53 protein-coding genes (2 of these 53 only partly in view) are annotated in these 56,137 nt (G+C 73.9%); 20 read left to right on the plus strand and 33 right to left on the minus strand.

Annotated elements, in window-relative coordinates; genetic code table 11:
- The 5 genes in view from AC5L34_RS07800 to AC5L34_RS07820 are tightly spaced (each overlapping or abutting the next) and all read right to left on the minus strand, a layout consistent with a single transcriptional unit that may run on beyond the window.
- Positions 1-250, minus strand: partial view of a glycosyltransferase family 2 protein gene (locus AC5L34_RS07800; RefSeq protein ID WP_441174151.1) — the beginning only. It extends 581 nt beyond the left edge of the window; 250 of the gene's 831 nt are visible here — the first part of the coding sequence; its start codon is at positions 248-250; its stop codon lies off the left edge, out of view.
- Complete coding sequence (locus AC5L34_RS07805; RefSeq protein WP_441174152.1) at positions 247-1,398, minus strand: glycosyltransferase; 1,152 nt, start codon at positions 1,396-1,398, stop codon at positions 247-249. Before AC5L34_RS07805 ends, AC5L34_RS07800 begins: the two co-directional genes overlap by 4 nt.
- Positions 1,398-2,507 carry a polysaccharide pyruvyl transferase family protein gene (locus AC5L34_RS07810; protein ID WP_441174154.1) on the minus strand — a complete coding sequence of 370 codons (1,110 nt, stop codon included), beginning with the start codon at positions 2,505-2,507 and terminating at the stop codon, positions 1,398-1,400. The genes AC5L34_RS07805 and AC5L34_RS07810 overlap by 1 nt, the downstream gene beginning before the upstream one ends.
- Positions 2,504-3,979 carry an oligosaccharide flippase family protein gene (locus AC5L34_RS07815; protein ID WP_494824267.1) on the minus strand — a complete coding sequence of 492 codons (1,476 nt, stop codon included), beginning with the start codon at positions 3,977-3,979 and terminating at the stop codon, positions 2,504-2,506. Before AC5L34_RS07815 ends, AC5L34_RS07810 begins: the two co-directional genes overlap by 4 nt.
- On the minus strand, positions 3,930-5,210 hold the full coding sequence (locus AC5L34_RS07820; protein WP_494824269.1) for an O-antigen ligase family protein: 1,281 nt from the start codon (positions 5,208-5,210) through the stop codon (positions 3,930-3,932). The genes AC5L34_RS07815 and AC5L34_RS07820 overlap by 50 nt, the downstream gene beginning before the upstream one ends.
- Before the next feature lie 457 nt (positions 5,211-5,667).
- On the opposite strand from AC5L34_RS07820, the gene AC5L34_RS07825 reads away from it, so the two are divergent.
- Positions 5,668-6,828 (plus strand): acyltransferase family protein, encoded by a 1,161-nt coding sequence (locus tag AC5L34_RS07825; protein WP_494824271.1) that lies wholly within the window; start codon positions 5,668-5,670, stop codon positions 6,826-6,828.
- 144 nt (positions 6,829-6,972) lie between these two features.
- Here the strand turns inward: AC5L34_RS07825 and AC5L34_RS07830 are convergent, their stop codons facing one another.
- Positions 6,973-8,340, minus strand: a complete 1,368-nt coding sequence (locus tag AC5L34_RS07830) for a hypothetical protein (protein WP_494824273.1) — start codon at positions 8,338-8,340, stop codon at positions 6,973-6,975.
- A gap of 192 nt (positions 8,341-8,532) precedes the next feature.
- Between AC5L34_RS07830 and AC5L34_RS07835 the strand changes: the two genes are divergently transcribed.
- From AC5L34_RS07835 to hutH, 6 genes are all read left to right on the plus strand, one after another.
- The gene (locus tag AC5L34_RS07835) at positions 8,533-9,384 is read left to right on the plus strand and encodes a MurR/RpiR family transcriptional regulator (protein WP_101414381.1); all 852 of its coding nucleotides are present in this window, start codon (positions 8,533-8,535) and stop codon (positions 9,382-9,384) included.
- Between the two features lie 17 nt (positions 9,385-9,401).
- Positions 9,402-11,060 (plus strand): urocanate hydratase, encoded by a 1,659-nt coding sequence (gene hutU, locus AC5L34_RS07840; protein ID WP_494824275.1) that lies wholly within the window; start codon positions 9,402-9,404, stop codon positions 11,058-11,060.
- Positions 11,057-12,256, plus strand: a complete 1,200-nt coding sequence (locus AC5L34_RS07845; protein ID WP_494824277.1) for an allantoate amidohydrolase — start codon at positions 11,057-11,059, stop codon at positions 12,254-12,256. The genes hutU and AC5L34_RS07845 overlap by 4 nt, the downstream gene beginning before the upstream one ends.
- 112 nt (positions 12,257-12,368) lie before the next feature.
- Positions 12,369-13,727: a formimidoylglutamate deiminase gene (locus AC5L34_RS07850; protein ID WP_441174162.1), complete on the plus strand. Its 1,359-nt coding sequence runs from the start codon at positions 12,369-12,371 to the stop codon at positions 13,725-13,727.
- A complete protein-coding gene (hutI, locus tag AC5L34_RS07855) occupies positions 13,724-14,908 on the plus strand; it encodes an imidazolonepropionase (protein WP_494824278.1) in 1,185 nt (394 codons plus the stop codon). The genes AC5L34_RS07850 and hutI overlap by 4 nt, the downstream gene beginning before the upstream one ends.
- A complete protein-coding gene (gene hutH, locus AC5L34_RS07860) occupies positions 14,905-16,440 on the plus strand; it encodes a histidine ammonia-lyase (protein ID WP_441174165.1) in 1,536 nt (511 codons plus the stop codon). Before hutI ends, hutH begins: the two co-directional genes overlap by 4 nt.
- Positions 16,441-16,491: 51 nt before the next feature.
- On the opposite strand, the gene AC5L34_RS07865 is transcribed toward hutH, so the two are convergent.
- The 10 genes from AC5L34_RS07865 to AC5L34_RS07910 form a co-directional block, all read right to left on the minus strand.
- Positions 16,492-17,406 (minus strand): AEC family transporter, encoded by a 915-nt coding sequence (locus AC5L34_RS07865; RefSeq protein WP_494824281.1) that lies wholly within the window; start codon positions 17,404-17,406, stop codon positions 16,492-16,494.
- Positions 17,407-17,428: 22 nt separating this feature from the next.
- A complete protein-coding gene (gene rdgB / locus AC5L34_RS07870) occupies positions 17,429-18,046 on the minus strand; it encodes an RdgB/HAM1 family non-canonical purine NTP pyrophosphatase (RefSeq protein ID WP_089001774.1) in 618 nt (205 codons plus the stop codon).
- Positions 18,043-18,771 (minus strand): ribonuclease PH, encoded by a 729-nt coding sequence (rph, locus tag AC5L34_RS07875; RefSeq protein WP_089001775.1) that lies wholly within the window; start codon positions 18,769-18,771, stop codon positions 18,043-18,045. Before rph ends, rdgB begins: the two co-directional genes overlap by 4 nt.
- Positions 18,772-18,837: 66 nt before the next feature.
- Positions 18,838-19,584, minus strand: a complete 747-nt coding sequence (locus tag AC5L34_RS07880; protein ID WP_089001776.1) for an MBL fold metallo-hydrolase — start codon at positions 19,582-19,584, stop codon at positions 18,838-18,840.
- Between the two features lie 275 nt (positions 19,585-19,859).
- Complete coding sequence (locus tag AC5L34_RS07885) at positions 19,860-20,825, minus strand: PLP-dependent cysteine synthase family protein (protein WP_089001777.1); 966 nt, start codon at positions 20,823-20,825, stop codon at positions 19,860-19,862.
- Positions 20,826-20,839: 14 nt separating this feature from the next.
- Positions 20,840-21,193, minus strand: a complete 354-nt coding sequence (locus AC5L34_RS07890) for a MoaD/ThiS family protein (RefSeq protein ID WP_363623871.1) — start codon at positions 21,191-21,193, stop codon at positions 20,840-20,842.
- Positions 21,194-21,264: 71 nt separating this feature from the next.
- On the minus strand, positions 21,265-21,753 hold the full coding sequence (locus tag AC5L34_RS07895) for a M67 family metallopeptidase (RefSeq protein ID WP_089001779.1): 489 nt from the start codon (positions 21,751-21,753) through the stop codon (positions 21,265-21,267).
- A 53-nt stretch (positions 21,754-21,806) separates the two neighbouring features.
- Positions 21,807-22,301, minus strand: coding sequence for a DUF2017 domain-containing protein (locus AC5L34_RS07900; protein WP_172896708.1), 495 nt, complete (start codon positions 22,299-22,301; stop codon positions 21,807-21,809).
- A 2-nt stretch (positions 22,302-22,303) separates the two neighbouring features.
- On the minus strand, positions 22,304-22,594 hold the full coding sequence (clpS, locus tag AC5L34_RS07905) for an ATP-dependent Clp protease adapter ClpS (protein ID WP_089001780.1): 291 nt from the start codon (positions 22,592-22,594) through the stop codon (positions 22,304-22,306).
- Positions 22,595-22,742: 148 nt separating this feature from the next.
- The gene (locus AC5L34_RS07910; protein ID WP_494824284.1) at positions 22,743-24,287 is read right to left on the minus strand and encodes a P-loop NTPase family protein; all 1,545 of its coding nucleotides are present in this window, start codon (positions 24,285-24,287) and stop codon (positions 22,743-22,745) included.
- Between the two features lie 202 nt (positions 24,288-24,489).
- Between AC5L34_RS07910 and AC5L34_RS07915 the strand changes: the two genes are divergently transcribed.
- From AC5L34_RS07915 to AC5L34_RS07930, 4 genes are all read left to right on the plus strand, one after another.
- Complete coding sequence (locus AC5L34_RS07915) at positions 24,490-27,165, plus strand: LuxR C-terminal-related transcriptional regulator (RefSeq protein ID WP_441174168.1); 2,676 nt, start codon at positions 24,490-24,492, stop codon at positions 27,163-27,165.
- A gap of 16 nt (positions 27,166-27,181) precedes the next feature.
- Positions 27,182-28,468, plus strand: coding sequence for a nicotinate phosphoribosyltransferase (locus tag AC5L34_RS07920; protein WP_441174169.1), 1,287 nt, complete (start codon positions 27,182-27,184; stop codon positions 28,466-28,468).
- A gap of 13 nt (positions 28,469-28,481) precedes the next feature.
- Positions 28,482-29,063, plus strand: coding sequence for an isochorismatase family protein (locus AC5L34_RS07925; protein WP_363898212.1), 582 nt, complete (start codon positions 28,482-28,484; stop codon positions 29,061-29,063).
- 65 nt (positions 29,064-29,128) lie between these two features.
- Entirely contained in the window at positions 29,129-30,346 is a 1,218-nt protein-coding gene (locus AC5L34_RS07930) for an MFS transporter (RefSeq protein ID WP_441174171.1), read from the plus strand.
- 447 nt (positions 30,347-30,793) lie between these two features.
- On the opposite strand, the gene ctaD is transcribed toward AC5L34_RS07930, so the two are convergent.
- The gene (gene ctaD / locus AC5L34_RS07935) at positions 30,794-32,554 is read right to left on the minus strand and encodes an aa3-type cytochrome oxidase subunit I (protein ID WP_441174172.1); all 1,761 of its coding nucleotides are present in this window, start codon (positions 32,552-32,554) and stop codon (positions 30,794-30,796) included.
- A gap of 156 nt (positions 32,555-32,710) precedes the next feature.
- On the minus strand, positions 32,711-33,820 hold the full coding sequence (locus tag AC5L34_RS07940; protein ID WP_441174173.1) for an FAD-dependent monooxygenase: 1,110 nt from the start codon (positions 33,818-33,820) through the stop codon (positions 32,711-32,713).
- Positions 33,821-34,123: 303 nt separating this feature from the next.
- On the opposite strand from AC5L34_RS07940, the gene AC5L34_RS07945 reads away from it, so the two are divergent.
- A complete protein-coding gene (locus tag AC5L34_RS07945) occupies positions 34,124-35,266 on the plus strand; it encodes a glycoside hydrolase family 12 protein (RefSeq protein WP_441174174.1) in 1,143 nt (380 codons plus the stop codon).
- A gap of 166 nt (positions 35,267-35,432) precedes the next feature.
- Here AC5L34_RS07945 and AC5L34_RS07950 read toward each other — a convergent pair whose 3' ends face one another.
- The 3 genes from AC5L34_RS07950 to AC5L34_RS07960 all read right to left on the minus strand — a co-directional run bounded on the left by AC5L34_RS07950 (position 35,433) and on the right by AC5L34_RS07960 (position 37,536).
- The gene (locus tag AC5L34_RS07950) at positions 35,433-36,395 is read right to left on the minus strand and encodes a golvesin C-terminal-like domain-containing protein (protein ID WP_441174175.1); all 963 of its coding nucleotides are present in this window, start codon (positions 36,393-36,395) and stop codon (positions 35,433-35,435) included.
- Positions 36,395-36,559: a hypothetical protein gene (locus AC5L34_RS07955; RefSeq protein ID WP_172896572.1), complete on the minus strand. Its 165-nt coding sequence runs from the start codon at positions 36,557-36,559 to the stop codon at positions 36,395-36,397. The genes AC5L34_RS07950 and AC5L34_RS07955 overlap by 1 nt, the downstream gene beginning before the upstream one ends.
- A 188-nt stretch (positions 36,560-36,747) precedes the next feature.
- Positions 36,748-37,536, minus strand: a complete 789-nt coding sequence (locus tag AC5L34_RS07960) for an aldo/keto reductase (RefSeq protein ID WP_441174176.1) — start codon at positions 37,534-37,536, stop codon at positions 36,748-36,750.
- A gap of 95 nt (positions 37,537-37,631) precedes the next feature.
- Here AC5L34_RS07960 and AC5L34_RS07965 point away from each other — a divergent pair, with 95 nt between their 5' ends.
- Together AC5L34_RS07965 and AC5L34_RS07970 are read left to right on the plus strand one after the other, a co-directional pair.
- Complete coding sequence (locus AC5L34_RS07965) at positions 37,632-38,693, plus strand: DNA polymerase ligase N-terminal domain-containing protein (protein WP_494824289.1); 1,062 nt, start codon at positions 37,632-37,634, stop codon at positions 38,691-38,693.
- 16 nt (positions 38,694-38,709) lie between these two features.
- Positions 38,710-39,903, plus strand: a complete 1,194-nt coding sequence (locus tag AC5L34_RS07970; protein ID WP_494824290.1) for a threonine synthase — start codon at positions 38,710-38,712, stop codon at positions 39,901-39,903.
- Between the two features lie 16 nt (positions 39,904-39,919).
- Here AC5L34_RS07970 and AC5L34_RS07975 read toward each other — a convergent pair whose 3' ends face one another.
- The 4 genes from AC5L34_RS07975 to AC5L34_RS07990 all read right to left on the minus strand — a co-directional run bounded on the left by AC5L34_RS07975 (position 39,920) and on the right by AC5L34_RS07990 (position 43,515).
- Positions 39,920-41,716: a glycoside hydrolase family 15 protein gene (locus AC5L34_RS07975; RefSeq protein WP_441174179.1), complete on the minus strand. Its 1,797-nt coding sequence runs from the start codon at positions 41,714-41,716 to the stop codon at positions 39,920-39,922.
- Between the two features lie 53 nt (positions 41,717-41,769).
- Complete coding sequence (locus tag AC5L34_RS07980; protein ID WP_441174180.1) at positions 41,770-42,162, minus strand: cupin domain-containing protein; 393 nt, start codon at positions 42,160-42,162, stop codon at positions 41,770-41,772.
- A 288-nt stretch (positions 42,163-42,450) separates the two neighbouring features.
- On the minus strand, positions 42,451-42,855 hold the full coding sequence (locus tag AC5L34_RS07985) for a hypothetical protein (RefSeq protein WP_494824292.1): 405 nt from the start codon (positions 42,853-42,855) through the stop codon (positions 42,451-42,453).
- Positions 42,856-43,044: 189 nt separating this feature from the next.
- On the minus strand, positions 43,045-43,515 hold the full coding sequence (locus tag AC5L34_RS07990; protein WP_494824294.1) for a septum formation initiator: 471 nt from the start codon (positions 43,513-43,515) through the stop codon (positions 43,045-43,047).
- A gap of 102 nt (positions 43,516-43,617) precedes the next feature.
- On the opposite strand from AC5L34_RS07990, the gene AC5L34_RS07995 reads away from it, so the two are divergent.
- The 4 genes from AC5L34_RS07995 (at position 43,618) to AC5L34_RS08010 (ending at position 47,703) form a co-directional block, all read left to right on the plus strand.
- Positions 43,618-44,313, plus strand: coding sequence for a response regulator transcription factor (locus AC5L34_RS07995; protein ID WP_089001797.1), 696 nt, complete (start codon positions 43,618-43,620; stop codon positions 44,311-44,313).
- A complete protein-coding gene (locus AC5L34_RS08000) occupies positions 44,310-45,584 on the plus strand; it encodes a sensor histidine kinase (RefSeq protein ID WP_441174184.1) in 1,275 nt (424 codons plus the stop codon). Before AC5L34_RS07995 ends, AC5L34_RS08000 begins: the two co-directional genes overlap by 4 nt.
- Before the next feature lie 159 nt (positions 45,585-45,743).
- Entirely contained in the window at positions 45,744-46,286 is a 543-nt protein-coding gene (locus AC5L34_RS08005) for a PepSY domain-containing protein (protein WP_441174185.1), read from the plus strand.
- Positions 46,287-46,599: 313 nt separating this feature from the next.
- The gene (locus AC5L34_RS08010) at positions 46,600-47,703 is read left to right on the plus strand and encodes a beta family protein (RefSeq protein ID WP_494824296.1); all 1,104 of its coding nucleotides are present in this window, start codon (positions 46,600-46,602) and stop codon (positions 47,701-47,703) included.
- Between the two features lie 34 nt (positions 47,704-47,737).
- Here the strand turns inward: AC5L34_RS08010 and AC5L34_RS08015 are convergent, their stop codons facing one another.
- Positions 47,738-48,019: an adhesin gene (locus tag AC5L34_RS08015; RefSeq protein ID WP_089001799.1), complete on the minus strand. Its 282-nt coding sequence runs from the start codon at positions 48,017-48,019 to the stop codon at positions 47,738-47,740.
- A 184-nt stretch (positions 48,020-48,203) separates the two neighbouring features.
- Positions 48,204-49,277 carry an NAD(P)-binding domain-containing protein gene (locus tag AC5L34_RS08020; RefSeq protein ID WP_494824298.1) on the minus strand — a complete coding sequence of 358 codons (1,074 nt, stop codon included), beginning with the start codon at positions 49,275-49,277 and terminating at the stop codon, positions 48,204-48,206.
- Between the two features lie 135 nt (positions 49,278-49,412).
- Here AC5L34_RS08020 and dacB point away from each other — a divergent pair, with 135 nt between their 5' ends.
- Entirely contained in the window at positions 49,413-50,996 is a 1,584-nt protein-coding gene (dacB, locus tag AC5L34_RS08025) for a D-alanyl-D-alanine carboxypeptidase/D-alanyl-D-alanine endopeptidase (RefSeq protein ID WP_494824300.1), read from the plus strand.
- A gap of 37 nt (positions 50,997-51,033) precedes the next feature.
- Here the strand turns inward: dacB and AC5L34_RS08030 are convergent, their stop codons facing one another.
- The 5 genes from AC5L34_RS08030 to AC5L34_RS08050 form a co-directional block, all read right to left on the minus strand.
- Entirely contained in the window at positions 51,034-51,360 is a 327-nt protein-coding gene (locus AC5L34_RS08030) for a hypothetical protein (RefSeq protein ID WP_441174189.1), read from the minus strand.
- A gap of 161 nt (positions 51,361-51,521) precedes the next feature.
- Positions 51,522-51,866, minus strand: coding sequence for a DUF1330 domain-containing protein (locus AC5L34_RS08035; RefSeq protein WP_089001802.1), 345 nt, complete (start codon positions 51,864-51,866; stop codon positions 51,522-51,524).
- 116 nt (positions 51,867-51,982) lie between these two features.
- Entirely contained in the window at positions 51,983-52,414 is a 432-nt protein-coding gene (locus tag AC5L34_RS08040) for a nitroreductase family deazaflavin-dependent oxidoreductase (protein WP_441174190.1), read from the minus strand.
- A gap of 149 nt (positions 52,415-52,563) precedes the next feature.
- The gene (locus AC5L34_RS08045; RefSeq protein ID WP_494824303.1) at positions 52,564-53,496 is read right to left on the minus strand and encodes a hypothetical protein; all 933 of its coding nucleotides are present in this window, start codon (positions 53,494-53,496) and stop codon (positions 52,564-52,566) included.
- A gap of 175 nt (positions 53,497-53,671) precedes the next feature.
- Positions 53,672-54,265 (minus strand): pentapeptide repeat-containing protein, encoded by a 594-nt coding sequence (locus tag AC5L34_RS08050; RefSeq protein WP_494824305.1) that lies wholly within the window; start codon positions 54,263-54,265, stop codon positions 53,672-53,674.
- Between the two features lie 78 nt (positions 54,266-54,343).
- Here AC5L34_RS08050 and AC5L34_RS08055 point away from each other — a divergent pair, with 78 nt between their 5' ends.
- On the plus strand, positions 54,344-55,576 hold the full coding sequence (locus AC5L34_RS08055) for a serine hydrolase domain-containing protein (protein WP_494824307.1): 1,233 nt from the start codon (positions 54,344-54,346) through the stop codon (positions 55,574-55,576).
- Positions 55,577-55,641: 65 nt separating this feature from the next.
- Here AC5L34_RS08055 and AC5L34_RS08060 read toward each other — a convergent pair whose 3' ends face one another.
- Positions 55,642-56,137, minus strand: the 3' portion of a protein-coding gene (locus AC5L34_RS08060; protein WP_494824309.1) for a hypothetical protein. 383 nt of this gene lie beyond the right edge of the window; 496 of the gene's 879 nt are visible here — the last part of the coding sequence; its start codon lies off the right edge, out of view — the gene reads right to left on this strand; its stop codon occupies positions 55,642-55,644.

Below are 56,137 nucleotides of genomic sequence, written 5' to 3' on the forward strand. Positions count from 1 at the left end.
CGGGGTTGAGAAGGAAGTAGGCGTCAGCGCCGGGGAGGGTCTCCGCCGCGGCGTTGATCGCCTTGCCGAAGCCCACGTTCGGCAGCGAGATGACCGGGTACCCGAAGGATTTCGCGACCTCGACGCTGTCGTCCGTGGAGGAGTTGTCCACGACCACGACGTGGTCCACCGGCAGGGCGCCCAGGCAGCCCAGACTCTGGGGAAGCTCCCGGGCCGAGTTGTAGGAGACGATGATGGCTGCGATTTTCACTGTCGACTCGCAATCCCGTAGGCGTCGAGGTACGAGCGGACCGTGTCGTCCCAACGGAACGTCCGCTCGATGTGTGCGCGGGCACGTCGACCACGCTGTGCCGCGTCGTCGGGTGATTCGACTGCGGCCCGGACCGCCGCCGCGATCTCATCGGCAGTCGACGCGGTGTACAACATCGAGGCGTCACCGCGTACCGACGCGGCCGGCCCCTCCGACGTGATGACGGGACAGCCGAGGGCCATGGCGTGTGCCACCTTCATCAGCACTCCCCCGCCCACGATCGACGGCACGACGACGGCGTGGGCGTCGAGCATCTCCGACCGGAGGTCGGGCACCGCACCCGTCACCACCACCCTGCTGTCGCTCTCGCCGAGGCCGACCACGTCGGCGGAGGGCTCCGCCCCGACGATCCTGAGTTCCGCCTGCGGCAGGCTCTGCCACACCAGCGGCATCACCTCACGCGCGAGGAACTGGGCGACGAGTGCGTTCGCGCGTCGCCACATCGCCCCGGCGAACACCAGTCGCGGTCGCTCCGTCGCTGGCGGCGGCGACCAGGACCGGTCACCGACGTGGATTCCCGGCCGGGCGAGCACGGTGTTCGGGTTGCCTGCGGCGGCGACCGCGAAGTCGGCGTCGGACAGGGTGATGACGGCGTCCGCCTGGCGGATCGCGGCGCGTTCGAACCGTCGCGTCCGAAGCAGCTCGACGAGACGGTACGGCCGTTCCAGGCCGGACGACGCCCGGTAGGACTCCAGCATCACCTTCTCGGTGATGTCGTGCAGGCCCAGCACCGACGCGGGGCCGATCCCGACGACCTCGGCGGATTGCAGATACTCCGAGTGCACGACGTCGGGCCGGATCCGACGGATGAGCTCGGCGGCCTCCCGGGTCGCTTCTCGCGGCCACGCCTGGCGGAGCCATGCCGGTTCCAGGCGGAGGCGGTCCCGGTGGCTCGGACGAGCGGTGACCGTGGCGGGCAACAACGTGTACTTCAGGTCGTCCGGCTCCGTGGGCGCCGTGTGCTCCGGCGAGTAGACGAAGAGGTCGACCTGCTCAGCCAACCGCGGTGTGAGCTGCACGATCGTGTCGGCCGCAGCATGGTAGTGGTGCGCGTTGGGCGCGAACGGGGTGAGCAGGAGGACGCGCATCAGCCCAGCCGCTTCACGAGCGCCGTGACGAACCCTTGCGCGATGCGCCCCTGGGCGGCGACCCGCTGGGCGGCCTCCCGGAACTGCTCGGCGGACGCGGCAGCCGCGGTCGCCGTGCGGTAGAGCGTCTCGGCGTCGACGTCCGGTGGCACCAGGAACTCGCGGAGCCCCAGGTCGACGAAGGCGTCATGGACCTTCCGCTCGTACGCGATGGCCACCGTCGGAACGCCGATCGCCACGGCGAGGAGTGCGGCATGCAGGCGGGTGCCGAGGACGAGCTGGTTCGTCGCGAGCGACTGCAACCAGTCGCGGAGCGCTCCGACGAGAGGCCGGCTGCCGTCCAACGGGGTGGAGTCCAGGTCGAGAAGGTCGCGGAAGGCGCGCTCGTAGATGACGCGGTCGTCCTCGCCGTGTGCTCCCCGGCCGAAGGCCATCGGAAGGAAGGTGCCCGACCATCCCTCCTGGCGGAGCCGACCGGCACATCCGGAGGTCGCCGCCAGCAGTGGGCCCTCGAGGTCGGGCGCGAGCGGCCGCATCGACAGCGCGAAGCGACGGCCGGAGTCGACCCGGTCCAGCTCGGGCAGCGGCAGGGTGTACGCCATGTCGCCGATGACCTCTGCGCCGGAGCCGAAGTGCGACGCGGTCCGCTCGTCGCGCACACCCACCGCGACACAGGATGCGCCGATGATACGGAGCACCTGACGACCGAACGGCGTTCCGCCCTCGCGTACGCCGACGCCGACGGTGGCGACGGGCGTTCCCGCCAACTTGGCCATCGCGATGATCCGGGCGAACATCGGCAGGGTGCCGGGCCAGGACAGGTTGGGGGAACGCTCCTGGAAGACCGTTCCAGGGCCGAGCAGGAGCAGTTGGCACGACTTGATCGCGCGCTGCACCGCGACCTGACGCTCGGAGGCACCACGAGCCCGCAGTACGGGCATGTGCTCCGTCTGCACGCCATGAAGTTCGGCGACCCGCTCCGGGTTGGGGCAGAAGACCACGAAGGACGCGTTCTCCTTGACCTCGCGGACGCAGGTGATGAGCGAGTGGAGGAGGATCTCGTCTCCGAGATTGTCCGATCCGAACCACCCGACTATTCCGACCCTCACATGTCCTCCGTCGTTGCGGTCCGCAGTTTGCCTGCGGCCCTCCGTTGTCTCACAAATCTGACGGTAGCCAGAGCAAGGATGACGCCCCCGAGAGTGGCGGACGCCGAGGCGGATCCCATCACGGTCAGCAGTCCGGCGAGCGCCCATGCCGCCGCTGCCACATATCCGAACGAGATGAGGACCGGCCACACCAGTTCCCTGATCCGCAGGAACCACAGCAGCGACCCGGCCACGACAAGCTCGTTCAACACCATCGCGCAGGCGGCGCCGTAGGCGCCGTACCTGCCGTCGAGGGCAAGGTTGAATCCCACGCTGCCGCAGATGCTCAGTACGAGCACCACCAGCCGGCTGGCGGCACGGCCCCGGGCAAGCAGGATGGCGGACAGACCGAAGTTGGCGAATCGCAGTGCGAGGAACAGGGTGAGCACCATCGCCAGCTCCGGGATGTTCCCCGCCTGGTCACCGAACAGCACCACGGTCGCGATGGGAAGGCCGATGAACATGGCGCCGGCGGCGCCCTGACCCGCGAGCCCGAAGAACTGGAAGATCGTGAGCGGATCGTTCGCCTGGGCGGTCCCGGAAGTCCCCTTCGGCGCGGCATAGGCGAGGGCGCCGAGGCCCATGGACGCCGCGACCTGGACCGCCGGTCCGATGATGGCCGCGGCCGAGACGTACTCTCCGACTTCCACGGCGGTGACGAAGAACGCGAGGATGAAGACGTCGCCGCGGAAGTAGAAGAGACCGAGCAGGTCGGAGGCGAAGTACGGCAGCGCCAGCCTGATGTGCTGGGCCGAGCGGACCCCTCGGGAGGCGCGCAGCGACGGCAGGATCCGCACGACGAGAACCGCGGCCGTCGACCGGAGGGCGGACGTCACCAGGAAGTAGACGGCGGCGTCACCGAGGGTGAGCCCGTCCATCAGCCACACGTCGATCGCGCACGCGCCGACGAGCAGGAGACCGGTGGAGGTGTTCGTGAGCGGTTCGAGCCAGGCCGAACGCGTGCCTCGGATGAGGACCCACGCCGTCTCGTTCCACTGTTCGAAGAGGCTGGCGACGAAGACCAGGAAGAAGGCGAGCTGCGCTTCCGGGGGAAGGAGCACGCCGATCACCACGTACGCGACGGCGGCGGCCGACATCAGCACGACGAAACGGCCGCCGTGGATCCGGGCGACCACGGACGGCGAGACCGACCCCGCTGCGGCCTCCCTGGTCAGGTAGGTCGGCAGACCGAGGGAGAGCGCGGCGGCGGCGAAGGACGCGGAAAGCGTGGCCATCCCGTAGAAGCCGACGGCCTCGACGCCGGCGCCCCTGGTCAGCAGCGCCATGACCACCAGGGTGGTGAACCGCGTGGCCAGGGTGGAGAGCCCCAGCAGGCCCGACACGACCGTCAGAGACGTGCGCCGCCCCGCCGGCGCCCTGGCCTCAGTCGCGACCATTGCCAGTCGCAACCGCCGAGAACCGCGTCCGGGCATGGAAGTAGCCCGCCACGAGCGCCAGCATCAGAAAGTAGGGCCCCTGCATCAGGCCCCAGCCCGTCATACCGACAAGGACGAGAGCCGGCAGAGCGCTGACCAGAACCCTGGGTGCCAGCTCCGAGGTCCGCGTACGAAAGACGGCGCGGATGGCCGCCGTCGCGGTCCGCACGAACGGCAGCCAGAGGAGCAGTGCGCCGACGATGCCCACCTCGGCGGCGCTCAGCAGCAACACGTTGTGTACGGGCACGCCGCTCGCGGTGAGCGGATCCGAGGCGCCGACGACGGCGACGTAGCTGTTGGGTCCCACCCCGGCCCACGGATGCGCGCGGATCGCGTCCGCCGCGACCGCAAGGAGGTGTTGCCGGGAGCCCCCACCGGGGTCCGTCATGAATCGCTCGATCAGCCACGGCAGCGACGCCACGCCGAGCACCCCGGTAAGGCCGACGACCACGAAGTACCTCTTCTGCCACCGCCCGGTCATCAGCTCGAGCAACATGAAGATGAGGATCATGGAGACCACGGCTGCGAGAACCGTGCGACTCTGGGTGAGGGACACGCCGATGAGGACGACACCGAGCGTCGTCCAGGCCACCCATCGTTCCCGCACCGTCCGCTGCGGCAGCGTCAGCGCGCACAGGCCGCAGAAGAACAACAGCTTCGCCAGCTCGCCTGGATGGCTCGTCAGGCCCGTGGCACGCCCGAGCACGTCGAGCGCCTGTTGGCCGGAGACGCGTCGCAGCGGAAAGCCGAGGACCGCGGCGGTGATCGCGAAGAGTTGGAGCCACGCCACGGCCGCGAAGGCCCAGAGCAGGACCGAGTGCCGCCGGTCCGCGCGCTCGGCCGTGGCCCCGATGGCGAACACGATCGCCGCCAGGCAGAAGTGCAGCAGGCCGCTCACGGTACGCAGGGACGCGTCCCAGTGGACCGCGGCGAACAGGGCCAGCCACCCGAGAAACGGCACCCACAGGAGGAGGGCGCGGACGAATCGACGACGCGTGTGCATCATGACCAGCACGAACGCCACGGCGATCACGATGGTGTACGAGTAGAGCGTCGGCGTTCCCGTCGACACACCGGCGTAGATGACGACATCGGCGGGAGCGAGGGCGATCGGCACCAGTCCGAGCGTCGCCACCAGGAGCGCCAGTGCGGCAACGATGCGCTGATCCGGATCGGACCGCAGCCCTGTGGCGATCGACCGGCCGGCCCGGGTCAGCTGGACGACCACGCTCGGGGCCCGGTGGCGGCCCGGCCCACGGCCTCCGCGGCTCTCGCCGCCCGGGCCGGCAGCCGGGTCGACGTATGTCCGAGCTGGCTCCTGACCGCCGCTGCGCCATGTCGCCGGGGCATGGCGTGGATCACCCTGGGGATGACCACTGGCCGTACCGGTGAACATGACATCTCCGTATCAGCCTTGGTCGGCCAGTCGCTGCCACGGCTGCGCTGGTCGTGCCGCCGTGCGGGGGTTTCGCTCACGCCCGGAGGGCGGGATCCAGAGCCGATGACGGATCGCTCCGGGCCGAAGCGGGACTTCGCGCGCTCATCATAGAGGTGGGTGTCAGCGACGAACCATAGGTCCCGGGCCCGCTCACGAGGACTTCCGAACCGCAGATCCTGCGGCCAGCAGGCAGGAGCCGATCCGTATCCTACGACTCGCCGATCACCTCTCTCGCCAAGGCGCCAACATGAACCTGACCCAGGCAAACGGCTCGACGTCCGCGGACCAGACGGTCGAGTTCCCGGTGCCCACGGCGCTCGATCGGCCGACCCCACCGGCCACCTCGCGGGCGCCGCGGCTGTACGTGCTGGACCTGCTGCGCTTCCTGGCGGCGATGAGCGTCGTCGCATACCACCTGCTGTTCGCCGACGCCAGACAGACGTGGGGGGCCAACACGGCAGATCTGTTCGGTGCCCCGCTGCGGCTTGCCGCCGGATACGGGTGGCTGGGCGTCGAGCTCTTCTTCATGATCAGCGGCTTCGTCATCTGCATGAGTTCGTGGGGTCGGCCCCTGCACGACTTCTTCATCTCGCGGGTCACGCGGCTGATGCCGGCGTATCTGTTCGCGGTCGTGCTGACCGCGTCGGTCCTCGTGTTGTGGCCGCAGCCGGGAGAGAAGGTTCCCAACCTGCCGCAGATCATCGGAAACCTCACCATGGTGCAGAATCTGCTGCGGGTGAACGACATCGACGAGCCGTACTGGACCCTGCTGATCGAGCTGAAGTTCTACCTGCTGTTCCTGATCGTGATCGCCTTCGGCGTCACGTACCGCCGGGTCCTGATGTTCTGCATGATCTGGACGGCGCTCGCGCTCTACGCGCACAGCGCCGACTTCACGCTCCTGACGTTGGTGGTCGAACCTCGGTTCGCGTCGTACTTCGTCGCGGGGATGGCCCTCTACCTCATCCACCGGTTCGGGCCCGACCTGCTGCTCTGGTGCATCGTCGCCTTCTCGTTCGCGGTCAACGCCGTCATGCTGGATCTGCGAGTCGCCCCGCTCGTGAAGGCCGGCCTGCCCATGTCGTGGAAGGTGTCACTGATCCTGGTCGCCTTCTTCTACCTCCTGATGATCGGTATCGCGCTCGGTTGGTTCGCGAAGATCCAGTGGCGGGGGCTGGTGACGATCGGCGCGCTCACCTACCCGCTCTATCTGCTCCACTCGGCCAACGGGCGCACGGTCATCCGTCATCTGCGCGACGACGTTCCCCCGTGGCTGCTCCTGGGCGGCGTCGTCGGCGCGGCGCTGCTGCTGGCCTACGCCGTGCACCGGCTCGTGGAACGCCCGCTCAGCCGGGCGCTGCGAAACGGGCTGAAGAGCAGTTTCCAGAAGGCCCGTGCCGCCTCGTAATCCAGCGGCCCTGATGCCGTCCCGCCCGTCGGCGATTCGCTCGTCCACCGGCGGCGGCCCGCCCCACTTCGGTGACCGCTGCCGCTCACCACCGCCCGCAGCCGGATCGCTGCGGGCTCGCTCTCCGGCCGGTCCGGATGTCGCTCAGAAGCCTGCGTTGTCACGGATGGAGTTGACCACGCGCCGGATGACGTCGATCCAGTCCTCCGGGGCGGTCATTCGCAGCACGAGCTGACGGTCGATCGCACCGTCCGGCTCCGAACGCCAGAAGGCGACCACGACGATGCCGTACCTGTTGGCGCCGTTCAGCTTCACGGTCTCGGCGAGGACGACGTACGGCCCGCCGCTGCGCCACTGAAGTCCCCACGCCTCCTCCGCCTTGCGCAGGGCGTCGCGTTGCTCCTCGCCGCATTCAGGACAGTCACGGACGATCAGCTCGCCGCCGATCTCCGAGTTGTCCCCGATCGAGGCACCGCAGTTGTACTTGACCTGCCCCTCCGTGCTGCCGCCAGGAGTGCACGTCCAGTCAGCCGGGGCCACGAAATCGAAGCCCAGGCCGTCCGGGGTCAGCGTCCGTACGGCATCGCTCCTGCTGAAGACCTGCCATTTGGGCCAGTCCCCCGGCCGTGGCGGCTCGAGGCCCGGCTGCTGTGGGCGCGCGCTCGGTGACCACTCCGGGGCGCCGGACTGGACCACGCCGGTGGGTGAGGGGTTCGCCGTCGGCTCGGTCGTGTCCCTGAGCCCGGTCCAGGCGAAGGCACCCGCACCGCCGACGAGGACCAACACCAGTGCGACGATCCCGACCCGGAGCCCGGTACGGCGCCGGCGCGTCTCGGAGGGCGTTATGCGGCGCGCGGGTGCGGCGAGCGGGTCGTACGGCGGAACGCCGGCCGGGGCGGGGGCATGGGCGGCGGCAGGCGACTGGGGCGTCTCGGCCACCGGCTGCGCCGGCATCGCGGTGGTCGGCGCGTCCCAGCCTGGCGCCGGCGGTCCCGAGGCGGGGTGCGGGGCCGACGACACCGGCTGGGTGGGGTTCGGACCTGCGTGCATCGCCCACGGCAGATGCGGCGGCCCGGAGATCGACTGCGGAACACCGGAGACGGGGTGGGTTACCCCGCTGACCGGCTGGGGCAGCCCGGAGACCGGCTGAGGCATCCCGCTGACCGGGTGGGGCACCCCGGAGACCGGCCGTGCGGCCGCCGGGTCCGGGGTGTACCCCACGCCGAGTGCACGCAGCAGCTTCTCCGCCCCCGGCCCGACCTCCGCCGAGTACGCCACCCAGGGCGCGGCGGCCGAGAAGTCGGCGTAGGCGTAGGGCAGGGGGTCCGCCGCCTGCGCCAGCGAGTTCGTCATCCCGACGAACGCCTCCCGCCAGCCGGGGGCCGCGGCGACGGCGGCGTCCAGGACGGCCACGGTGACGAGGCGTCCCTGCTCGTCGATCGCCGCCCACGCCTTACCCACCGGAGACCCGCCCAGCACGTGGGTGAACCTGTAGGGACCTGCCGGCTGCATGCCAACTCCTCTGCTCAACCGCCGTGCGGATCCTACAGAGGCGGCGCCAGCAGCTCCGCCCACCCGTCGTCGGCCCGACACGCACCGGGACGCCCGGCAGGCCGCGTCTCTCCAGGTCCCTCCTCAAGCCACAGGTCGTCCGTGACGACAGGGGGTGTTGCTTGTGAAAGTTTTCATGCATACAGTCGCGGCATGAATGAGGGAGCTGTCGTGGCGCCTACCGAGCAGGTGCTCGACCTGTTCCAGGGGGTCCGGCTCACGCCCACCCAGCGTCGGATCGCGCACTGCCTCGTGCAGCACGCGTCGGCCGCCGCGTACCTGTCGGCGGCCGAGGTCGCGGAACTGGCGGGGGTCAGCCAGCCGTCGGTCACCCGGTTCGCGGTCGCGCTCGGCCACGACGGCTACCCCGCGCTGCGCCGCCGGCTGCGCGAGCTGACCGCCGGCACCTCCGGCGACGCCGCCGACGCCGGCAACGAGCTCCAGCAGGCGGTACGCGCCGAGATCGGCAACCTCGACCGGCTCGCCGGGCAACTCGCGGACCGCGACCGGATCGCCGAGACGGGCCGGCTGCTGGCCGCCAGCCGTCCCCTGCCGGTGCTCGGCCTGCGCGCCGCCGCGCCGCTCGCCGCCTACTTCGCCTACTTCGCGGCCAAGGTGCACCCCGACGTGCGGGTACTCGACGACGGCGGCAGCCTGCTCACCGACCGCATCGAGCAGGCCGCCGAGGCCGGGGCGGGCGCCCTGCTCGCCTTCGTGCTCCCCCGCTACCCCCGGGAGACCCTGGACGCGCTGCGCGAGGCCCGGGCCGCCGGCCTCACCGTGGTGGCCATCACCGACTCGCCGGTCAGCCCGGCCACCGAGCACGCCGACGTGGTGCTGCCCGCCGCAGTCGGCGCGCGGCTCGTCTTCGACCTGCACACCGCGCCGATGACCCTGGCCATGGTGCTGCTCCAGGCCATCTGCGACGCCGCCCCGACCGACACCCAGCGCCGGTTGGAGGCCTTCGAGGCCTCCGCCGCCCGCCGCCAGTTGTTCCTCGGATGACCCGGAGGAGAGCCGAGATGACCCAGCCCGTCCGCGCCGCACGCGGCACCGAACGCACCGCCCGTGGGTGGCCCCAGGAGGCCGCGCTGCGGATGCTGATGAACAACCTCGACCCGGAGGTGGCCGAGCGCCCCGACGACCTGGTGGTCTACGGCGGCACCGGGAAGGCCGCGCGGGATTGGCCGTCGTACCACGCGTTGGTGCGCACCCTGACCGACCTGCGCGACGACGAGACCATGCTGGTGCAGTCCGGCCGGCCGGTGGGCGTCATGCGTACCCACGAGTGGGCGCCCCGGGTGCTGCTGGCCAACTCCAACCTGGTGGGCGACTGGGCCACCTGGCCGGAGTTCCGCCGCCTCGAACAGCTCGGCCTGACCATGTACGGGCAGATGACCGCCGGCTCCTGGATCTACATCGGCACCCAGGGCATCCTCCAGGGCACCTACGAGACGTTCGCCGCCGTCGCCGCGAAGAAGTTCGGCGGCACGCTCGCGGGCACGCTGACGTTGACCGCCGGTTGCGGCGGCATGGGCGGGGCACAGCCCCTCGCGGTCACCATGAACGGCGGCGCCTGCCTGGTCGTCGACGTGGACCGGACCCGCCTGGACCGCCGGGTGCACGACCGGTACCTCGACGAGGTCGCCGACTCCCTGGACGACGCCGTCGAGCGGGCGCTGGCCGCGAAGCGGGACCGGCGGGCGCTGAGCGTCGGCGTGGTCGGCAACGCGGCCGCGGTCTTTCCGGAGCTGCTGCGCCGGGGCGTGGAGATCGACGTCGTCACCGACCAGACCAGCGCCCACGACCCGCTGTCGTACCTGCCCGAGGGGGTGGAGCTGGCCGACGCCCGGGACTACGCGGCGGCGAAGCCGGCCGAGTTCACCGACCGGGCGCGGGCGTCGATGGCGAAGCACGTCGAGGCGATGGTCGGTTTCCTCGACGCAGGCGCGGAGGTCTTCGACTACGGCAACTCGATCCGGGGCGAGGCGAAGCTCGGCGGGTTCGAGCGGGCCTTCGACTTCCCCGGCTTCGTGCCCGCGTACATCCGGCCGTTGTTCTGCGAGGGCAAGGGTCCGTTCCGGTGGGCCGCGCTCTCCGGCGACCCGGCCGACATCGCGGCCACCGACCGGGCGATCCTGGACCTGTTCCCGGAGAACGAGTCGCTGGCCCGGTGGATCCGGATGGCCGACGAGCGGGTCGCCTTCCAGGGCCTGCCGGCGCGGATCTGCTGGCTCGGCTACGGCGAGCGGGACAAGGCCGGGGTGCGGTTCAACGAGATGGTCGCCTCCGGCGAGCTGAGCGCGCCCGTGGTGATCGGGCGGGACCACCTGGACTGCGGCAGCGTGGCGAGCCCGTACCGGGAGACCGAGGCGATGGCCGACGGTTCCGACGCGGTGGCCGACTGGCCCCTGCTCAACGCGCTGGTCAACACCGCCAGCGGGGCGTCCTGGGTGTCGATCCACCACGGCGGCGGGGTCGGCATCGGCCGTTCCATCCACGCCGGGCAGGTCTGCGTCGCCGACGGCACCACGCTGGCCGGGCAGAAGATCGAGCGGGTGCTCACCAACGACCCGGCGATGGGCGTCATCCGGCACGTCGACGCCGGCTACGACGCCGCCCGCGAGGTCGCGGAGGCCACCGGCGTACGGGTGCCGATGGCGGAGGGAGGTACCGCGTGAGCGACCTCGTCGGCCGGTTCCGGGCGCTGTGGGACGAGATCGCGCCGGTCGGGCGTGACGATCGCAGCGGCGGCTACCTGCGGTACGCGCTGACCGAGCCGGAGCTGCGGCTGCGGGAGTGGTTCCGCGAGCAGGCCGGCCACCGGGGCATGCCGGTCACCGACGACGGCAACGGCAACCTGTTCGCCCGCTGGGGCGAACCGGAGGCCGGCGACGCGGTGCTGACCGGCAGCCACTTCGACTCGGTGCCGCACGGCGGTGCGTACGACGGGCCGCTCGGCATCGTCAGCGCGTTCCTCGCCGTCGACGAGCTGCGCGCGGCGGGCGTCGCGCCGGCCCGACCCGTCGTGGTCGGCGCGTTCGTCGAGGAGGAGGGCGCGCGGTTCGGCGTACCGTGCCTGGGGTCCCGGCTGCTCGCCGGGGAGATCGCGGTGGAGCGCGCGGCCGGGTTGCGCGACGCCGACGGGGTGAGCTTCGCCGAGGCGCTGGGCGCACGACCGGCGGGCGCCCGCCCCGATCTGCTTGGCGGCTTCGCCGCCTTCGTGGAGCTGCACGTCGAGCAGGGCCGCGCGATGGTCGACGCGGACGCGGCGGTCGGGGTGGCCAGCGCGATCTGGCCGCACGGCCGCTGGCGCTTCGAGTTCACCGGCGAGGGCAACCACGCCGGCACGACGCGGATGGCCGACCGCCGCGACCCCATGCTGACGTACGCCTTCACGGTGCTCGCGGCCAACAAGGAGGCGCGGCTGCGCGGCGCGCACGCCACCGTCGGCCGGGTGGCGGTGGAGCCGAACGCCACCAACGCGATCCCGTCCAAGGTGACCGGCTGGCTGGACGCCCGGGCCGCCGAGCCCGAGACGCTGACGGGGCTGGTCGACGCGGTGCGCGCCAAGGCCGCCGAGCGGGCCCGCCGCGACGGTACGGAGGTGGCGCTGACGGAGGAGTCGGCCACCCCGCTGGTCGCCTTCGACGGCGGCCTCGCGGGCCGGCTGGCGACCCTGCTCGACGCGCCGGTGCTGCCCACCGGGGCCGGGCACGACGCCGGCGTGCTCGCCGCACACCTGCCCACGGCGATGCTCTTCGTGCGCAACCCGACGGGGGTGTCGCACTCGCCGGCGGAGTCGGCCGCCGACGCCGACTGCGCGGCCGGGGTGACCGCCCTGGCCCGGGTGCTGGAGGAGCTGACATGCCGCTGACCGCGGCCCGGGGAGGTTGTCGGCGGCCTGTCGAGCTGATGTCGCAGACGACTCGCCCCCGTGGTGATCGACTGATGTCGCAGACGATTCAGCTCGACAGGGGGCGCACGAGATGACCGGAACCCGCTGGCTCGCCGAGTACGCCTGGCTGCCCGACCACGCCGAGCCGACCGCCGACGTGCTGATCGAGACGGCCGACGGGCGGATCACCGGTGTGACCCCGCTGACGGCCGGGAGCACGCCGCCCGCCGGCGTCGAGGTCATGGTCGACGCCGAGCGGCTGCCCGGGCTGACTCTGCCGGGGCTCGCCAACGCCCACTCGCACGCGTTCCACCGGGCGTTGCGCGGGCGCACCCACGGCGGGCGCGGCGACTTCTGGACCTGGCGCGACCGGATGTACGACGTGGCGCGGCGCCTCGACCCGGACTCGTACCTGGCCCTGGCCCGGGCGGTCTACGCCGAGATGACGCTGGCCGGGATCACCTGCGTCGGCGAGTTCCACTACGTGCACCACGACCCGGACGGCACCCCGTACGCCGATCCGAACGCGATGGGCGAGGCGCTGGTCGAGGCCGCCGCGCACGCCGGGATCCGGATCACGCTGCTGGACACCTGCTACCTCACCGCCACGGTCGACGGGGAGCCGCTCGCCGGGCCGCAGCGGCGCTTCGGCGACGGCGACGCGCTGCGCTGGGCGGAGCGGGTCGACGCGTTCCGGCCCGGCGACGACCACGTCCGGGTGGGTGCGGCGATCCACTCGGTGCGGGCGGTGCCGGCCGGGCAGCTCGCCACCGTGGCCGGCTGGGCGGACCGGCGCGGCGCGCCCCTGCACGTGCACCTCTCCGAACAGCCGGCCGAGAACGACGCCTGCCGGGCGGTGCACGGCTGCACCCCGGCCCGACTGCTCGCCGACCGGGGGGCGCTCGGCCCGGGCACCACGGCCGTGCACGCCACCCACCTGACCGGCGCCGACCTCACCCTGCTCGCCGACGCCGGCACGGGCGTCTGCCTCTGCCCGACCACCGAGCGGGACCTGGCAGACGGCATCGGCCCGGCCCGGCGGATGGCCGACGTCGGCCTGCCGCTCAGCCTGGGCAGCGACAGCCACGCCGTGGTCGACCTCTTCGAGGAGGCCCGCGCGGTGGAGCTGGACGAGCGGCTGCGCACCCGCCGGCGGGGCCACTTCAGCGCCGCCGAGCTGCGCGACGCGGCCACCGTGGGCGGTCACGCCGCGCTGGGCTGGCGCGACGCCGGGCGGCTCGCCGTCGGGGCGCGCGCCGACCTGGTGACCGTACGGCTGGACAGCCCGCGCACGGCCGGCGTACCGCCGGTGGGGGTGTGGTTCGCGGCCGGCGCGGCCGACGTCACGCACGTCGTGGTGGACGGCCGGCCGGTGGTGCGCGACGGCCGGCACCTGACGGTCGACGTGCCGGCCGAGCTGACCGCGGCGATCGAGGAGGTGACCTCTTGAGCAGTCTGCTGGTCGACGACATCGGCGAGCTGGTGACCAACGACCTCGGGGGCGAGGACGGACCGCTGGGCATCCGGCGCGACGTCGCCCTGCTGGTCGAGGACGGGCGGGTGGCCTGGATCGGGCCGTCCCGCGACGCGCCGGCCGCCGACCGGCGCCTGGACGCGCGGGGCGCCGCCGTGCTCCCCGGGTTCGTGGACAGCCACGCCCACCTGGTCTTCGCCGGGGACCGGGCCGCCGAGTTCGCCGCCCGGATGGCCGGGCAGCCGTACACCGGCGGCGGCATCCGGACCACGGTCGGCGCCACCCGGGCGGCCGGCGACGACGAGCTGCGGGCCACCGTACGGCGGCTGCGCGGCGAGGCGCTGCGGCAGGGCACCACCACCATGGAGATCAAGAGCGGGTACGGCCTCACCGTCGCCGACGAGGCCCGCTCGCTGCGGATCGCCGCCGAGGTCAGCGAGGAGACCACCTTCCTCGGCGCCCACGTGGTCCCCGCCGAGTACGCCGACCGCCCCGACGACTACGTGGGGCTGGTGTGCGGGCCGATGCTGGCCGCCGCCGCGCCGCACGCGCGCTGGATCGACGTCTTCTGCGAGCGGGGCGCGTTCGACGTGGACCACGCCCGCGCGATCCTCGCCTGCGGGCAGGCCGTCGGGCTGGGCCTGCGGGTGCACGCCAACCAGCTCGGCCCCGGGCCGGGCGTCCAGCTCGGCGTGGAGCTGGGCGCGGCCAGCGTCGACCACTGCACCCATCTCACCGACGCCGACGTCGACGCGCTGGCCTCGACCCGGGTCGACGGCGGGCACACCACCGTGGCGACCCTGCTGCCCGGCGCCGAGTTCTCGACCCGCTCGCCGTACCCGGACGCCCGCCGGCTGCTCGGCGCCGGCGTCACCGTGGCGCTGGCGACGGACTGCAACCCCGGTTCGTCGTACACCTCGTCGATGCCGTTCTGCGTCGCTCTCGCCGTACGCGAGATGCGGATGACCCCGGCGGAGGCCGTCTGGGCCGCGACCGCCGGCGGCGCGCGGGCGCTGCGCCGCGACGACATCGGGCGGCTCGGCGTGGGGGCGCGGGCCGACCTGATGATCCTCGACGCCCCCTCCCACCTGCACCTGGCCTACCGGCCGGGGGTGCCACTGATCCGCCAGGTCCTGCGCAACGGAGTGCTCCAATGACCGTGACCATCCTGCCCACCGGGATCTCCCCCGCCGACGTGCTCGCCGTGGCGCGCGGCTCCGCCAAGGTCGTGCTCGACCCGGCCACCGTGGACGCCATGACCACCAGCCGGTCGATCGTCGACGGCATCGAGGCCGCCGGCCGCCCGGTCTACGGCGTCTCCACCGGCTTCGGCGCGCTGGCGAACACCTTCGTCGCGCCCGAGCGGCGGGCCGAGCTCCAGCACGCGCTGATCCGCTCGCACGCCGCCGGCGTGGGCGCGCCGATGCCGCGCGAGGTGGTCCGGGCCATGATGCTGCTGCGGGTCCGCTCGCTGGCGCTCGGCCGTTCCGGGGTCCGGCCCCTGCTCGCCGAGGCGCTGGTCGACCTGCTCAACCACGATGTGACGCCGTGGGTGCCGGAGCACGGCTCGCTTGGCGCCTCCGGCGACCTGGCGCCGCTGGCGCACTGCGCGCTGGTGCTGCTCGGCGAGGGCTGGGTGCTCGGCCCGGCCGGCGAGCGGCTGCCGGCCGACGACGCGCTGCGCCGGGCCGGGCTGTCGCCGGTCGGGCTGGCCGCCAAGGAGGGGCTGGCGCTGATCAACGGCACCGACGGCATGCTCGGCATGCTGCTGCTGGCGATCCACGACGCCGCGCACCTGTTCACGATGGCCGACGTCACCGCCGCCCTCGCCATCGAGGCGATGCTCGGCTCGGAGCGGCCGTTCCTGCCGGAGCTGCACGCCATCCGGCCGCACCCCGGGCAGTCGGCCTCGGCGGCGAACATCCACCGGCTGCTCCAGGACTCCCGGGTGATGGACTCGCACCGCGACGACCTGGCGCACGCGGTGCAGGACGCGTACTCGATGCGGTGCGCGCCGCAGGTCGCCGGGGCGGCCCGGGACACGCTGGACTTCGTCCGCACGGTGGCCGGCCGGGAGCTGGTCTCGGTGGTGGACAACCCGGTGGTGCTGCCCGACGGCCGCGTCGAGTCGACCGGGAACTTCCACGGCGCGCCGCTCGGCTTCGCCGCGGACTTCCTCGCCATCGCCGCAGCCGAGGTGGGCGCGATCGCCGAGCGCCGGGTGGACCGGCTGCTCGACGTCACCCGGTCCCGGGACCTGCCGGCCTTCCTCTCCCCCGACGCCGGCGTCAACTCCGGGCTGATGATCGCCCAGTACACGGCGGCCGGGATCGTCGCGGAGAACCGCCGGCTCGCCGCGCCCGCGTCGGTGGACTCGCTGCCCACCAGCGGGATGCAGGAGGACCACGTCTCGATGGGCTGGGCGGCGGCCAAGAAGCTGCGTACCGTGCTGGACAACCTGACCAGCCTGCTCGCCGTCGAGCTGCTCGCCGGCGTACGCGGGCTCCAGCTGCGCGCCCCGCTCGACCCGTCGCCGGCCGGCCGGGCCGCCGTCGCGGCGCTCGGCGGGATCGCCGGGGACCCCGGGCCGGACGTCTTCCTGGCCCCGCTGATGGAGGCCGCCCGGGCCGTGGTGGCCGGGCCCGACCTGCGCGCCGCCATCGAGCGCGAGATCGGGACCCTGGACTGACGGCCGTCCGGGCCACCGTCGCGCCACGGTGGCCCGGGCGCCCGCCGGGTGTCAGCCCGCCAGCACCGCCACCCCGATCAGCACGGGCACGGCGGTCACCGTCGACAGCAGGATCGAGTCGCGCGCCAGGGCCGTGCCCCGGCCGTAGCGGACCGCGTACACGAAGACGTTCTGCGCCGTCGGCAGGGCGGCGGTGACCGTGCAGGCCAGCACGAGGGCGGCCGGCAGCCCCATCGCGAAGCGCGCGACGAGGTAGGCGACGGCGGGCTGGGCCACGGTCTTGAGGACGACCGCGAGGCGTACGTCCCGACCGGTGTCGCCGGAGCCGGGCCGCGGCGCGCCGTGCAGGGAGACGCCGTACGCGATCAGCGTGGCGGGGACCGCCATCGCCGCGACGAGTGCGATGGGCCGCAGCACCGGCTCCGGCGGCAACCACCCCGTCAGGCTGGCCGCGACGCCCAGCGCGCACGCGACGGTGACCGGGTTGGTGAGCGGCTGGAGCACCACGGCGCCGAGCGACGGTCGTCTCTTCGCCGTGGCCGCCTCGAGGAAGGCGAACGCGACCGGCGTCACGACGACCAGCTGGAACATCAGGACGGGCGCGACGAACGCGGCGTCGCCGAGGACGTATACGGCGACCGGGATGCCGATGTTCGCCGCGTTGACGTACGACGAGGCCAGCGCCCCGATCGTCGCCTCCGCGACGGAGCGGCGCCAGCAGAGCCGCGCGACGGCCACGAACAGCGACGCCACGGCGATGGTGCTCGTCACCGTCACGACCAGGGCGGACGAGACGATCGCGGGCACGTCGGCCCGGGCCACCGTCTGGAACAGCAGCGCCGGGGTCGCCACGAAGAACGCGACCCGGGAGAGGACGGTGGCCGCCTCCGGCCCCAGCACCCCGCCGCGGCCGAGCGCGTAGCCGACGGCGATGACGGTGGCGATGACGGCGAAGCCCGTCAGCACCCCTCCCACCGGGGCGGGGCCGTCAGCTCGCGGGCGGCAGCACCTTGGCGACCAGCTTGGCCAGCTCCCGCAACGCCTTGCCCCGGTGGCTGACCGCGTCCTTCTCCTGCGGCGTCAGCTCCGCGTTGGTGCGGTCCTGCCCGTCGCCGAGGAAGATCGGGTCGTAGCCGAACCCGCCGTCGCCGCGCGGCGCCCGCAGCAGCCGCCCGGCCTGCCGGCCGTCGACCAGGTGCTCCTTGCCGCCGGGCAGCACCAGCGCCACCGTGCAGACGAAGGACGCGGCCCGGTGCTCGTCGGGCAGGTCCGCGATCTGGTCCAGGACGAGCTGGAGGTTGGCCTGGTCGTTGCCGTGCCGGCCGGCCCAGCGGGCGCTGAATACTCCCGGCATGCCGTTGAGGGCCTCGACGGCCAGCCCGGAGTCGTCGGCGATCGTCGGCAGGCCGGTGCGCCGGCAGCCCTCCCGCGCCTTGATCAGCGCGTTCTCGCCGAAGGTCAGGCCGGTCTCGGGCAACTCCGGGTACTCCTCGACGTCGTCCAGCCCGATCAGGGCGACGCGGTGCGCGCCGAGCGCGCCGTCGAGGATCCGCTGGAGCTCGACGAGCTTCTTGCGGTTACGGGTGGCGAGCAGCACCTTGTTCATGAGAAGAGCGCCTTCCGCTGGGCTTCGGCCAGTTCCACGCAGCCGGCGACGGCCAGGTCGAGCAGGGCGTCGAGCTGCTCGCGGGCGAAGACGCCCGCCTCACCGGTGCCCTGCACCTCGACGAACTCGCCGGTGCCGGTGCAGACCACGTTCATGTCGACCTCGGCGGCCACGTCCTCGGCGTAGTCGAGGTCCAGCCGGGGCTCGCCGTCGATGATCCCGACGCTGATCGCGGCCACCGAGCGGTGCATCACCTTCTCCGGCTTGCCGACCAGCGACTTGCGCCCGGCCAGCCAGGTGACCGCGTCGTGCAGCGCCACGTACGCGCCGGTGATCGCGGCGGTGCGGGTGCCCCCGTCGGCCTGGAGCACGTCGCAGTCGAGCACGATCGAGTTCTCGCCGAGGGCCTTGAGGTCGATGGCGGCCCGCAGGCTCCGGCCGATCAGCCGGGAGATCTCGTGCGTACGCCCGCCGACGCGGCCCTTCACGCTCTCCCGGTCGGAGCGGGTGTTGGTGGCCCGTGGCAGCATCGCGTACTCGGCGGTCACCCAGCCGAGCCCGGAGCCCTTGCGCCAGCGGGGCACCCCCTCGGTGACGCTGGCGGTGCAGAGCACCCGGGTGCCGCCGAACTCCACGAGCACCGAGCCCTCCGGATGGGTGCTCCAGCCCCGGGTCAACGTCACAGGTCGGAGTTCGTCGGGTCGCCGCCCGTCAGGTCGTGCCATCCCTGCACCCTATGCGGTGCCCCGAGCGGTGCGCCCCGGGGTGTCCCGCCCCGGCGCGGCGGCCGGTCAGATCTCGTAGCTGGCGCCGGGCCGGACCACCTCGAGCGGCCCGTCGAAGGCGGCGCCGGCCGACTCCACGGTGTGTGCCTCGCTGCCCCAGGCGGCCACCAGGTGGGTGAGCAGCAGCCGGCCCACCCCGGCCTTGGTCGCCGCCTCGCCGGCCTCCCGGCCGGTCAGGTGCAGGTCCGGCGGGTTCTCCACGCCGTCGAGGTAGCTCGCCTCGCAGAGGAACGTGTCGGCGTCCTGGGCCAGCCGGAGCAGCGCGTCGCAGGGCGCGGTGTCCGAGGAGTAGCAGAGCACCCGGCCGTCGTGCTCCAAACGGACGCCGTACGTCTCGACGGGGTGGTTGACCCGGTCGACGGTGACGGCGAAGGGGCCGATCGGGAAGGTGCCGGGTTCGAGGGCGTAGAACTGGTAGACGTCCTCGACCGTGCTGTCCTCCTGCCCGTAGACGGCCGCCAACCGGTCCGGCGCGCCCGACGGGGCGTAGACCGGTAGCGGCGGGCAGGGGCCGTCGGGGGCGTAGCGGCGCACCACCACGTACGAGGCGGCGTCGAGGATGTGGTCGCAGTGCAGGTGGGTGAGGACGATGGCGTCGGGGGCGTGCAGACCGGCGTAGCGCTGGAGGTTGGACAGCGACCCGGAGCCGAAGTCGACCAGCAGCCGGAAGCCGTCCGCCTCGACGAGGTAGGCCGAGCAGGGGGACTCGGGACCGGGGAAACTGCCCGCGCAGCCGAGGACGGTCAGTCGCATCGAGTCATCTCACTGTCACGCTGTGTAGTCTTCGCGTCGACGGTCCCGCCGTGGATGATCTCTACCGACGCGTACGCCACGCAGGGCAGCCTACGCGCGCCCGCGCGGCGACAAGAGTCATCCACTGGAAGTTGTCATCAACGTGACACCCCGCCGCACCGTCGGCGTGACGAGACGCCGTCCGGCGGTAGCGCTGGGTGAGTGGACCGGCCGGGCCACGAGCCCCGACGCGCGGCCGGGCCACCGACGGGTGTCGGCGGCCCGGCCACGGGACGTCAGGCCCAGAGCTGGCCCTCCAGGGCGTCCTCCGCGTCGGCGAGGGTGCCGCCGTAGGCCCCGGTGGAGAGGTACTTCCAGCCGCCGTCGGCGACCACGAAGGCCACGTCGGCCCGCTGCCCGGCGCGGACGGCCTCGTGCGCCACCGCCAGGGCGGCGTGCAGGATCGCGCCCGTGGAGAACCCGGCGAAGATGCCCTCCACCTCGACGAGCTGCCGGGTCCGCAGCACCGCGTCGCGGGTGCCGACGGAGAAGCGCCGGGACAGCACCGACGCGTCGTAGAGCTCCGGGACGTAGCCCTCGTCGATGTTGCGCAGCCCGTAGACCAGCTCGCCGTAGCGCGGCTCCGCCGCGACGACCTGGATGCCGTCGACCTTCTCCCGCAGGTAGCGCCCCGTGCCCATCAGCGTCCCGGTGGTGCCGAGACCCGCCACGAAGTGCGTGATCGTGGGCAGGTCGTGCAGCAGCTCGGGGCCGGTGGTCTCGTAGTGCGCCCGGGCGTTGGCGTCGTTGCCGTACTGGTAGAGCATGACCCAGTCGGGGTGCTCGGCCGAGATCTGCTTGGCGGTGGCCACCGCCTGGTTGGAGCCGCCGGCCGCCGGCGAGAAGATGATCTCCGCGCCGTACATCCGGAGCAGCTGCACCCGCTCGGTCGAGACGTTCTCCGGCATCACGCAGACCAGCCGGTAGCCGCGCAGCTTGGCCACCATCGCCAGCGAGATGCCGGTGTTGCCGCTGGTCGGTTCGAGGATGGTGTCGCCCGGCCGCAGCCGGCCCGCCTCCTCGGCCGCCCGCACCATGAACAGGGCCGCCCGGTCCTTGATGCTGCCGGTCGGGTTCCGGTCCTCCAGCTTCGCCCAGAGCCGCACCGGCGGCGCCCCGTCGGGCACCGTCGGGGAGAGCCGGGGCAGCCCGACCAGGGGCGTGCCCCCGCAGGCGTCGAGCAGGCTGTCGTACCGCGCCATGGCGACCGCCGCCGTCAGCGGACGGTGACGGCCGACCGCGCGGCCACCGCGGCGCCGTGCTGGGCGATCGCGGCGGCCGCGGCGAACCCGAACGCGCCACCGGCGACCGCCGGCAGGATGGTCACGCTGTCGCCGTCGTTGAGCTTGGCGTCCAGCGCGCCCAGGAAGCGGACGTCCTCGTCGTTGACGTAGACGTTGACGAAGCGGTGCAGCGCACCGGCGTCGGTGACCAGCCGGGCCCGCAGGCCGGCGTGCCGGGAGTCCAGGTCGGCGAGCAGGTCGGCCAGCGTGTCGCCGGCTCCCTCGACGACCTTCGCGCCGCCGGTGTAGCTGCGCAGGATGGTGGGGATGCGAACCTCGATGGCCATGGTGTCGTGCTCCTTGACGATGGTCGGGCGTGCCGGAAGGTGACGGGACGGACGGGTGGGACGGCGCTGGATCAGCGGCCGGAACACTCGTAGTCGACCGTCGCCGGGCTCTGCCCGAACATGTAGGACTGCACGGCGTGCGGGTCCACCCCCGCCTCCACGATCCGGACCGGCTCCTCGGTCACCACGCCGTCGACGATCCGGAAGGAGCGGATCTCCTCCGAGTCGGGGTCGCGGGTGGAGACCAGCAGGTAGTGCGCGCCAGGCTCACCGGCGAAGGAGATGTCCGTCCGGGACGGGTACGCCTCCGTGGCGGTGTGCGAGTGGTAGATGACGACGGGCTCCTCGTCCCGGTCGTCCATCTCGCGCCACACCCGCAACTGCTCCATCGAGTCGAACTCGTAGAACGTCATGGAACGGGCGGCGTTGTCCATCGGGATGTGCCGGGCGGGGGTGTCGCTGCCGGCGGGACCGGCGACCACGCCACAGGCCTCGTCGGGGTGGTCCCGACGAGCGTGGGCGACGATCGCCTCGACGATCGACCGGTCGATGCTCAGCACGTGCTCCAGCCTAACGCGTACCTGCCGCGACCTTAAGGTGGCGACGGTCACGACTAGTCGATCAGGGCGTTGAGCAGGGATTCCTGGAGATAACCGAGGTACGCGTAGACCGACAGTTGGAACACCCGGCTGGAGGTCGGATCCTCCGCGACCGCGTCGTCGAGCTCCTCACCGAGGTCGGTGCCGTCCTTGATCTCCAGCCGAACGCCCATCGCCAGCCGGGCGTCGTTGAGCGCCCGCAGCCACGCCTCGGCCGCCTCCGCGTCGAGGCGCACCTCGCCGCCGGCCGAGTCGGGCAGCGAGGCGAGGATCGCCCCCGCCTGGTCGATCTTGGCGGTCTTCAGGTCGCCCTCGGTGTAGCGGCGGAACTCGGCGGTGCCGGACGCGTCGTCCGGGTAGACCTCGGGGAAGAGCCGGCCCACCACCGGATCGGTGTGGTCGAAGCCGTCGGTGAGCAGCCCCACCACCTCGGATGCCACCTTGCGCAGCACCCGCACCTCGTCGACGGCGAAGGTGGCGACGTAACGGTCGCCCTGGCGACGGAACATGCTCACGACCGGTCCACCGTCGCCCACAGCCCGTACGCGTGCAACTGCGACGCGTCGTGCTCCATCCGCTCCCGGGCGCCGCTGGAGACCACGGCGCGGCCCTTGTGGTGCACGTCGAGCATCAGCTGTTCCGCCTTCTCCCGGCTGTAGCCGAAGAGCTTCTGAAAGACCCAGGTCACGTACGTCATGAGGTTGACCGGGTCGTCCCACACGATCGTCACCCACGGCCGATCGGACGCCGGCACCTCGTCGGTGTCCGGCGTTTCGACAGGTGCAACCTGCGGAGCCGCCATGCCCCCCATCGTGCCACCGGATTCGGCGAACCGAGGAACCGGAACGCCGGGTCGGCGTGGATCACCGCGTCCGGCCTGGTCAGGGGCGTCGGCGGCAGCGAGCGGCGGCCTCGGCCCGGTGCCGACGCCGCGAGCGGGCGGGCCGCCCTCAGGCGAGCAGGATGCCGTGGTCGACAGCATCGGAGAGCACCCCGTCCAGGGAGAGCCGGACCACCTCGAACCGCCGGGACACCTCCCGGGACAGCTCGAGTTCGACCTCGCGCAGCGCGCGCTGCGCCCAGGCGCGGGCGGCGTTGGAGTCGCGGTTGCCGGGGCTGCGCCAGTGCTGCCAGCAGCCGCCGGAGAGGGCCACGGCCACCGGCGGGAGCACCTCCACGCGCTCCACGCCGGGGTGGCTCGCCAGCGCGTCGGCCGCCCCGGCGCCGGTCAGCCCCGCCACGCCGCCGGTGCTGGTGACCAGCAGCACCCGGTCCAGCTCGTGCTCGCCCCGGTGGTCCGTCAGGGCCCAGCGCATCGGGGCGTACAGGCGCCGACGGACGCCCACCGGCAGCGGCGCGCCGAAGACCCGGCCGGCCGCCTCGTCGATGAGCCCCCGCACCGCCTCGTCGCACTGGGCGGTCGCCAGCAGCGACAGCGCCTCCATCTCCCGGTCGAGCAGCTGCGGCAGGCCGGCGCAGCCGACCCCGAAGACGATCTCCTGGACCACGCGGAGGTGGATGTTCGCCAACTCCAGGGCGAGGTGCTGGCGGATGCGCCGGGAGGAGGAGCGGGCCTGCCGGTCGAGCTGCTCCGACCAGTCGCCCGGCTCGGCCACCACCGGCACCCGGCCGTGCGAACCGGGCAGCACCGGCGGTTCGGCGCTCGCGCGCCGCAGCCCCTCGTCGGCGGCCCAGCCGACCAGGGCCCGGCGCAGGTCCGCCCCGTCGTCCGTCGCCGCCAGCGGGAACCAGCGGGCGTCGGCGAGCCCGGGAACGGCGGCCAGCAGGGCCGCCCGGTGCGCCTCGACGGTGACCGCGACGGAATCCACCGGCGTGGTGGCCGACCCGACGGACACCCCCGTGTCCTCCGTCGTCGCCGCGTCCTCTCCCACCGGGGCCCAGCCGCCCGCGCCCGGGGTCACCGCGAAGACGACCTCGACCCCGGCGCGGGCCAGGTCGGCGAGCAGGTGCAGCTCGACGGCGGCGAAGGCCTGGTCGGCGGCGATCACGAAGAGCACCGCCCCGGACCGGACCGCCGCGTCGAGCAGTAGTTGGCCGCCGGCCACCCCGAGCGACCCGGTGTCGGGCGTGTCGACGAGGCTGAAGTGCCGCAGCAGGGGCTCGGGCAGGCTCAGCTCGACCCGGCGCGGCGGGCGCGCGAGCGCCGGCCCGGCGGCCAACCGGTCGGCCCCGTAGGAGTGGGGCTGGCGGTAGCCGGGCACGTAGGCGGCCCGCGTCGGCACCCGGGAGTGACGCACCACGAGCCAGCTGCCGGCCGGCACGGCGAGCATGGCGGGATCGAGCCGGAGCAGGCGGGCGAGCACCTCGGGCCGCCCCGCGCCGGCCGGGCCGACGCCGATCACGGCCAGCGGCTCCTCCGGCCGGGGTTCGGTCGCCCCCAGCCGGACGGGCAGTCGCTCCCGACGGGGCAGATCAGCCGCCGCGGCGACGTCGCCGTCGGGCACTCCGACGGCGGGGAGAGGGCCGGGCTTCATCGAAAGCGGCCTCCCGTGGCAGGCGACCGGCAGCGGCCGGCCGCGTGGAAACGTCCGGTGAGGGCACCCGGATGCCGGAAGAGTACGGGCGACCGGGCCCCCGAACCGAACACTTCGAATACTCAGGGGTAACCACGAGGCTACTCAACTTCGGTGCGTGACGAAGTGCACGCGGACGGATTCCGGTCGATATGCTGCCCCGATGAGTCGGTGGGGTTTCGTCGGCCGTACGGATGAGCTCAACCGTCTGCTGTCGGCGGTGACCGGCGCGGAGGGGCGGGGCCTCTTCTTCTGCGGCAGCGCGGGCATCGGCAAGAGCCGGCTGCTGCGCGAGGGGGTGGCGGCCCTGCCGCGCGACGGGTACGCCGTCTGGTCGATCGCGGCCAGCGCCACCACCGCCGCGCTCCCCTTCGGCGGTCTCGTCCAGGTGCTCCCCACCGAGCAGCCGCACGGCCTCTCCCCCGCCGGCATCCTGCGCTGGGCGGTGGACGTGCTGCAACAGCAGGCCGCCGGCCGTCGCATCGTGCTCGCCGTCGACGACGCGCACCTGCTCGACCCGCCGTCCGCGGCGCTGGTGCACCTGGTCGCGCGGGCCGACAACGCCACGGTCATCGGCACCTCGCGCGACGGCGAGCAGCTCCCGCTGCCGATCCGGGCCCTGTGGACCGACGGCCTGGTCGACCACGTCGAGCTGAAGCCGCTGCCGCCGGCCCAGACCACCCGGCTGCTCTCCGAGATCCTGCGGGGACCGGTCGACGCCACCTCCGCCGACCGGCTCGGCCGGCTCTCCGAGGGCAACCCGCTGCTGCTGCGCGAACTGGTGTTCGCCGCCGACCGCGGTGAGTTGACCCGCACGTACGGGATCTGGAAGTGGACCGGCCGGCTGGAGCTGGCGCCCAACCTGACCGACCTGATCGACATCCGGATCGGCCAGCTCACCCCGGGCGTACGCGGGGTGGTGGAGCTGGTCGCCTTCGGCGAGCCGCTCGGGCTGCACCTGCTCAACCAGGCCGCCGACCCGGTGGACGTGGAGACCGCCGAGGAGCGCGGGCTCATCGCCGTGGAGCACGACGACCGGCGGGCCAACGTGCGGCTGGCCCACCCGCTCTACGGCGAGGTGATGCGCCGCCGCTGCCCGGTGAGCCGGACACGGCGGTTGCAGGCCCGCCTCGCCGAGCTGCTGGAGCTCGCCGGCAAGCGACGCCGCGACGACCTGCTCCGGGTGGCCGTCTGGCGGCTCGACTCGGGCACCGCGCAGGATCCGGCCCTGCTGCTCGACGCGGCCGGGCAGGCGTTCGCCCGCTACGACGTACCGCTGGCGACCCGGCTGGCCCGCGCGGCGCTCGACGCGGGCGGCGGTTTCGACGCGGCGGAGCTGCTGGCCACCATCCTGATGTTCGGCGACCGCCCGGACGAGGCGATCGAGGTGCTGGACGCGGTCGCCACCGACATCGAGGGCGACCGGCGGCTGAGCCGCTGGCTGACCGTGCGGGGCATGGTCAGCTACTGGGGGCTGAGCCGGGAGTCCACGGTGGAGGAAATCGCGGCCCGCCGGTCGACCCTCGCCGACTCCGCCGACCAGGCGCGGGTGCTGGCCTTCGAGGGCATCATGCGGCTACACCGGCTGGACACCGGCATCGCGCTGCGGCTCGGGCAGACGGTGCTGGACCGGCCGGCCGCGAGCGTGGCGGCCCGGGAGCTGGCCCGCAGCACGATCGCCCACCTCCAGGCCGCGCAGGGGCAGCTGCACCGCAGCGCCACCGCGATCAACAAGGTGCAGGCCGAGGCGGGCCGGTGGCGGGGAGACATGCCGTACCTGCAACTGGCCCTGGAGCTGGCCCGGGGCACCCGGCTGGCGCTCGCCGGCGACCTGGCCGGCATCGACGCCATCGTGGCCGACGAGTTCGCCGACCTGGCCGGCGCCGGCGACTTCCGGCTCGGCACCGGCTACCTCGCCATCCTCCAGGCGTACGCGGCCCGGCTGCGCGGCCAGAGCGACACGGCGCTGCGCACCAGCCTCGGCGCCTGCGCGGTGCTCGCCACCAGCCGGGTCTACGCGGGCCTGGCCCAGGCCGAACGCGCCCAGGCGGCGGCGCTGCGGGGCGACGCCGCGCAGGCGGCGGAGGCCATGGCGGAGGCCGACCGCACCCACGCCCCCGGCATGGTCGTGCTCTACCCGTGGCTGGAGCAGGCCCGCGGCGCCGTGCTCGCCGCCGGTGGCGACGTGTCCGGCGCCGTCAAGCACCTGACCGGGCTGGCCGACCGGCTGCGCGCGGACGGCCTCGCCGGCCACGAGGTGCACGTGCTGCACGACCTGGTCCGGCTGGGCCAGGCGGCCGCGCCGCTCGGGCCGACCTGCTCCGACGGCAGCCGGCGCACCGTCGCGCAGCGGCTCGCCGAGCTCTCCGAACGGGTCGACGGGGTGCTGCCGCCGCTGCTCGCCCGGCACGCCCGGGCCGCCGTGGGCGGCTCCGCCGACGAGCTGCTGGCGGTCGCCGACGGCTTCGACGCCCTGGACCTGGCCGTCTACGCGGTGGAGGCCACCGCCGCCGCCCTGGACCGGCTGCGCCGGCAGCGGTCCCCGGCGGCGGCCCCGGCCCGCGAACGCCTTGCGGCCCTGCTCGGCCGCTGCGACCTGATCCGTACCCCGGCGTTGCGGGCCGGCTGCCCGGCGCTGAGCGAACGCGAGTGGCAGGTGGCGCGCCTCGCCGCCGACGGGGTGACCAGCCGGGCCATCGCCGAGCGGCTCTTCCTCTCCGCCCGCACGGTGGAGAACCACCTCCAGCGCATCTACGGCAAGCTCGGCGTCGCCGGGCGGGCGGAGCTACGGGCCGCCCTCCAGGCGATCCCGGGCCACGAGGGCGGCGAGAGCGGGTGAACCCTAGGCTGGGGAGGTGAGCACCCTTCGCCCCGCGCTGCTGACCGACCACTACGAGCTGACCATGGTCAGTGCCGCCCTGCGCGACGGCACCGCCGACCGCCGCTGCGTCTTCGAGGTGTTCAGCCGCCGGCTGCCCGCCGGCCGGCGCTACGGCGTGGTCGCCGGCACCGGGCGGCTGATCGAGCTGATCCGCGACTTCCGCTTCGACGCCGACGAGGTCGACTTCCTGCGGCGTACCGGGGTGGTCGACGAGCGGGCCGCCGCCTGGCTGCGCGACTACCGCTTCACCGGCGACGTCGAGGGCTACGCCGAGGGCGAGCTGTTCTTCCCCAGTTCGCCGATCCTCACCGTCTCCGGCGGCTTCGCCGAGTGCGTGGTGCTGGAGACGCTCATCCTCTCGGTGCTCAACCACGACAGCGCCGTCGCCGCCGCCGCCGCTCGGATGGTGACCGCGGCGCGCGGCCGGACCCTGATCGAGATGGGTTCCCGGCGCGCGCACGAGGAGGCGGCGGTGGCCGCGGCGCGGGCCGCGTACCTGGCCGGGTTCCGGTTCACCTCCAACCTCGCCGCCGGGCGGCGCTACGGCATCCCGACCGCCGGCACGGCCGCGCACGCGTTCACGCTGCTGCACTCCGACGAGCGGGCCGCGTTCGCCTCGCAGGTCGCCACGCTGGGCAAGGACACCACGCTGCTGGTCGACACGTACGACATCAGCCAGGGCATCCGCAACGCGATCGCGGTGGCCGGGCCGGACCTGCGGGCCGTGCGGATCGACTCGGGTGACCTGGCGGTGATCGCCCAGCAGTCCCGCGAGCTGCTCGACTCGCTGGGCGCCACCGAAACCAAGATCATCGTCTCCGGCGACCTCGACGAGCACGCCATCGCCTCGCTCGCCGCCGAGCCGGTCGACATGTACGGCGCGGGCACCGCCGTCGTCACCGGCTCCGGCGCCCCCACCGCCGGGCTGGTCTACAAGCTCGTCGAGGTCGAGGGCCGCCCGGTGGTCAAGCGCTCCGAGCACAAGGCCACCATCGGCGGGCGCAAGGTGGCCGTACGCCGGCACAAGCCGACCGGCACCGCCACCGAGGAGATCGTCGTACCCCAGGGCGTGCCCGACCCCCGACCCAACGACCGGTTGCTCCAGCACTCGTTCCTGGCCGGCGGCGAGCCCGTCGAGCGCCCGACGCTCGACGAGTCCCGGGAACACCTGCGCCAGTGCCTGATCTCCATCCCCTGGGAAGGGCTGAAGCTCTCCGCCGGCGACCCGGCCATCCCGGTCACGGTCGTCCCGGCCGACTGAAAGGAGCACCACGGTGAGCAACGCGCTGATCGTCGTGGACGTGCAGAACGACTTCTGCGAGGGCGGCTCGCTGGCCGTCGGCGGCGGGGCGGGCGTGGCGGCCGGGATCACCCGGCTGCTCGCCGCCGAACCGGGCCGCTGGGACCACGTGGTCGCGACGAAGGACTACCACGTCGACCCGGGGGCCCACTTCGGCGACCCGCCGGACTTCGTGGACTCCTGGCCGCGGCACTGCGTGGTGGGCACCCCCGGCTCGGAGTTCCACCCCGACCTGGCCACCGACCGGATCGAGGCGATCTTCCACAAGGGCGAGCACGCCGCCGCGTACTCGGGCTTCGAGGGGCACGCCGACGACGGCGAGTGCCTGGCCGACTGGCTGCGCCGGCACGGGGTGGACCGGGTCGACGTGGTGGGCATCGCCACGGACCACTGCGTACGCGCCACCGCCCTGGACGCGGCCCGCGAGGGTTTCGCCACCACCGTGCTGCTGGACCTGACCGCCGGGGTCGCCCCGGACACCACCGACGTGGCGCTGCGCGCGATGGAGGGGGCCGGGGTCACCATGCGCGGTGCGCCTGTGATCAGGGCCGCATGAGGCGGTAATTCACTGGCGGGTGTCGTACCTCCGGCCGAGGATGTCCGGCGGAGGTACGCACCGACATGAACCTGAAGCCTTACCGGGAGGCGCTCGCCCTGCCCGGTCTCCGGTCGTTGCTGCTGGTGTCGGTGCTCGCCCGCGTCCCGCTCACCGCCACCGGGGTGACCCTGACGTTCTACGTCGTGCTCGATCTCGGGCGCGGCTACGGTGCGGCCGGGCTCGTCGGCGCGGCGATCACCGTGGGCGCCGCCGTCGGCGGCCCGCTGCTCGGCCGCCTGGTGGACCGGCGCGGCCTGCGGCCGGTGCTCGTACTGACCGCGATCGCCGAGGCCGTCTTCTGGTCTACCGCGCCGATGCTGCCGTACCCGGTGCTGCTGCCCGCCGCGTTCCTGGCCGGTTCGCTCGCCCTGCCGATCTTCTCCGTGATCCGGCAGTCCATCGCCGCGCTGGTGCCGCCGGAGCGGCGCCGCCCCGCGTACGCGCTGGACTCGATGTCGGTGGAGCTGTCGTTCATGGTGGGTCCCGCGCTGGCCGTGGCGGCGGTCACCGCGATCTCCGCGCGCACCACGCTCTACCTGGTCGGCGCCGGCATCGTCGCCGCCGGGGTCGCGTTCTGGGTGCTGAACCCGCCCGTCCGGGGCGGGGGCGAGCCGGCCGGGCCGCAGCCACGGGTGCCCCGCCGGTCGTGGCTCACCCCGCGCCTGCTCGCCGTGCTGGCGGTGAGCGCCGCCGGCATGCTCGTGCTCGGTGGCACCGACGTGGCCGTGGTCGCCGTGCTGCGGGAGAGCGGCGACGTGGGGTGGACGGGCGCCGTCCTCGCCGTCTGGGCCGTCGCCTCGCTGGCCGGCGGCTTCGCGTACGGGGCGGTCACCCGCTCCTTCCCGCCGCTGGCCCTGATGGCCGCGCTCAGCCTCTGCACCATCCCGGTCGGGCTGGGCGGGGCGCACTGGTGGCTGCTCTGCCTGGCGCTGATCCCCGCCGGGGCGCTCTGCGCACCCACCATCGCGGCCACCTCGGACGCGGTCAGTCGGCTGGTTCCCGCCTCCGTACGCGGCGAGGCGATGGGCCTGCACGGCTCGGCGGTCACGGTCGGCATGGCGGTGGGCGCGCCCCTCGCGGGCGCCGTCATCGACGCCTCCGCGCCGGCCTGGGGCTTCGCGGTCACCGGGGCGGTCGGCGCGCTGGTGGCGCTGGTGGTGCTCCCGATCGAGCTGCGCCGCCGCCGCACCGCCGCCGCCCGCACGCCCGCCCCCGAACTCGCCCCGGCCCCCGCCGCCTGACCCGGCGCCCGGCCCCTGCCGCCTGACCTGGCCGGTGTCGGTGATCACGTTCATCGGCGGGCGCCCCGGCCCAGCACCCCGGCCCCCGCCGGCTGACCCGCGCCCGAGCCCAGCCGCCCGGGCCCGGCGACCCTTGAGTCGACACGCAGGTGCCCGGCGCGACGCATGGCGTCACGGCTCCGTCAGCCGGAACGCCACCAGGACTGCGATCAGACCCGACCACCTCTGAAGCACTTCGCAGGCGTTCGGGACGCTGACCCGGGGGTGGCGTGCGGGAGTTCCACGGTCAGCCTGCGGGAAAGGGCGGTGCCGGGCGAGGCGGCGCCGGGCTGGACGGTGCCGGGCATGCGCCGTCAGCGCCATGGTTGCCGCTGTGCGTACCTCTCGGCCACGCGAACGGGCGCCACCCCGGGTGGGGGTGGCGCCCGTCGTGCGCGGTGCGGAGCGTCAGCGCCGGTCGGCGTCGCTCGCGGTGTCCTCGCGGTAGCTGGCGCCACCGTCGGACTCGCTGGTCAGTGGCTTCGCGCCGCCCTCCGGCGGGCCGGCCAGGCTCTGGCCGCCGGCGGCCAGCTCCGGGAACTTGAGGTCGAACGCCGGCCGCTCGGAGCGGATCCGCGGCATCCGGTCGAAGTTGCGCAGCGGCGGCGGGGAGGTGGTCGCCCACTCCAGCGAGTTGCCGTGACCCCACGGGTCGTCGACCTCGACCACCGGGCCGGCCTTGTACGACTTCCAGCAGTTCCAGATGAACGGCAGGGTCGAGATGCCGGTGATGAAGGCGCCGATCGTGGAGATCATGTTCAGCGTGGTGAAGCCGTCACCGGGCAGGTAGTCGGCGTACCGGCGCGGCATGCCCTCGTTGCCCAGCCAGTGCTGCACCAGGAACGTGGTGTGGAAGCCGATCATGGTCAGCCAGAAGTGCACCTTGCCCAGCCGCTCGTCGAGCATCCGGCCGAACATCTTCGGGAACCAGAAGTAGATGCCGGCGAAGACGGCGAACACGATCGTGCCGAAGAGCACGTAGTGGAAGTGGGCCACCACGAAGTACGAGTCGTGCAGGTGGAAGTCGAGCGGCGGGCTGGCCAGCAGCACACCGGTCAGACCACCGAAGAGGAAGGTGACCAGGAAGCCGATCGAGAAGAGCATCGGCGTCTCGAAACTGATCTGGCCGCGCCACATCGTGCCGATCCAGTTGAAGAACTTCATACCGGTCGGCACGGCGATCAGGTAGCTCAGGAAGCTGAAGAACGGCAGCAGCACCTGGCCGGTGGCGAACATGTGGTGCGCCCAGACGCTCATCGACAGGCCGGCGATGGCGATGGTCGCGGCGACCAGGCCCTTGTAGCCGAAGATCGGCTTGCGGGAGAAGACCGGGATGATCTCGGAGATGATGCCGAAGAACGGCAGCGCGATGATGTACACCTCGGGGTGGCCGAAGAACCAGAAGAGGTGCTGGTAGAGCATCGGCCCGCCGGTCGCCGGGTCGTAGACGTGGGCGCCCAGCAGGCGGTCGGCGGCCAGCGCCATCAGCGCGGCGGCCAGCAGCGGGAAGACCAGGATCACCAGGAGGGCGGTGACCAGGATGTTCCAGGTGAAGATCGGCATCCGGAACATCGTCATGCCGGGCGCGCGCAGGGTCAGGATCGTGGTGATCAGGTTGACCGCGCCGAGGATCGAGCCCAGGCCGGAGATGACCAGGCCGACGACCCACAGGTTCGCGCCCACGCCGGGCGCGTGCTCGACGGAACTCAGCGGCGCGTAGGCGGTCCAGCCGAAGTCGGCGGCCCCGCCCGGGGTGAGGAAGCCGACCATCGTCATCGAGCCGCCGAGCAGGAACAGCCAGTAGGCGAAGCTGTTCAGCCGGGGGAACGCCACGTCGGGGGCGCCGATCTGCAGCGGCACCACGTAGTTCGCGAAGGCGAACACGATCGGCGTCGCGAAGAACAGCAGCATGATCGTGCCGTGCATCGTGAACAGCTGGTTGTACTGCTCGGGCGACAGGAACTGCAGCCCGGGTCGGGCCAGCTCGGCCCGCATGATCAGGGCCATCAGGCCGCCGATCATGAAGAACACGAACGCGGTGACCATGTACATGATCCCGATCTGCTTCGCGTCCGTGGTACGCAGCAGCCGCGCGATGGCCGACCCCTTGACCGGCGCTCGGACCGGCCAGGGCCGGGTCACGACCGGCTTGGGTGCGACGGTGGTCACGAGTGGCCTCCGGTTCTGGGTTGTCCCGCTCGGCACGCGCTGGTTATCTGCGGGCCGTCATCCGCAAGGAGGATAGTCCCCGGCAGGTGGCTGCGCCGCGTGGGGTGGTCGGGTAGCCTGCCGCGCCCCGCCGCGGGGGGCTCCCGGTCGCCGGCGTCACAGCGGGCCGAGCAGCAGCCGGTAGTGCTCGGCGAAGATGCGTGCGCCGCGTCCGCGCAGCAACGGATCGCGCAGCGCCGGCGGCACGTCCCGGGTCCGGTTGCGGTCCCGGGTCCGGTCCCGCACCCAGCGCGTACGGGGGCGACGACGACTCTCGTACGCCGCCAGTGCCGACTCCACGTCGCTCCCGGTCGCCCGGAGGGACTCGGCGAGCACCACGGCGTCCTCCAACGCCATCGCCGCGCCCTGCGAGAGCGTCGGCGCGGTGGCGTGCGCGGCGTCCCCGACGAGCAGCACCCGCCCCCGGGACCAGCACCCCAGCTCCACCTCCTCGGTGACGCCGACGTGCACCCGGTCCAGCACCTCCAGCACGGCGGGCACCGGTCCGCCGTAGCCGCCGAACAGCTCGCGCAGCCGGGCCGCCGGGTCGGCCGGCACGGTGGTGCCGGCCTCGTCGGCGTAGCAGTGCAGCCGCCCGGCGCCGAGGGGCACGACCAGGAAGCCGGCGCGCTGACCGAGCAGCGCGGTCCACTCGGCCACCGGCGGTCCGTCGCGCACCACGCAGCGGTAGACGACCTGACCGGCGGGCCGGGGTGGGCCGCCGAGCGCGGCCAGGGCCCGGATCGAGGAGCGCGGGCCGTCGGCGCCGACGACGAGGTCGTACTCGGCGGCGGTGCCGTCGACGAAGGTGACGCCGACGGAGCGCGGCAGCAGGTCGAGGGTGCGCACCTCGGCGCCGTGCCGGACGGCGCCGCCCGCGCCACTGAGCAGCACCCGGTGCAGTTCCGCCCGGGGCAGCGCCCGGCACTCGCCGACGCCGGACCAGAGTGCGTCGAGGTCCACCTCGCACAGCGGCACCCCGGCGGCGTCGAGGAACCGCTGCCGGTGGATGACGCGCCCGAGCGGGCGGACGGGCCCGTCGAGGTCGAGCCGGCACAGCGCCCGGGCCGCGTTGCCGGGCAGGTAGAGACCGGTCTCGGCGTTCTCGCCCGGGGGCAGCCTCTCGGTGACGTCGGGCCGGAAGCCCGCCATCCGCAGCGCCCGGGCCACGGCTAGGCCGGCGATGCCCGCGCCGACGACGAGGATGCGCAGGGGAGAGCCACCCATGGTGGTGTACGCCTCCGGAGGGGTTCGGCACGCGTTGGAGGCAAGACACTACTCGGCGCAATCGGCACACACCAGAGCCAATCGTCCCAGCGGAAACATTCCTCGGCGGCGCTCCCCGCTGCTTCGAAGGACCACCTGCCCGCCGACCGGATCGGCCGTGACAAACCTCACTTACCTCCCCAATACCCCAGCCCCGTTGCGCGGGGGTTTCAGAGGTGTAAATGTGTCGAAGGAATGTGGGAGCGCTCCCGCACCCACCGGCCGACTCCGTCCGGCGTCCCGCGCCGAAGCCGAAGGAGCATCATGAAACGTCCACTCCGGGCCCTCGCGGCGGCCGCGCTGCTCGCCACCGGCTCGATCGTCGCCGTGGCCCTCGGCGGCACCGCCAGCGCCGACACCCAGATCTGCGAGCAGTACGGCTCCACGACCATCCAGGGCCGCTACGTGGTGCAGAACAACCGCTGGGGCACCACCGCCCAGCAGTGCATCAACGTCACCGACAGCGGCTTCGAGATCACCACCCAGAACGGCAGCAACCCGACCAACGGCGCGCCGACCGCGTACCCGTCGGTCTTCCTCGGCTGCCACTACACCAACTGCTCCCCCGGCACCAACCTGCCGATCCAGGTCAGCCAGATCAGCAGCGCCACGAGCAACATCTCCTACCGGTACGTCAGCAACGCCGTCTACAACGCCTCGTACGACATCTGGTTGGACCCCTCGCCCAAGCGGGACGGGGTGAACCAGATGGAGATCATGATCTGGCTGAACCGGCAGGGCCCGATCCAGCCCATCGGCTCCCCGGTCGGCACCGCCACCATCGACGGCCGCAGCTGGGAGGTCTGGCGCGGCAGCAACGGCTCCAACAACGTCATCTCGTACCTGGCGCCGTCGGCGATCAGCAGCGCGAACCTCAACCTGCTGGCGTTCATCAACGACACCCGCAACCGGGGCGCGATCACCAACTCCTGGTACCTGACCAGCATCCAGGCCGGCTTCGAGCCCTGGCAGGGCGGGGCCGGCCTCGCCGTGACCTCGTTCTCCGCGGCGGTCAACGGCGGAGGCAACCCGCCGCCCACGACCGCGCCGCCCACCACGCCCCCGCCGAGCACTCCCCCGCCCGGCGGCAACGGGTGCGCCGTGAAGTACACGCCGAACTCCTGGAACAACGGCTTCACCGCCGACGTGCAGATCACCAACACCGGGTCCAACGCGATCAACGGCTGGACGCTGAACTACAACCTGCCCGCCGGGCAGCAGGTCACCAGCGCGTGGAACGCCACGGTGAGCCAGAGCGGCTCGGCGGTCACCGCGCGCAACATCAGCTGGAACGGCTCGCTCGCCCCGGGCGGCACGGCCAGCTTCGGCTACCAGGGCACGCTGAGCGGCCAGTACTCGTCGCCGACGAGCTTCAGCCTCAACGGGGTGCCCTGCTCCCGGTCCTGACCGGGACGCCCTACGGAACGCCGACGCGGGGGCAGTGCGCCCCCGCGTCACCGGTCCCCGGCGCCGCCGCGACCCGGGTCCCCCAGGGGCCGCCGCGTACGGCCGGAGACACGACGTCCGCCAGGCCACCCCCGGGCCTGGCGGACGTCGCGTGGGGCCGGCCGGCTCAGACCCGGGTGAGCCGGACGGCGTCGGCGATGATGAGCCCCGGGGCCGAGCTCCACCGGCTGACCGCGACCCGGTTGGCGTCCCCGGCCGGCAGCGTGAAGGTGCCGAGGCTGCGCCACTGTCCACCGGTGACCCGCTGGTCGACGATGATCGTCCGGTTTCCGGTCGTGGTGGACACGATGTACGGGGTGGCGGAGTTGTAGCCGCTGACCGCCGGCCACCAGGCGTCGACCCGGTAGTTCGCGGTCGCCGGGACGTTGAACTTGTACCAGGCGGCGTCGCTGGCGGCGACCGGGTCCGCGAAGCGGTAGTCGGTGCCGTAGCGCTGGGCCGAGTACGACGAGGTGCCCCAGTTGGCGCTGGCGGTGAAGCGTCCGGCGGTGGAGTTGTCCACCACGGCGCTCCAGGTGCTGCCGCCCGCCATCTTCGCGGCCACGTCCGCGCGCATCGAGTTCAGGTCGATGAAGGACGGGTCGATCTTGCCCGTGGTGCTCGTCTCGCGGTGGCCCCGGGCGTAGCTGGCGTCCTTGCCCAGCCGCTTGAGCACGGCGGCCGTGGCGGCGATCGACGCGTTGTACTGCGCCGCCGTCATCTCCTGGTTGACCCCGTTGTAGTCGATCTCCCAGCCGATCATCAGCGTGTTGCCGTCGCCGGCGGGGATCGGCCCGCTGCCCCGGCTGACGCCCGCGTGGTTGCAGCGCCCGGCGGAGATGACGTGGAAGACGCCGTGGTAGTCGACCAGCGCCTGGCACAGCGGGCCGGGCAGGTCGGAGCGGCCGTTGATGCAGATGTTGAGCGCCGGGTGCGGGTTGCTGGCGCTGGAGGTGGCGGCGGTGTGGTGCCAGAGCACGCCGATCGGGTCGAACGAGCCGGGACGCATGCGGTTGACCCAGTCGCCGTGGGTGACGACCTGGACGCCCGCCCCCCGCAGGACGTCCACCAGCCAGGGAATTGTGGCCATCAGGACTCCCCGAGCAGGTCGGCGAGGCACTCGGCCTTCGGAGCGGCGAGCGGCGCGGCGCTCGCCGCGGCGGGCTTGGCGGCTACGGCCACCGCGGTGGCCACCAGGGCCGACATGCCCAGCACCCCACGTCGGGGGAGACGGGCGGGTCGTGACGCGTTCATGGCGCTCCTTCAGACAAGGGCGGAGGGGTTCCGACTCATCGATGAACTGGTGACGCGCACGGTATATCGTCACGAGCATCTATGTCGATACCCTTCATCGCCCCTATTCAGGCTGAAGGAATTTGGCGAATCCGGTCCGGGTCCGGCACCCGGACCGGGCCACCGTCACAGTGGCCGGAAGGGGTCCGTCAGGGGTTGCCGAGCGCGTCGATGTCGCGCATCTCCTCGGCGGTCAGCGAGAAGCCGAAGACGTCGGCGTTGACGCGGATCCGCTCCGGGGTCACCGACTTGGGGATGACCACGATCTCGTGGTCGATGTGCCAGCGCAGCACCACCTGGGCCGGGGAGACGTCGTGCGCGGCGGCGACGCGGGTCAGCACCGGCTCGGCGAGGTCGCTGGTCTTGAACGGGCTGTAGCCCTCCAGCACCACCCCCCGGTCCCGGTGCTCCCGGTGCCGCTGGCGGTCGTACAACGAGGGGCTCCACCGGATCTGGTTGACGGCCGGGTTCTCCTCGGTCGCCTGGATCAGCTCGTCGAGCTGGCCCGTGGCGTAGTTGCTCACCCCGACGGCGCGCGCGAGCCCCTCGTCCCGGGCGGCCAGCATCTCCCGCCACACGGGGATGTTGTCCGCGGGGTTCGCCGGCGGCCAGTGCACCAGCCACAGGTCGACCTGGTCGACGCCGAGCGCGGCCAGGCTCGCCTCGATCGTCTCCCGCTCCCGCCCCACCCGGTCCGGCGGCAGCTTCGTGGTGAGAAAGAGGTCCTCGCGGCGCAGCCCGCTCTCCCGGACCGCCCGGCCGACCTCCTCCTCGTTGCCGTACATCGTGGCGGTGTCGACGTGCCGGTAGCCGGCGTCGAGCGCGGCGAGCACCGCGTCGTACCCGGCCTGGCCGGTGGCCTGCCAGGTGCCGAAGCCCAGCAGGGGCATCCGCACCTCGCCGGGGAGCGTTACGGTGGGCTGGTCGTCGTGGTCCATGCCCCGGGTCTTACCCGGGCTGACCTACCCCATGCCCGCCGAACCGGACACGCGGGCGGCCGGCGGGTCGGCGCGGATTGCCGGAGAATGCGGGTGTGGCTGACCCGCTGGAGGAGTACCGGCGCAGACGGGACGCGGCGCGCACCCCGGAGCCGGTGCCGAAGCGGCCCCCGCGACGCGGGCGGCCCGCCGACGGCACGGCCCGCTTCGTCATCCAGCAGCACCACGCCCGGAGCCTGCACTGGGACCTGCGGCTGGAACACGAGGGGGTGCTGGCCTCCTGGGCGGTGCCCCGCGGGCTGCCCCGCGACACCGGCCGCAACCACCTCGCGGTGCACACCGAGGACCACCCGATGGAATACCTCGACTTCCACGGCGAGATCCCGGCCGGCGAGTACGGCGGCGGGCGGATGACCGTGCACGACCGGGGCACCTACCGCTGCGAGAAGTGGCGCGACGACGAGGTCGTCGTGGTGCTCGACGGCGAGCGCACCTCCGGGCGGTACGTCCTGTTCGCCACCGGCGGCAAGGGTGGGCGGGACTGGATGGTGCGCCGTACCGACCCGTCCCCGGAGGGCTGGACGAGCATGCCGGAGCTGCTCCGCCCGATGCACCCCACCCGGGCGGCGAAGCTGCCGGCGGACGAGGCGCAGTGGGGCTACGAGCTGCGCTGGGACGGGGTGCGCGCGGTCGCGTACGTCTCGGGCGGGCGGCTGCGGCTGCTCGCGGAGGACGACGAGGACGTCTCCGGCGCGTACCCCTGGCTGCGGGAGCTGGCCGAGGAGCTGGCGCCCACGGAGGTCGTGCTGGACGGCGTCCTGGTCCGCATCGACACCGCCGGCCGGGTGGGGCCGGCGCGCGGCGGACGCCGCACCCCCGACGCCCAGTACCTGATCTTCGATCTGCTCTGGATGGAGGGCGTGAGCAGCGTCGACCTGCCGTACGCGCAGCGCCGCGAGCTGCTCGACGCCCTGGCGCTCGCCGGCGGGCACTGGCAGACTCCGCCCTGGTTCCCGGGTGCCGGCCGGGAGGCGCTGCGGACCGGGCGGGAGCAGGGGCTGCCCGGCGTGGTGGCGAAGCGCCTGGACTCGGTCTACGAGCCGGGCCGGCGCAGCCGGCGCTGGTTGAGCATCGACGCGAGCCGAGACCCGAGCTGAGACGGCGAGGAGCATCGTGTACCTGACGCACCTTGAGTGCCCGCGCTGCGGGCGGGAGCACGACGCCGGCAAGCTGGCCAACCTCTGCGACTGCGGCTCCCCGCTGCTGGCGCGCTACGACCTGGCGGCGGTGGCGAAGGTGCTCACCCCGGAGCGGTTCCCGCTGCGCCCGGCAGACCTGTGGCGCTACCGGGAGCTGCTGCCGGTGGCCGACCCCCGGCACGAGACCACGCTGGGCGAGGGCTGGACGCCGCTGCTGCGCACCCCGAACTACGGCGCGGAGATCGGCATCGCGGACCTGATGGTCAAGGACGAGGGGTTGACCCCGACCGGGTCCTTCAAGGCGCGGGGCGCGGCGGTCGGTGTCAGCCGGGCCCGTGAGCTGGGCGTGCGGCGCATCGCCATGCCCACCAACGGCAACGCGGGCGCGGCCTGGGCCACCTACGCCGCGCGGGCCGGGCTGGGCGCGACCATCGTCATGCCGCTGGACGCCCCCACCATCTGCCGCCGCGAGTGCGTGGCCGCCGGGGCCGACCTGCGGCTGGTCGACGGGCTGATCAGCGACGCGGGCCGGCTGGTCGCGGGGCTGGTCGCCGACTCCGGCGGCGCGATCTTCGACGCCGGCACGCTGCGGGAGCCGTACCGGCTCGAGGGCAAGAAGACGATGGGGTACGAGATCGTCGAGCAGCTCGGCTGGCAGGCGCCGGACGTGATCATCTATCCCACCGGCGGCGGGGTCGGCCTGATCGGCATCCAGAAGGCGCTGCACGAGCTGCGCGAGCTGGGCTGGATCGAGGACAAGCTGCCCCGCCTGGTCGCGGTGCAGTCGACGGGGTGCGCGCCGATCGTGCGCGCCTTCGCCGCCGGGGAGCGGCGGGCCCGGCCCTGGGCCGACGCGCACACCGTCGCGTTCGGCATCACCGTGCCGGCCCCGCTCGGCGACGAGCTGATCCTCGACGCGCTGCGCGCCAGCGCCGGCACCGCGATCGCCGTGGACGACGCCGAGATCCTCGCCGACCTGCGGGACTTCGCCGCCCGCGAGGGCCTGCTGCTCTGCCCGGAGGGGGCCGCCTGCCTGACCGCCGCCCGGCACCTGCGCGCCGGCGGCTGGATCCGGGCCGGCGAACGCGTGGTGGTGCTCAACACCGGGGCGGGCGTGAAGTACCCGGAGACGGTGGACGTCAGCGGCGTACCGGTGCTGCCCGCCTGACGCGCCGACCCCGCCGTCACTCGGTGCCGGGGTCGGTCAGCCGCCAGGCCGCACTGACCAGGCCGATGTGCGACAGCGCCTGCGGGGTGTTGCCGAGCTGCGCGCCGGAGCGCGGGTCGATCTGCTCGCTGAACAGCCCGACGTCGTTGGCGTGCCCCAGCAGCCGCGCGAAGAGCGCCTCGGCCCGGTCCCGCTCACCGGCCATCGCCAGGTACTCCACCAGCCAGAACGAGCAGGGCAGGAACCCCGCCGGGTCGGTCTCCCAACGGCGGAGGAGACCGTTGCCGGCGCCCAGTTCGCGCTCGACCGCCTCGACGGTGGCGCGCATCCGCGCGTCGGTCGCCGGCAGGAACCCCACCAGCGGCAGCAGCAGCACGGAGGCGTCCAGGTTCGGCGAGCCGAACACGCCGCCGAACGCGCCGGTCCGCTCGTGCCAGCCGTCGCGCAGCACGACGGCCCGGATCTCGTCGCGGATCGCCGCCCAGCGTCGGGGGTCGGCCCGGTCGCCGAGGCGGGGCGCGAGCGTCACCGCCCGGTCCAGCGCCACCCAGCAGAACACCTTCGACGTCAGGTAGTGCCGGTCGGCGTCGCGGGTCTCCCAGATGCCCCGGTCGGGCAGGTGCCAGGTCGCGGCCACCTGCTCGGTCAGGCCGAGCACCATCTCGCGCAGTTCCATGTCGAACGCCTCGCCCAGGTGGTCGCGCAGCTGCCAGACCGCCGAGATCACCTCGCCCGGCACGTCGAGCTGGCGCTGCCGCCAGGCGTCGTTGCCGATTCGCACCGGCAGGCTGCCGCCGTAGCCGCGCAGGTGGGCGCACTCGTACTCGGAGACGTCCCGCTCCCCCTCCAGGCCGAAGAGCACCGGCACGGGCTCGGGGCCGACCCGGCCGATCGAGCGGGCCGCCCAGGCGAAGAGCCGGGACGCCTCGGCGGGGCAGGCCGCCACCCAGAGGGCGCGCAGGGTCATCGCGAAGTCGCGCAGCCAGGAGTAGCGGTAGTCGTAGTTGCGGTCGCCGCCGACGCGTTCCGGCAGCGACGTCGTCGGGGCGGCGGCCACCGCGCCGCTGCGGGCGTACGTGAGGCCGGTGAGCACGGTCGCGCTGTGCCGGACCTGCTCGGGGTAGCGGCCGTCGTAGTGGTGCGACTCCCGGTACGCCTGCCAGGCCTGCACCGTCTCGGCGAGCGCGACCGCCGGCTCCAGCCGGACCGGCGCCGACCCGTACGCCTGCCCGTACGCGGCGTCGAGGCCGACCACCTGCCCGGCGGCGACCTCGAACTCCTGCCGGACCCGGTCGGCGTCGACGTGCGGCGGGATCCCGCCGGTGCGCAGGGTCAGCACCACCGGGCCGGCCGCGGCCAGCACCGCGCCGTCGGGCTGCTCGTGCAGGTACGGGGTGAGCAGGCCGTACTCCGGGCGGGGACGGAAGTCGAGCGACATCCGCACCCGCCCGGTCAGTCCCTCGACGACCCGCAGCAGCACGGCCGGGGAGTTCATCCCCAGTTGGTGCCCGCGGGCGCCGAACTCGGCGGCGAGCGCGTCGGTGACCGCGACGCTCCCCTCCGGCGTGTGGTGCACCGTGCGCAGCACCAGCGTGTCGGCCACGTACGCCCGCTCCGCCCGGTGTCCGGGCAGCCCGGCGGCGGTGGGTGCCAACCGCCAGTGGCCGGCGTCCGGGTCGAGCAGGCGGCCGAAGACCGACGGGGAGTCGAACCGGTCCGGGCACCACCAGTCGATCGAACCGTCCCGACCGACCAGGGCGCCCGACCGGCAGTCGGAGAGGAACCCGTAGTCGGAGATCGCCAACTGCTCCACCCGCTGCGGTTACCCGGTTCCGGCCGGCTCAGGCGGCGCGGGCGAGCGGACGGTCAGGAGGTGGGCGGCTCGTCCTCGCCGGCGGCCTCCGCCGCGTCGGCCTCCTCCTTGGTGCGGTGCACCGCCTGGTCGGCGTGCTCGGGCGGGCCGTAGACGGTGTAGAGCACCAGCGGGTTGGGGCCGGTGTTGACGAAGTTGTGCTTCGTGCCGGCCGGCACCACCACCAGGTCGCCCTGCACGACCTCGCGCTTCTCCCCCGCCACCCGGGCCTCGCCCGTACCGCTGACGAAGGTCAGGATCTGGTCGATTCCCTCGTGGACCTCCTCGCCGATCTCACCACCCGGCGGGATCGTCATGATCACCAGCTGGGTCTGCTCACCGGTCCACAGCACCCGCCGGAAATCCGGACTCTTCTCGGCGACGGTCGCGATCGTGAAATGCTCCATGCCCACGCCCATACCCGCTCAGGCCCGGCACCACGCCGGGACTCGCAGATGATGGAATTCGCCACTCGTCGGGGGTTTCGATCCCGGACGGAGGGGGATCGAGGAAGTAGCCGGTGCACGGTGGCCGGTCGAGCCAGGTCCCCGCCGGCGTACCGCCGTACGGCTGCGATGGTGGGAGACGGCCAGAGCGCGGCGACGTTCGATCCCCGGGATCCGGACGGCGCCGCGCGCTCGTGTCCGGGCCCCGGCCCCGGCGGGACCTGTGCCGCCGGGGCCGGCCCGGGCGCGTCAGGCCAACACCGCCAGGTGGAACGGCCGGTCGGCCGGGCGGCCGTCGTCGGCGAAGGTGGAGACGAAGACGGCGTTCGGAATGCCGGTCCGCCCGGCGACCACGATCTTTCCGCAGGGCGCGACGCCCGTGCTGCCGGGCAGGCCGACGGTGCCGACGTAGCCGGCGGCCGTGACGTCCTGGTCGAACACCACCTGGTACACCCCGGTCGCCAGCCGGCTCGCGGTGGCCACGCCCAGCCCGCGCGCCAGGCCGCCGCTGGCGTGCACCACCGCGAAGAGGACCCGTGCGGTCGCGGGCAGACCGACACCGGCGCAGGTGGTGGTCTCCGCGTCTGCCCGGGCCGCGTCGTCGTCCCTCGGCACGGGCTGCGCCGGCGCGCGCCGAGGTCTGAAGCTGGACATCTCGGTCCTCCCTCGTGGCCCGTGATCGGGGCGGCGATGAGGCAGTTGTGGTGGCTGAGGGGAATCAGCAGCGATCGGCACCCTTTGTGGTCGAACGTATGCCGCCGCAGCGGCCCGCAACCACCGCGACGGGTGTCCGATCACGGACAGTAGCGCCGCGCACACCCCCGTTGACCTGCGGCGGAACGCTCAGTCGTCGTCCTCGGCCGACACCGGCTCCGCGCCCACGCAGCGCACCTTCAGCTCGAACTCGCCGGACGGGCCGGTGAAGGTCACCTCCACGTCGTCGTCCGGCCCCGGCTCCGCGTCCGAGATCCGGTAGCCCGGCACGGGCGTCCAGGAGACCAGCCGCGCCCCGCCCGGCCCGCACTCGGCCACCGCGCTGCCACCCGTCGTCGCGAAGGCCCGACGCGTTCCCGCCGGGGACGAGCCGCCCGCCAACGGCGACGACGGCCCGCCGGTGCCGGTCGCCGCCGGCGCGGATCCGCCCGGTGCCGCGGGGGAGGCCAGGGCGCGCTCGACCTCCTCCTGGCTGAGCACCCCGCCCGGGGTGCCGGCGATGCTCTCGCCCACCCACCGGATCGCGGCCACCCCGATCAGGGTGGCGACGGCGGCGGTGGCCAGCCACCCGGCGACGGCGAGGAACGAACGGCGGCGCATCCCCCGAGTCTCCCCGACCGGCGGTTGGCCCGAGCCCTGGACGGGGCTAAGGGACGGTTAAGGTCCGCCGCCGGCCCGCCCGGTGGCGGCTAGCCTGCCACTGTGGCCCGCCTGCTGCTCATCGAGGACGACCTGACCATCCGTACGCCGTTGCTGCGGGCACTGCGCGAGCGGGGGCACGCGGTGGCCGCCGCCTCGACGGCGATGACCGGCCTGCGCGACGCGCTCGACGACCGGCCCGACCTGGTGGTGCTGGACCTGGGACTGCCCGACCTGGACGGCCGGGAGCTGCTGCGGATGCTCCGCGCGGTCAGCGCCGTACCGGTCATCGTCGCCACCGCCCGCGACGACGAGACCGAGATCGTCCGGGTGCTCGACGCCGGGGCGGACGACTACGTGGTGAAGCCCTTCACGGCCGCGCAGCTCGACGCGCGTATCCGGGCGGTCCTGCGGCGTGGGACGGGACCCGCCTCGGAGGGGGACCCCGCGCTGGTCGTCGGCGGCCTGCGGGTGGACCCGCGGTCGAGGCAGGTGACCCTGGACGGTACGCCCGTCGAGCTGACCCCCCGCGAGTTCGACCTGCTGCACCACCTCGCGGGTCGGCCCGGCCAGGTGGTCACCAAGCGGGAGCTGCTGGCCGAGGTCTGGCGGGTCCCGTACGGCGGTGCCGACAAGACCGTGGACGTGCACCTGTCCTGGCTGCGACGCAAGCTCGGGGAGAGCGCGCAGGCACCCCGCTACCTGCACACCGTGCGGGGCGTCGGGGTGCGGCTCGAGGCGCCCGGGAGCGCCGGATGAGGGCCCGACTGGCGCTGCTCGTCGCCGCGGTCAGCGTCCTCACCCTGGTCGCCTTCCTGGTGCCGCTGGCGTTGCTGGTGCGCACCGTCGCGGCGGACCGGGCCACCGTACGGGCCACGGCCGACGCGCAGAGCCTCGTCACCGTCGTCGGCACCGCCGACACCGCGACGATCCGGCTGACCGTCGAGCAGCTGGCCACGGAGTCCGAGCGCTCCGTCACGGTGTTCCTGCCCGACGGCACGGTGCTCGGCGCCCCGGCCCCGCGTACGCCCGCGGTGGCGCTGGCGGCGCGGGGGCAGAGCCTCACCGCCGAGTCCGGGCGGGGGCGGGAGGTGGTGCTCGCCGTGCAGGGTCGCCCGGACGGCACCGGCGTGATCCGCACGGTGGTGCCGCCCGCCGAGCTGACCGCCGGGGTGACCCGGTCCTGGCTGGCCCTGGCCCTGCTCGGCGTGCTGCTGGTGCTGATCGGGCTGGCCGTGGCCGACCGGCTGGCCCGCACCCTGGTCCGGCCGATCGGTGAGCTCTCCGAGGTGTCGCACCGGTTGGCGAACGCGGAGCTGGACGCGCGCGTCACTCCCGCCGGGCCGGCCGAGCTGCGTGAGGTGGCCGGCGCCCTCAACCACCTGGCCGGCCGGATCCAGGTGCTGCTGGTGCAGGAGCGCGAGGAGGTCGCCGACCTCTCGCACCGCCTGCGCACCCCGCTGACGGCGCTGCGCCTGGAGGCCGAGTCGCTGCGCGACCCCGAGGACGCGGCCCGGGTGACCGCCGCCGTGGACGGGCTGGAGCGGGCGGTCACCGGCCTGATCCGGCAGGCCCGTTGGCGGGTGCCCACGGCCGGGGCGGCCAGCGCCGACGCGGCGGCCGTGGTGGCCGAGCGGGTGGCGTTCTGGTCGGTGCTGGCCGAGGACACCGGGCGGGCGGTGACGCTCGACCTGGCGCCGGGACCGCTGCCGGTGGGCGTGCCCGCCGACGAGTTGGCGGCGGCGGTGGACGCGCTGCTCGGCAACGTCTTCGCGCACACCCCGGACGGCACCGCGTTCGCCGTCCGGCTGGCGGCGGAGGCGGGCCGCACGGCGCTGACCGTCGCCGACGACGGGCCGGGGATGCCGCCCGGCACGGTCGACCGGGGCGCGAGCACCGCCGGCTCCACCGGCCTGGGCCTGGACATCGCCCGCCGGGCCGCCCAGGCCAGCGGGGGCCGCCTCACCCTGGGTGCCGCGCCCTCCGGCGGCGCCGAGGTACGCCTCGAACTCGGCCCGCCCCGGCCCTGACCCTCCCCTGCCCCGCCCCGCCCCCGGCGAGGCGCCCTCGCCCGGCCCGTCCTCGGCGCACCCCTGGTGAGGCTTAACCCGGCCTTAGCGTTCGGGCAGCGTGGCGCTATCCGGGCGGGCGTGATCCTGGGACACGTAGACCGAGGAAGGGTGAACGAGATGAAGCGCAAGTCCCTGATGCTGGCGTCGCTCGGCGGCGCGGCCGTGCTGGCCGTGACCGGCGCGTCCTTCGGCGTCGCGGCGGCCGACAACGGCGCGGCCCGGGCGACCACCCTGGCCGCCGCCACCACCGCCCCGACCGCCCCGGGCACGCCGAGCGGCACCGGGAGCGGCGCCCCGGCGACGAGCGGCGCGCCGACCACCGGCACCCCGGCGGCGCCCGCCAGCCCTTCGGGCAGCGGCACCCCGTCGGGCAGCAGCGCGCCGGCCACCGGCGGCGATGAGGTGAGCGAGCAGCGGGCCCGCGAGATCGCGCTGGCCCGGGCGGGTGGCGGCGAGGTCGTCGAGGTCGAGCGCGAGGACGAGGACGGCCGCGCCGTGTGGAGCGTCGAGATCGTGTCCGGGCAGACCGAGCACGAGGTCGACGTGGACCGGGGCGACGGCAGCGTGGTCAAGGCCGAGCAGGAGCCGGTCGACGACGACGATGACGACGACCGCGACGACGACTCCGACGATGACGACGACGACCGCGACGACGACTGATCCGGCGTCCTGCCCGCCGCCGTCCCGATCCTGGGACGGCGGCGTCGTCGTTTCCGCGGACGCAGCGGCCCGGACGGCGGCGGCGGGGTCGGTGCGGTTCGAGGTGCCGGCCGCGACGCCGAGGACGCCGCCGCAGCCGAGGTAGCAGGCGCCGTTGCGCTTGTAGAGGCGTGCGCCCTCCGACGTGCGGCGCAGCCGACCGGCCCCGGCGCGCGCAACCGTTGTCCCCCACGGATTCCGCGCGGCACCCCCGGGCGGGCGGTGCGGGCCGATCGACCCTGTGACGGACACCGATGTCTGGCTACATTGGGGTATGGTGCCCGCCCACCGGGGCCGGGCGGCGGAACCGGTCTACCGCCCCATCCTCGCCAACCGGCGGGGCGAGCTGGAGGCGCTCGGTCATCTCGACGACGTCGTCGTGCCCCTGCTCGCCCCGGTCCTCCAGGTGTCCGCCCTGGACCGGCTCACGATCGACGTGCTCCGTCGGCTGCCCGACGGGCTGCTCACGGCCGTCGACGTCAGCGCCCTGCCCGACGCCCCCGAGACCGAACTGGCCCGTTGGGGCGTACCGCTGGTGCCGGTGATCGGGCTCGCGGACAGCGACCGGCGCCTCGTCGCGCACGGTGCCGCCGCCCGGGCCCACGCCCGGCGGGCGGTCGTCCGACTACGGGTCGGCCACGACCGCGGCGGCCCGGACGCGGCCACGGCGGCGGCGGAGCGGGTCTGGCGGTTCACCCGCCTGGTGCCCGAGCAGTGCGACCTGCTCCTCGACGCGGGCGACGTGTGCTGCCGGGCCGACGTGCGGGTGGCCGAGCCCCGCGTGCGCCGGCTGCTGGAGTGGGCCCGCCGGCACGCCTGGCGCTCGGTGAGCGTGGCGGCGGGCGGCATGCCCCCGGCGGTGTCCGCCCTGCCGACCGACGAACCGGTACGCGTCGACCGCTGGGACTGGCAGCTCTGGCAGCGCCTGGCCGACCTCGGCGTCGGGTACGGCGACTACGGCGTCGGCTCCGCGGTGCCCGGCGCCGAGCAGGAGGGCGACCGGCTCCCCACCGTCCGCTACACCACCGACGGCGCCTGGTGGGTGTACCGCTGGTCGCGGCGGGGCGGCCGCGGCGACGACCGGTTCGCGGACCTGTGCCGCACCGTCGTCTCGGCGCCGCACTGGCCGGCCGCCGGCGCGGCGTTCTCCTGGGGCGACCACGAGATCCTGCGGCGTGCCCGCAGGGGCGCCGGCGCCGGTTCCGCCAGCAACTGGGCGGCGTGGAGCACGTCGCACCACCTGGCACACGTGCTGGCCACGCTGCCGCACCCGGGACGGGAGTTCCGGCCGGGGCCGTGGCGGTCCGGTCAGGCGCCGCCGGAGCGGGGCCGCCCCGCCCGGCCGCACCGCAACGGGGAGACCCGGCGGGCCGGCTGAGCGCCGTCCCGCCGGGCACCGGTACGCACCGGCGTCACTGCTTCTCGGTGAACCCGAACTGGATGACGCCCTCGTCGTCGACGCTGGCGTCCACCGACGCGTCGCCGAGCAGCTCGGCGGCGTCGGAGTCCAGGAAGATGCGCGCGCCCTGGTTGTCGACCACGTGGTCGCCGTCGACGGGCTCGGCGACCAGCTCGACGGTGAGCGAACCCGCGTCGGTGTCGGCGGCGATCCGCACCCCGCCGTCCTCGGCGACGTCCTGCTGGTTGGCGAGGTCTCGGATGACCAGCACGGCGTTGTCGGTCATGGTGAGCATGGCGGAACTCCTCGTGGATTCTCGGATTCACGGTGCGGGACCGGGCATCGGCCCGCGGACGAGCACACGTGGGAGGCGATGGCGGGCGACGCGTACGCACGTCGCCGTCGCTCTTCGGGGCAGCTGAGGGCCCCTCCACGGCCTACGTTGCCCCCTGCCGGGGCATCCGTCAAATAGAGCGGGCTCAGTGCGCGACGCCGGCCGGGGCGAGCCGGGCGCGGATGTCGCGTACTGCCGCGCGGCCGGCCCGGTTCGCGCCGATCGTGCTCGCCGACGGGCCGTACCCGATCAGGTGAATCCGCTCGTCGGCGACCACCCGGGTGCCGTCCATCGTGATACCGCCGCCCGGGCCTCGCAGCCGCAGTGGCGCGAGATGGTCCAGCGCGGCCCGGAAACCGGTGCACCACAGGATCACGTCCGCCCGCACGAACCGCCCGTCGTCCCAGGCCACCCCGTCGGGCGTGATCCGGTCGAAGACGGGTACCCGGTCCAGCACGCCGCGCTCGCGCAGCCGGCGCAGCTCCGGCGTCAGCGGCAGCCCGGTCACCGCCACCACGCTCTCCGGCGGGCGGCCCGCGCGTACCGCCGCGTCGACCAGGGCCACCGCCGCGCGCCCCCGCTCGGGGGTGAACTCCTCGTCGCGGAAGTCGGGCGGGCGCCGGGTCACCCAGGTGGTGCCCGCGGCCACGGTCGAGACCTCGGCGAGCAGTTGCACGGCCGACGTTCCGCCGCCCACCACCACGACCCGCCGACCGGCGAACTCCGCCGGCCCCCGGTAGTCGGCCGTGTGCAGCTGCCGGCCCCGGAAGGTCGACCGGCCGGGATAGTGCGGCCAGAACGGCCGGGTCCAGGTGCCGGTGGCGTTGACCAGGGCGCGCGTGCTCCAGGAACCGTGGTCGGTGTGCACGGCCAGCCGGCCGTCGGGGCGGTCGCGCACCTCCCGGACCCGCACGGGCCGCCGCACCGGCAGGTCGAACTCGCGCTCGTACGCGGCGAAGTAGGCGCTGACCACCTCGGCCGCCGGCCGGTCGGGTCCGGCCGCCGGAAAGGGCAGGCCGGGCAGGTCGTGGAAGCCGTGCACCCGGTCGAGCCGCAGCGTGGGCCAGCGGTGCCGCCACGCCCCGCCCGGCCCGTCTCCCCCGTCGAGGATCACGAAGCCGTCCCCGGGGGCGAACCCGGCGCGGCCCAGGTGGTGGCCTGCGGAGAGGCCGGCCTGCCCGGCCCCGATCACCAGCACGTCGACGGAGCGCTCGTCCATGCCCCGTACAACACCGGCGGGCCCGCCCGGCTGCCCGCCGGAAGCGTCTCGCCGGTCACAGCCCGCCGGGTCCCCGGAAAATTTCTTTCCATCGACGGTCTTTTCTGGCAGATACCTGCATGGCAGCATCACCCCATGCATCGTCGTCTCTTCCCCCGGACGCTCGCGCTGGTGGCGCTGGTCGCCGCCGCTGCCACGGCGGGCGCGCCCACCGCCACCGCCGAGTCCCCGACCCCCGCGGCGACCCGCCTGAACGCCACCATCGACGCGATCCTCGCCGACAGCCGGCTGGCCGGGGCGCAGGCCTCGGTGGTGGTCAAGGACGCGACCACCGGGGAGACGGTCTACCACCGCAACGGCGACCGCCGGCTGGTGCCCGCCTCCAACACCAAGCTGCTGACCTCGGCGGCCGCGCTGGAACTGCTCGGGCCGGGCCACCGCTTCAGCACCGAGGTGCGCACGAGCGGCGCCCGCCGCGCGGGCCTGGTCTCCGGCAACCTCTACCTGCGTGGCGGCGGCGACCCGACCATGCTGGCCGCCGACTACGACGCGCTGGCCGCGCAGGTCGCCGAGGCGGGCGTCCGGGTGGTCACCGGCAACCTGGTGGCCGACGACACCCGCTACGACAGCACCCGCCTCGGGCCGGACTGGACCTGGGACGACGAGCCGTACTACTACGCCGCGCAGGTCTCGGCCCTGACCGTGGCGCCGGACACCGACTACGACGCGGGCACCGTCATCGTCCACGCCGCCCCCGGCCCGACCGCCGGGGCGCGACCGGTCGTCACCACCACCCCGCCCACCAGATACCTGAAGATCGACAACCGGGCCGAGACGGTCGCCGGCGGAGCGACGTCGATCTCCTTCGAGCGCGCGCACGGCAGCAACACCGTCGTGGTCACCGGGCAGATCGCGCTCGGCACCGCGCCGGAGAGCGACTGGGTCAGCGTCTGGGAGCCCACCGGCTACGCCGCCGACGTCTTCCGCTCGGCGCTGCGCCGGCACGGCGTACGGGTGCTCGGCCGCACGGTGCTCGGGCAGCCCACCCCCGAGGGCGCGGCCGAGGTGGGCCGGCACCGCTCGATGCCACTGCCCGAGCTGATGGTGCCGTTCCTCAAGCTGTCGAACAACGGGCACGCCGAGGTGCTGACCAAGGAGATCGGGCGGGTGCTCTCCGGCTCCGGCACCTGGTCGGCCGGGCTGACCGCGATCAGCGAGTACGTCGCCGACGCCGGGATGGACACCGGCACGCTGCGCCAGCGGGACGGCTCCGGGCTCTCGCGGCGCAACCTGATCCCCGCCGACGAGTTCGTGGACCTGCTCACCGCCGTCCGCGCGGAGCCCTGGTTCGACACCTGGTACGCGGCCCTGCCGGTCGCCGGCGAGGCGGACCGGTTCGTCGGCGGCACGCTACGCAGCCGGATGCGGGGCACCCCGGCGGCGGGCAACGTGCACGCCAAGACCGGCAGCCTGACCGGCGTCTCCGGCCTCTCCGGCTACGTCACCGACGCCGACGGGCGGGTGCTGGCGTTCTCGATCCTGCTCAACAACTACCTCGCCTCCTCCGTGAAGACGCTGGAGGACCAGATCGCGATCGCCCTGGCCTCGTACACGGCAAGGAGCGTGACCGGCGCGCGGGTCGCGCCCCCGGCGGCGCCGGACGCCCCCCGGGTCCCGGAGGGCCTGGAGTGCGCGTGGATCAAGCCGAACGCCTGCTGACGGGCCGGCGGGGCCCGGTGCGAGGGCCCCGCCGGCGCTAGGCGCCGGGACGGTGCGGAAGCTCGGCCGCCGGGTCGCCGCGCTCGATCAGCGCGGCGATCTCGGCGGGACGCAGGCCGCGCTGCGTCAGTACCCGGGTTCCCCAGCGGTGCAGCCGGCACGGGTGCGGGCTGGCGTCGTTGCGGCAGATCGTCCCGCCGGACCAGAGCCGGGGCGCGTGCACCACGACCGCCCGCACGGCGAACTGGGCGTCCTCGACCGTCACGTACGGCGGCATCGGGATCTCCCGGAGCACCTCCCCGGACGGCTCCCGCACGCCCCGGGGGGCCCTCGGACGGACGGTGCGGGTGGTGGTGCTGCTCATCGGTGACGCCTCCACAGGGGATGGTCGGACGTGGACAGCAGAAAGTTACGGCGGGATCGACGCGGTGCGACGGACAAACTGTCCCGAAGCGTGGACAGGGCACCGCCCGCCGTCGATCGGGCGGCGGGCGGTGGGCGACGTCGTCGGGGCGGAGCCGCCGGTCAGCCGGCCGCCCGGGCCCGCAGCCGCGCGGCCGTCCGGCTGGCGTCGTAGTCGGGGGGCACGCCGTCGACGATCAGCGTCGCGCCCGGGATGTGCCGGGTGCGCAGCGGCAGGATCTCCCGGTACGCCGGCGAGTCGTACCAGGCCCGGGCCCGCTCCACGTCGGGGAACTCGACGATGACCACGGTGCCCGGCCAGTCGCCCTCCTTGACCTCCACCTCGCCGCCGTGCACCCGGAACCGGCCGCCGAACGGGTCCAGCGTGGCCTGGATGCGCTCGATGTAGGTGAGGATGTCCTCGTTGATCGGCGCGTCGTGCAGGTGGGCGAGCGCGAACGCGGGCATGGTGCCTCCCGGGGGCCGGTGCGCCCGGCCGGATGACCGGGGCGGTACGCCGAGTCTCGCGCCGCCGCCCGCCCGACGTCGATTACCCGTGGGGTAACGACGGGCTGTCGCCCAGGTCAGGCGCGTTCGAGCACGACGACCGGGATGTCGCGGTCGGTCTTCGCCTGGTACTCGTCGTACGCCGGCCAGATGGCGGCCATCGTGGACCACATGCGCGGCTTCTCCCCCGCCGTGGCGGTACGCGCCCGCGCGGTGAAGTGCTCGGCGCCCACCTGCACCTCGACCAGCGGCTCGTCGAGCAGGTTCAGGTACCAGGCCGGGTGCTTCGGATCGCCGCCCTGCGAGGCGACGACCAGGTAGGCGTCCCCGTCGCGGCCGTAGATGAGCGCGGTGCGCCGCAGCTTCCCGCTGCGCCTGCCCCGGGTGGTCAGCAGCAGCGTGAAGACACCGGGCTGCCACTCGTGTCCCTCGGCACCGTCGGTCTCGACGTAGCGCCGGATGTGGTCGGCCACCCAGCCCTGCGGGCTGTCCAGCACCTGCTCGCTCATCGACTCTCCGTTCGCCCGCACCCACCGGTCGTCGCGCCCACGCTACTGTGGGTCACGACCGGCCGGCGGGCGAACGACGACACTGGTGCCGACGAGCCGCGACCGCCGAGGTCAGCGAGCCGTGACCGCCGAGGTCAGCGCGGCCGGGGTCAGCGCAGCGCGACCGCCTGGACCCCGACGCTGCCGCAGTCGTCGCTGAAGGCCTGCTCCACCGTCCAGGTCAGCACGAGCCGGCCGCCCTTCGGCGCCTGGAACCGGATGGTGAATTCCGTGGACCGGCTGGTGTGCCGGTCCTCGATCCGCAGGGTCCGGCTCGGACCGCCGACGGAGAGGCGGGCGTCCAGCCGGCCCCGGGCCATCCACACCCCGGCGTACAGGCGGACGGTGCGGGCCCGGCCGTCGGCGGCCACCGCGAGCGTGAAGCCACTGCCGACGCCGCACCGGTAGACCCCGTGGGACGAGCCACTCACCGAGGCGACCGGGCTGCCGTCGCGCCAACGGAAGCTCTCCTGGTTGTCGTCCCAGCCGCCGCGCCGGCCGGAGCCGCCCTCGTCGCGGATCTCGCCGGAGCCGCCGCGCTTGCGGACCGTCGAGTCCGCGCCGCGCAGGCCCCAGTGGACCCAGTCGCGACCGCCCACCGTGGTCAGGTCCACCTCGGCCGGCGCCTCGGCCATGCCGGCGTCGAGCACCGCCGGCACCGCCGGGGCGGACGTCGGCGGCGTCGGGGACGGGCTCGGCGGACGCTGCCGGGGCCGCAGCCCGGGCGAGACCAGGCCGGCGTCGAGGTCGCGCCCCTCCAGGCCGGGCAGGCCGCTCGGCCGGCCGGCACCCGCGGGCACGCCGTCGGCGCTCTGCCCGCCCGGCTCGGGGTCGCCGGCGATCAGGTACGACGCGAGGGCGACCAGGCAGACGACCACGGCCACCCCTCCGACGACCCACCGGCGGCGCTGCCGCGCCCGGACCAGTCGCCGCAGGTCGGCGCGGGTGCGCCCGGCCAGGGGGAGGAGGGGGTGGCGGGTCGGGGGCGGGGCGCCGTGCCGCGACGGCCGGATGCGCTGCCGGGTGAGGTCTTCCTCCGCCACCGACCCTCCACTCCCCACCGGCCCGGCCGGACGCGAACACCCGCCGTGGGCGTTCCCGGCCCGCACCGCCCCGCCCGTCGCGCCGGGCGGGACGGGTGTGTCCAGTTCGTCACCGGACCGTAGCGGACATCGATCGGGAACGTCGTCGCGGGTCCTGCGGGCGGGTCGGCTCCCGTCAGCGGATCTCGAAGCCCAGTGCCTGCGCGATCACGATGGCCTGCGCGGCGTCGACGATGGCCCCGGCCCGCTCCACCGCCGTCGGGTCGAGCGCCGTGAGGTCACTGCCGCGCAGGTCGGCACCGACGAGCCGGCAGCGGTGCAGCTGCGCGGCGGAGAGGTCGACGCCGGTGACCGTGGCGCCGGTCAGGTTGGCCCCGGTGAGGTCCGCCTCGCGCATCCGGACGTCGGTCAGCCGGGCCCCGCGCAGGTCGGCACCGGGCAGCCCGACGAACGACCAGTCGCCGCCGGCGACGGTCAGCGGCCGCAGGTCGCACTGGGCGAAGCTGCTGCCCACGAGCTTGCAGCCGGTGAACTGCACCTCGAAGAGGTTGCACCGCTGGAAGGTGCAGCGGGTGAAGGCCGAGTCGGTGTGCCGGGAGGAGTTGAACCGCACGTTGCCGAAGGTGCAGCCGTCGAAGACCGCGCCCCGGCTCACCGCCTCGCTGAGGTCGACGTCGAAGAAGGTGCAGCGGACGAAGTGCCGGTCCACGAGCTCCTCGCCGTACCAGTCCTCGTCGCGGAACGTCGCGTCCTCGGTCACCTCGGGCATCGGACCAGGCTACCGAGGGGCTGGGACAACTGGCGGCGGCCCTTCCGGCGCGGCGTACCGGCTAGTAGTTTCGGCGGCGTGAGTGTGGCACGCAGCATCGACCCGGACCAGATCGGCTTCGACCCGGCGCGGTTGGCGCGCATCGACGAGCACTTCGGCAGGTACGTCGACGACGGTCGCCTCGCCGGCTGGCAGGTGCTGGTCACCCGCCGCGGCGAGATCGCCCACTCCTCGACGTACGGGCTGCGCGACGTCGAGGCGGGCAGGCCCGTCGAGGCGGACACGCTCTGGCGCATCTACTCGATGACGAAGCCCGTCACCTCGGTCGCCGCGATGATCCTGTGGGAGGAGGGCCGCTTCGAGCTGACCGACGAGATCAGCCGGTGGCTGCCCGAGTTCGCCGACCTGCGGGTCTACTCCAAGGGCTCGGCCCTCAAGCCGTACACGGTGCCGGCGGTCGAGCCGATCCGGGTCTGGCACCTGCTCACCCACACCGCCGGCCTGACGTACGGCTTCATGCAGACCTCGGTGGTCGACACCATCTACCGGACCGCCGGCTACGACCTGTACCCGCCGGCGGACGTCGACCTGGCGACGGCCTGCCAGGCCTTCGGCGAGCTGCCCCTGCTGTTCCAGCCCGGCACCGCGTGGGGCTACTCGGTCGCCACCGACGTGCTCGGCCGGCTGGTCGAGGTGGTCTCCGGGCAGAGCCTGGACGCGTTCTTCGCCGACCGGATCTTCCGCCCGCTGGGCATGACCGACACGCACTGGTGGGCCGAGGGCGACGCCGCCGAGCGGCTCGCCGCCCTCTACGCGCCCGACCCGCGCACCGGCCGCGCCTTCCGCTACGACACGCTCGGCGCCCTGGCGTACGAGAAGCCGCTGCTGCTCTCCGGCGGCGGCGGCCTGATCTCCAGCGCCGCCGACTACCACCGGTTCACCCAGATGCTGCTGCGCGGCGGGGCGCTCGACGGGGTGCGCCTGCTGGGGCCGCGCACGGTGCGTTTCATGACCCGCAACCACCTGCCCGGCGGGCAGGACCTGGAGACCCTCTCGACCGGCGGCTTCGCCGAGACCACCCTCGACGGGATCGGCTTCGGGCTCGGCTTCGCCGTGGTCGACGACCCCGTCCCGAGCCGGGTGCCGAGCAGCCCCGGCGAGTACTACTGGGGCGGGGTGGCCAGCACGGCGTTCTGGGTCGACCCGGCCGAGGAGGTCACGGCCCTGTTCTTCACCCAGCTCATGCCGTCGAGCACCTACCCGATCCGGCCGCAGCTGCGGCAGCTCGTCTACTCCGCCCTGGTCGACTGAGCCGGCCGCACTCCGCCGGCGCGGGTGGGCGGCGGCACGGTCCCGGCTCGGCTCCGGTCGCCGGGTCACCGCTGCCGGCAGTCCTCCGTCCCGTCGGGGGACGTCCGGCAGTCGGTGTGCGCCCGGGCCGTGCCGGTGACCCGGAACGGGCGGCCCGCGTCGTCGATCGTGACGGTGCCGGTGCGGCCCCGCGCCGCCCAGTCCAGCTCGATCTTCCAGTCGCAGTCGCAGTCATCCGTGTAGCCGATGACGAGGAAGGTCTCGGCATCGGCCAGGGACACCCGGTACGGGAAGCGAATCTCCTTGCGCTCGTGCTCGGGGAGGCTCTGCCCGCCCTCGTCGAACATGCCGGCGGTGAGCACCGGAGGGTCCTCGTCCAGGTTCGCGTCCACCCACCGGTAGGCGGTCGGGCCGCCCCCGCCCGGAGCGGCGAACACGCCCCGCAGGGCGGGACGCCGCGTCACCGCCCGCACCCGCAGGTCGGTGAGGGTCACCTGTGCCTCGTCGACTCCCTGGACGGTGAAGTAGACGTACTGCCGGGAGGCCGGGGCTCCGGCGGCC

This window comes from Micromonospora sp. ZG13 (assembly GCF_059359355.1).

Excerpts from the sequence above, each read along its gene's own strand:
- AC5L34_RS07805 (WP_441174152.1), bottom strand. The coding sequence starts at position 1,398 with ATGCGCGTCCTCCTGCTCACCCCGTTCGCGCCCAACGCGCACCACTAC.
- AC5L34_RS07815 (WP_494824267.1), bottom strand. The coding sequence starts at position 3,979 with ATGCCCGGACGCGGTTCTCGGCGGTTGCGACTGGCAATGGTCGCGACT.
- AC5L34_RS07825 (WP_494824271.1), top strand. The coding sequence starts at position 5,668 with ATGAACCTGACCCAGGCAAACGGCTCGACGTCCGCGGACCAGACGGTC.
- AC5L34_RS07830 (WP_494824273.1), bottom strand. The coding sequence starts at position 8,340 with ATGCAGCCGGCAGGTCCCTACAGGTTCACCCACGTGCTGGGCGGGTCT.
- AC5L34_RS07835 (WP_101414381.1), top strand. The coding sequence starts at position 8,533 with ATGAATGAGGGAGCTGTCGTGGCGCCTACCGAGCAGGTGCTCGACCTG.
- hutU (WP_494824275.1), top strand. The coding sequence starts at position 9,402 with ATGACCCAGCCCGTCCGCGCCGCACGCGGCACCGAACGCACCGCCCGT.
- AC5L34_RS07850 (WP_441174162.1), top strand. The coding sequence starts at position 12,369 with ATGACCGGAACCCGCTGGCTCGCCGAGTACGCCTGGCTGCCCGACCAC.
- hutH (WP_441174165.1), top strand. The coding sequence starts at position 14,905 with ATGACCGTGACCATCCTGCCCACCGGGATCTCCCCCGCCGACGTGCTC.
- rdgB (WP_089001774.1), bottom strand. The coding sequence starts at position 18,046 with ATGAACAAGGTGCTGCTCGCCACCCGTAACCGCAAGAAGCTCGTCGAG.
- rph (WP_089001775.1), bottom strand. The coding sequence starts at position 18,771 with ATGGCACGACCTGACGGGCGGCGACCCGACGAACTCCGACCTGTGACG.
- AC5L34_RS07880 (WP_089001776.1), bottom strand. The coding sequence starts at position 19,584 with ATGCGACTGACCGTCCTCGGCTGCGCGGGCAGTTTCCCCGGTCCCGAG.
- AC5L34_RS07885 (WP_089001777.1), bottom strand. The coding sequence starts at position 20,825 with ATGGCGCGGTACGACAGCCTGCTCGACGCCTGCGGGGGCACGCCCCTG.
- AC5L34_RS07890 (WP_363623871.1), bottom strand. The coding sequence starts at position 21,193 with ATGGCCATCGAGGTTCGCATCCCCACCATCCTGCGCAGCTACACCGGC.
- AC5L34_RS07900 (WP_172896708.1), bottom strand. The coding sequence starts at position 22,301 with ATGTTCCGTCGCCAGGGCGACCGTTACGTCGCCACCTTCGCCGTCGAC.
- clpS (WP_089001780.1), bottom strand. The coding sequence starts at position 22,594 with ATGGCGGCTCCGCAGGTTGCACCTGTCGAAACGCCGGACACCGACGAG.
- AC5L34_RS07910 (WP_494824284.1), bottom strand. The coding sequence starts at position 24,287 with ATGAAGCCCGGCCCTCTCCCCGCCGTCGGAGTGCCCGACGGCGACGTC.
- AC5L34_RS07915 (WP_441174168.1), top strand. The coding sequence starts at position 24,490 with ATGAGTCGGTGGGGTTTCGTCGGCCGTACGGATGAGCTCAACCGTCTG.
- AC5L34_RS07930 (WP_441174171.1), top strand. The coding sequence starts at position 29,129 with ATGAACCTGAAGCCTTACCGGGAGGCGCTCGCCCTGCCCGGTCTCCGG.
- AC5L34_RS07940 (WP_441174173.1), bottom strand. The coding sequence starts at position 33,820 with ATGGGTGGCTCTCCCCTGCGCATCCTCGTCGTCGGCGCGGGCATCGCC.
- AC5L34_RS07945 (WP_441174174.1), top strand. The coding sequence starts at position 34,124 with ATGAAACGTCCACTCCGGGCCCTCGCGGCGGCCGCGCTGCTCGCCACC.
- AC5L34_RS07950 (WP_441174175.1), bottom strand. The coding sequence starts at position 36,395 with ATGGCCACAATTCCCTGGCTGGTGGACGTCCTGCGGGGGGCGGGCGTC.
- AC5L34_RS07955 (WP_172896572.1), bottom strand. The coding sequence starts at position 36,559 with ATGAACGCGTCACGACCCGCCCGTCTCCCCCGACGTGGGGTGCTGGGC.
- AC5L34_RS07960 (WP_441174176.1), bottom strand. The coding sequence starts at position 37,536 with ATGGACCACGACGACCAGCCCACCGTAACGCTCCCCGGCGAGGTGCGG.
- AC5L34_RS07980 (WP_441174180.1), bottom strand. The coding sequence starts at position 42,162 with ATGGAGCATTTCACGATCGCGACCGTCGCCGAGAAGAGTCCGGATTTC.
- AC5L34_RS07985 (WP_494824292.1), bottom strand. The coding sequence starts at position 42,855 with ATGTCCAGCTTCAGACCTCGGCGCGCGCCGGCGCAGCCCGTGCCGAGG.
- AC5L34_RS07990 (WP_494824294.1), bottom strand. The coding sequence starts at position 43,515 with ATGCGCCGCCGTTCGTTCCTCGCCGTCGCCGGGTGGCTGGCCACCGCC.
- AC5L34_RS08000 (WP_441174184.1), top strand. The coding sequence starts at position 44,310 with ATGAGGGCCCGACTGGCGCTGCTCGTCGCCGCGGTCAGCGTCCTCACC.
- AC5L34_RS08005 (WP_441174185.1), top strand. The coding sequence starts at position 45,744 with ATGAAGCGCAAGTCCCTGATGCTGGCGTCGCTCGGCGGCGCGGCCGTG.
- AC5L34_RS08010 (WP_494824296.1), top strand. The coding sequence starts at position 46,600 with ATGGTGCCCGCCCACCGGGGCCGGGCGGCGGAACCGGTCTACCGCCCC.
- AC5L34_RS08015 (WP_089001799.1), bottom strand. The coding sequence starts at position 48,019 with ATGCTCACCATGACCGACAACGCCGTGCTGGTCATCCGAGACCTCGCC.
- AC5L34_RS08020 (WP_494824298.1), bottom strand. The coding sequence starts at position 49,277 with ATGGACGAGCGCTCCGTCGACGTGCTGGTGATCGGGGCCGGGCAGGCC.
- dacB (WP_494824300.1), top strand. The coding sequence starts at position 49,413 with ATGCATCGTCGTCTCTTCCCCCGGACGCTCGCGCTGGTGGCGCTGGTC.
- AC5L34_RS08030 (WP_441174189.1), bottom strand. The coding sequence starts at position 51,360 with ATGAGCAGCACCACCACCCGCACCGTCCGTCCGAGGGCCCCCCGGGGC.
- AC5L34_RS08035 (WP_089001802.1), bottom strand. The coding sequence starts at position 51,866 with ATGCCCGCGTTCGCGCTCGCCCACCTGCACGACGCGCCGATCAACGAG.
- AC5L34_RS08040 (WP_441174190.1), bottom strand. The coding sequence starts at position 52,414 with ATGAGCGAGCAGGTGCTGGACAGCCCGCAGGGCTGGGTGGCCGACCAC.
- AC5L34_RS08050 (WP_494824305.1), bottom strand. The coding sequence starts at position 54,265 with ATGCCCGAGGTGACCGAGGACGCGACGTTCCGCGACGAGGACTGGTAC.